This window comes from Corynebacterium drakensteinense, from assembly GCF_041224285.1.
In the GTDB taxonomy this organism is placed as follows: Bacteria; Actinomycetota; Actinomycetes; order Mycobacteriales; family Mycobacteriaceae; genus Corynebacterium.
Genome location: NZ_JAXOFP010000014.1, coordinates 1 through 57,671, shown reverse-complemented (window position 1 = coordinate 57,671; position 57,671 = coordinate 1). Strand labels below are relative to the sequence as shown.

At 58.2% G+C, this 57,671-nt stretch carries 55 protein-coding genes and 3 tRNA genes (1 of these 58 running past the window's edge); 21 read left to right on the top strand and 37 right to left on the bottom strand.

Going from position 1 to position 57,671, the window contains the following annotated elements; translation table 11 throughout:
- Together U1140_RS08785 and U1140_RS08780 are read left to right on the top strand one after the other, a co-directional pair.
- Positions 1-756: the 3' portion of a molybdopterin-dependent oxidoreductase gene (locus U1140_RS08785; RefSeq protein WP_369847262.1), read on the top strand. The gene continues 768 nt to the left of window position 1, outside the view; the window shows 756 of its 1,524 coding nt (coding positions 769-1,524); the start codon falls outside the window, past its left edge; the stop codon is at positions 754-756.
- A gap of 70 nt (positions 757-826) precedes the next feature.
- A complete protein-coding gene (locus U1140_RS08780; protein ID WP_306516539.1) occupies positions 827-1,096 on the top strand; it encodes a hypothetical protein in 270 nt (89 codons plus the stop codon).
- Positions 1,097-1,099: 3 nt separating this feature from the next.
- On the opposite strand, the gene U1140_RS08775 is transcribed toward U1140_RS08780, so the two are convergent.
- Positions 1,100-2,350, bottom strand: coding sequence for an NAD(P)/FAD-dependent oxidoreductase (locus tag U1140_RS08775; protein ID WP_369847261.1), 1,251 nt, complete (start codon positions 2,348-2,350; stop codon positions 1,100-1,102).
- Positions 2,351-2,368: 18 nt separating this feature from the next.
- On the bottom strand, positions 2,369-3,751 hold the full coding sequence (gene brnQ / locus U1140_RS08770; RefSeq protein WP_369847260.1) for a branched-chain amino acid transport system II carrier protein: 1,383 nt from the start codon (positions 3,749-3,751) through the stop codon (positions 2,369-2,371).
- Between the two features lie 211 nt (positions 3,752-3,962).
- On the opposite strand from brnQ, the gene U1140_RS08765 reads away from it, so the two are divergent.
- Both U1140_RS08765 and U1140_RS08760 read left to right on the top strand, forming a co-directional pair.
- Complete coding sequence (locus tag U1140_RS08765; protein ID WP_369847258.1) at positions 3,963-4,919, top strand: ornithine cyclodeaminase family protein; 957 nt, start codon at positions 3,963-3,965, stop codon at positions 4,917-4,919.
- 33 nt (positions 4,920-4,952) lie between these two features.
- Positions 4,953-5,621 (top strand): GntR family transcriptional regulator, encoded by a 669-nt coding sequence (locus tag U1140_RS08760; protein ID WP_369847257.1) that lies wholly within the window; start codon positions 4,953-4,955, stop codon positions 5,619-5,621.
- A gap of 50 nt (positions 5,622-5,671) precedes the next feature.
- Here the strand turns inward: U1140_RS08760 and hrpB are convergent, their stop codons facing one another.
- A complete protein-coding gene (gene hrpB, locus U1140_RS08755; RefSeq protein WP_369847271.1) occupies positions 5,672-8,074 on the bottom strand; it encodes an ATP-dependent helicase HrpB in 2,403 nt (800 codons plus the stop codon).
- 32 nt (positions 8,075-8,106) lie between these two features.
- Complete coding sequence (locus tag U1140_RS08750; protein ID WP_369847255.1) at positions 8,107-9,312, bottom strand: L,D-transpeptidase; 1,206 nt, start codon at positions 9,310-9,312, stop codon at positions 8,107-8,109.
- 390 nt (positions 9,313-9,702) lie between these two features.
- On the opposite strand from U1140_RS08750, the gene U1140_RS08745 reads away from it, so the two are divergent.
- Both U1140_RS08745 and U1140_RS08740 read left to right on the top strand, forming a co-directional pair.
- Positions 9,703-9,775 (top strand) — tRNA-Lys (locus U1140_RS08745).
- Between the two features lie 308 nt (positions 9,776-10,083).
- Complete coding sequence (locus tag U1140_RS08740) at positions 10,084-10,212, top strand: hypothetical protein (RefSeq protein WP_369847253.1); 129 nt, start codon at positions 10,084-10,086, stop codon at positions 10,210-10,212.
- Positions 10,213-10,267: 55 nt separating this feature from the next.
- On the opposite strand, the gene U1140_RS08735 is transcribed toward U1140_RS08740, so the two are convergent.
- A complete protein-coding gene (locus tag U1140_RS08735) occupies positions 10,268-11,044 on the bottom strand; it encodes an enoyl-CoA hydratase-related protein (RefSeq protein WP_369847251.1) in 777 nt (258 codons plus the stop codon).
- Positions 11,045-11,185: 141 nt separating this feature from the next.
- Positions 11,186-12,568: a glutaminase gene (locus tag U1140_RS08730; protein ID WP_369847248.1), complete on the bottom strand. Its 1,383-nt coding sequence runs from the start codon at positions 12,566-12,568 to the stop codon at positions 11,186-11,188.
- A 114-nt stretch (positions 12,569-12,682) separates the two neighbouring features.
- On the opposite strand from U1140_RS08730, the gene U1140_RS08725 reads away from it, so the two are divergent.
- Complete coding sequence (locus U1140_RS08725; protein WP_369847246.1) at positions 12,683-13,279, top strand: nicotinamidase; 597 nt, start codon at positions 12,683-12,685, stop codon at positions 13,277-13,279.
- Positions 13,280-13,329: 50 nt separating this feature from the next.
- On the opposite strand, the gene U1140_RS08720 is transcribed toward U1140_RS08725, so the two are convergent.
- Positions 13,330-13,611: a DUF3618 domain-containing protein gene (locus tag U1140_RS08720; protein WP_369847245.1), complete on the bottom strand. Its 282-nt coding sequence runs from the start codon at positions 13,609-13,611 to the stop codon at positions 13,330-13,332.
- Between the two features lie 148 nt (positions 13,612-13,759).
- Here U1140_RS08720 and bcp point away from each other — a divergent pair, with 148 nt between their 5' ends.
- Both bcp and U1140_RS08710 read left to right on the top strand, forming a co-directional pair.
- Positions 13,760-14,230: a thioredoxin-dependent thiol peroxidase gene (gene bcp / locus U1140_RS08715; RefSeq protein WP_369847244.1), complete on the top strand. Its 471-nt coding sequence runs from the start codon at positions 13,760-13,762 to the stop codon at positions 14,228-14,230.
- Positions 14,231-14,305: 75 nt separating this feature from the next.
- Positions 14,306-14,926 carry a TetR/AcrR family transcriptional regulator gene (locus tag U1140_RS08710; protein WP_369847242.1) on the top strand — a complete coding sequence of 207 codons (621 nt, stop codon included), beginning with the start codon at positions 14,306-14,308 and terminating at the stop codon, positions 14,924-14,926.
- A gap of 38 nt (positions 14,927-14,964) precedes the next feature.
- Here the strand turns inward: U1140_RS08710 and acpS are convergent, their stop codons facing one another.
- The 4 genes from acpS to U1140_RS08690 all read right to left on the bottom strand — a co-directional run bounded on the left by acpS (position 14,965) and on the right by U1140_RS08690 (position 18,528).
- Positions 14,965-15,402 (bottom strand): holo-ACP synthase AcpS, encoded by a 438-nt coding sequence (gene acpS, locus U1140_RS08705; protein ID WP_369847241.1) that lies wholly within the window; start codon positions 15,400-15,402, stop codon positions 14,965-14,967.
- A complete protein-coding gene (bioD, locus tag U1140_RS08700) occupies positions 15,403-16,068 on the bottom strand; it encodes an ATP-dependent dethiobiotin synthetase BioD (RefSeq protein WP_369847239.1) in 666 nt (221 codons plus the stop codon).
- On the bottom strand, positions 16,065-17,498 hold the full coding sequence (locus U1140_RS08695) for an adenosylmethionine--8-amino-7-oxononanoate transaminase (protein WP_369847270.1): 1,434 nt from the start codon (positions 17,496-17,498) through the stop codon (positions 16,065-16,067). The genes bioD and U1140_RS08695 overlap by 4 nt, the downstream gene beginning before the upstream one ends.
- Before the next feature lie 127 nt (positions 17,499-17,625).
- Positions 17,626-18,528, bottom strand: a complete 903-nt coding sequence (locus tag U1140_RS08690) for an SPFH domain-containing protein (protein ID WP_369847237.1) — start codon at positions 18,526-18,528, stop codon at positions 17,626-17,628.
- A gap of 382 nt (positions 18,529-18,910) precedes the next feature.
- Here U1140_RS08690 and U1140_RS08685 point away from each other — a divergent pair, with 382 nt between their 5' ends.
- A complete protein-coding gene (locus tag U1140_RS08685) occupies positions 18,911-19,747 on the top strand; it encodes an SDR family oxidoreductase (RefSeq protein WP_369847236.1) in 837 nt (278 codons plus the stop codon).
- 61 nt (positions 19,748-19,808) lie between these two features.
- Positions 19,809-20,420 carry a class I SAM-dependent methyltransferase gene (locus U1140_RS08680; protein WP_369847235.1) on the top strand — a complete coding sequence of 204 codons (612 nt, stop codon included), beginning with the start codon at positions 19,809-19,811 and terminating at the stop codon, positions 20,418-20,420.
- Between the two features lie 568 nt (positions 20,421-20,988).
- On the opposite strand, the gene U1140_RS08675 is transcribed toward U1140_RS08680, so the two are convergent.
- Positions 20,989-21,070: transfer RNA gene (locus U1140_RS08675), tRNA-Leu, on the bottom strand.
- Positions 21,071-21,142: 72 nt separating this feature from the next.
- Between U1140_RS08675 and U1140_RS08670 the strand changes: the two genes are divergently transcribed.
- Both U1140_RS08670 and U1140_RS08665 read left to right on the top strand, forming a co-directional pair.
- Entirely contained in the window at positions 21,143-21,580 is a 438-nt protein-coding gene (locus U1140_RS08670) for a hypothetical protein (protein ID WP_369847233.1), read from the top strand.
- Positions 21,580-21,942 carry a DUF3817 domain-containing protein gene (locus U1140_RS08665; RefSeq protein WP_369847232.1) on the top strand — a complete coding sequence of 121 codons (363 nt, stop codon included), beginning with the start codon at positions 21,580-21,582 and terminating at the stop codon, positions 21,940-21,942. The genes U1140_RS08670 and U1140_RS08665 overlap by 1 nt, the downstream gene beginning before the upstream one ends.
- A 28-nt stretch (positions 21,943-21,970) precedes the next feature.
- On the opposite strand, the gene U1140_RS08660 is transcribed toward U1140_RS08665, so the two are convergent.
- The 8 genes from U1140_RS08660 to clpS all read right to left on the bottom strand — a co-directional run bounded on the left by U1140_RS08660 (position 21,971) and on the right by clpS (position 28,026).
- Positions 21,971-22,612 carry a non-canonical purine NTP pyrophosphatase gene (locus U1140_RS08660; RefSeq protein ID WP_369847231.1) on the bottom strand — a complete coding sequence of 214 codons (642 nt, stop codon included), beginning with the start codon at positions 22,610-22,612 and terminating at the stop codon, positions 21,971-21,973.
- Positions 22,612-23,424: a ribonuclease PH gene (gene rph / locus U1140_RS08655; protein WP_369847229.1), complete on the bottom strand. Its 813-nt coding sequence runs from the start codon at positions 23,422-23,424 to the stop codon at positions 22,612-22,614. The genes U1140_RS08660 and rph overlap by 1 nt, the downstream gene beginning before the upstream one ends.
- Before the next feature lie 63 nt (positions 23,425-23,487).
- Positions 23,488-24,261 carry an MBL fold metallo-hydrolase gene (locus tag U1140_RS08650; protein WP_369847227.1) on the bottom strand — a complete coding sequence of 258 codons (774 nt, stop codon included), beginning with the start codon at positions 24,259-24,261 and terminating at the stop codon, positions 23,488-23,490.
- Between the two features lie 69 nt (positions 24,262-24,330).
- Positions 24,331-25,179 (bottom strand): glutamate racemase, encoded by an 849-nt coding sequence (murI, locus tag U1140_RS08645; protein WP_369847226.1) that lies wholly within the window; start codon positions 25,177-25,179, stop codon positions 24,331-24,333.
- Between the two features lie 40 nt (positions 25,180-25,219).
- Complete coding sequence (locus U1140_RS08640) at positions 25,220-25,930, bottom strand: rhomboid family intramembrane serine protease (RefSeq protein WP_369847225.1); 711 nt, start codon at positions 25,928-25,930, stop codon at positions 25,220-25,222.
- Between the two features lie 52 nt (positions 25,931-25,982).
- Entirely contained in the window at positions 25,983-27,026 is a 1,044-nt protein-coding gene (locus tag U1140_RS08635) for a P1 family peptidase (protein WP_369847224.1), read from the bottom strand.
- Positions 27,027-27,067: 41 nt separating this feature from the next.
- Positions 27,068-27,601: a DUF2017 domain-containing protein gene (locus U1140_RS08630; protein WP_369847222.1), complete on the bottom strand. Its 534-nt coding sequence runs from the start codon at positions 27,599-27,601 to the stop codon at positions 27,068-27,070.
- Positions 27,602-27,690: 89 nt separating this feature from the next.
- Positions 27,691-28,026 carry an ATP-dependent Clp protease adapter ClpS gene (gene clpS, locus U1140_RS08625; RefSeq protein ID WP_306515265.1) on the bottom strand — a complete coding sequence of 112 codons (336 nt, stop codon included), beginning with the start codon at positions 28,024-28,026 and terminating at the stop codon, positions 27,691-27,693.
- Between the two features lie 111 nt (positions 28,027-28,137).
- Between clpS and U1140_RS08620 the strand changes: the two genes are divergently transcribed.
- Positions 28,138-29,457 carry a nicotinate phosphoribosyltransferase gene (locus U1140_RS08620; RefSeq protein ID WP_369847221.1) on the top strand — a complete coding sequence of 440 codons (1,320 nt, stop codon included), beginning with the start codon at positions 28,138-28,140 and terminating at the stop codon, positions 29,455-29,457.
- On the top strand, positions 29,458-31,584 hold the full coding sequence (locus U1140_RS08615) for an ATP-dependent DNA helicase (protein WP_369847220.1): 2,127 nt from the start codon (positions 29,458-29,460) through the stop codon (positions 31,582-31,584).
- A gap of 87 nt (positions 31,585-31,671) precedes the next feature.
- Here the strand turns inward: U1140_RS08615 and serB are convergent, their stop codons facing one another.
- From serB to nrdF, 3 genes are all read right to left on the bottom strand, one after another.
- Positions 31,672-32,958, bottom strand: coding sequence for a phosphoserine phosphatase SerB (gene serB, locus U1140_RS08610; protein WP_369847268.1), 1,287 nt, complete (start codon positions 32,956-32,958; stop codon positions 31,672-31,674).
- 240 nt (positions 32,959-33,198) lie between these two features.
- On the bottom strand, positions 33,199-34,956 hold the full coding sequence (gene ctaD / locus U1140_RS08605; protein ID WP_369847218.1) for an aa3-type cytochrome oxidase subunit I: 1,758 nt from the start codon (positions 34,954-34,956) through the stop codon (positions 33,199-33,201).
- A gap of 612 nt (positions 34,957-35,568) precedes the next feature.
- A complete protein-coding gene (gene nrdF / locus U1140_RS08600; protein ID WP_369847217.1) occupies positions 35,569-36,552 on the bottom strand; it encodes a class 1b ribonucleoside-diphosphate reductase subunit beta in 984 nt (327 codons plus the stop codon).
- A 184-nt stretch (positions 36,553-36,736) separates the two neighbouring features.
- Here nrdF and U1140_RS08595 point away from each other — a divergent pair, with 184 nt between their 5' ends.
- Positions 36,737-37,516, top strand: coding sequence for a FadR/GntR family transcriptional regulator (locus U1140_RS08595; RefSeq protein ID WP_369847216.1), 780 nt, complete (start codon positions 36,737-36,739; stop codon positions 37,514-37,516).
- Between the two features lie 100 nt (positions 37,517-37,616).
- On the opposite strand, the gene nrdE is transcribed toward U1140_RS08595, so the two are convergent.
- The 5 genes from nrdE to U1140_RS08570 form a co-directional block, all read right to left on the bottom strand.
- Complete coding sequence (nrdE, locus tag U1140_RS08590) at positions 37,617-39,779, bottom strand: class 1b ribonucleoside-diphosphate reductase subunit alpha (RefSeq protein WP_369847215.1); 2,163 nt, start codon at positions 39,777-39,779, stop codon at positions 37,617-37,619.
- A 126-nt stretch (positions 39,780-39,905) separates the two neighbouring features.
- Positions 39,906-40,346: a class Ib ribonucleoside-diphosphate reductase assembly flavoprotein NrdI gene (gene nrdI, locus U1140_RS08585; protein WP_369847214.1), complete on the bottom strand. Its 441-nt coding sequence runs from the start codon at positions 40,344-40,346 to the stop codon at positions 39,906-39,908.
- A gap of 174 nt (positions 40,347-40,520) precedes the next feature.
- The gene (nrdH, locus tag U1140_RS08580) at positions 40,521-40,766 is read right to left on the bottom strand and encodes a glutaredoxin-like protein NrdH (RefSeq protein ID WP_369847212.1); all 246 of its coding nucleotides are present in this window, start codon (positions 40,764-40,766) and stop codon (positions 40,521-40,523) included.
- Positions 40,767-41,676: 910 nt separating this feature from the next.
- Entirely contained in the window at positions 41,677-41,799 is a 123-nt protein-coding gene (gene ykgO, locus U1140_RS08575; RefSeq protein ID WP_021354049.1) for a type B 50S ribosomal protein L36, read from the bottom strand.
- Positions 41,800-41,908: 109 nt separating this feature from the next.
- Positions 41,909-43,411 (bottom strand): sugar porter family MFS transporter, encoded by a 1,503-nt coding sequence (locus U1140_RS08570; RefSeq protein WP_369847210.1) that lies wholly within the window; start codon positions 43,409-43,411, stop codon positions 41,909-41,911.
- Between the two features lie 35 nt (positions 43,412-43,446).
- On the opposite strand from U1140_RS08570, the gene nadE reads away from it, so the two are divergent.
- Positions 43,447-44,301 (top strand): ammonia-dependent NAD(+) synthetase, encoded by an 855-nt coding sequence (nadE, locus tag U1140_RS08565; RefSeq protein ID WP_369847209.1) that lies wholly within the window; start codon positions 43,447-43,449, stop codon positions 44,299-44,301.
- A gap of 7 nt (positions 44,302-44,308) precedes the next feature.
- Here nadE and U1140_RS08560 read toward each other — a convergent pair whose 3' ends face one another.
- Positions 44,309-45,067: a fructosamine kinase family protein gene (locus tag U1140_RS08560; RefSeq protein ID WP_369847208.1), complete on the bottom strand. Its 759-nt coding sequence runs from the start codon at positions 45,065-45,067 to the stop codon at positions 44,309-44,311.
- 95 nt (positions 45,068-45,162) lie between these two features.
- Here U1140_RS08560 and U1140_RS08555 point away from each other — a divergent pair, with 95 nt between their 5' ends.
- Positions 45,163-46,017 (top strand): hypothetical protein, encoded by an 855-nt coding sequence (locus tag U1140_RS08555; protein WP_369847207.1) that lies wholly within the window; start codon positions 45,163-45,165, stop codon positions 46,015-46,017.
- A gap of 60 nt (positions 46,018-46,077) precedes the next feature.
- Here the strand turns inward: U1140_RS08555 and U1140_RS08550 are convergent, their stop codons facing one another.
- Positions 46,078-46,623, bottom strand: coding sequence for a hypothetical protein (locus U1140_RS08550; protein ID WP_369847206.1), 546 nt, complete (start codon positions 46,621-46,623; stop codon positions 46,078-46,080).
- Between the two features lie 96 nt (positions 46,624-46,719).
- Here U1140_RS08550 and U1140_RS08545 point away from each other — a divergent pair, with 96 nt between their 5' ends.
- Positions 46,720-47,925, top strand: coding sequence for a cytochrome P450 (locus tag U1140_RS08545; RefSeq protein ID WP_369847204.1), 1,206 nt, complete (start codon positions 46,720-46,722; stop codon positions 47,923-47,925).
- A gap of 349 nt (positions 47,926-48,274) precedes the next feature.
- Here U1140_RS08545 and U1140_RS08540 read toward each other — a convergent pair.
- The 7 genes from U1140_RS08540 to ramA all read right to left on the bottom strand — a co-directional run bounded on the left by U1140_RS08540 (position 48,275) and on the right by ramA (position 55,558).
- Positions 48,275-48,347 (bottom strand) — tRNA-Ala (locus U1140_RS08540).
- A 154-nt stretch (positions 48,348-48,501) separates the two neighbouring features.
- Positions 48,502-49,221, bottom strand: a complete 720-nt coding sequence (locus U1140_RS08535) for a DsbA family protein (protein WP_369847203.1) — start codon at positions 49,219-49,221, stop codon at positions 48,502-48,504.
- 47 nt (positions 49,222-49,268) lie between these two features.
- Positions 49,269-49,811: a MauE/DoxX family redox-associated membrane protein gene (locus tag U1140_RS08530; protein WP_369847202.1), complete on the bottom strand. Its 543-nt coding sequence runs from the start codon at positions 49,809-49,811 to the stop codon at positions 49,269-49,271.
- 42 nt (positions 49,812-49,853) lie between these two features.
- Positions 49,854-52,469: an ABC transporter permease gene (locus U1140_RS08525; RefSeq protein ID WP_369847201.1), complete on the bottom strand. Its 2,616-nt coding sequence runs from the start codon at positions 52,467-52,469 to the stop codon at positions 49,854-49,856.
- A gap of 3 nt (positions 52,470-52,472) precedes the next feature.
- The gene (locus U1140_RS08520) at positions 52,473-53,222 is read right to left on the bottom strand and encodes an ABC transporter ATP-binding protein (protein WP_369847267.1); all 750 of its coding nucleotides are present in this window, start codon (positions 53,220-53,222) and stop codon (positions 52,473-52,475) included.
- 154 nt (positions 53,223-53,376) lie between these two features.
- Positions 53,377-54,639 (bottom strand): UDP-N-acetylglucosamine 1-carboxyvinyltransferase, encoded by a 1,263-nt coding sequence (gene murA, locus U1140_RS08515; RefSeq protein ID WP_369847200.1) that lies wholly within the window; start codon positions 54,637-54,639, stop codon positions 53,377-53,379.
- 76 nt (positions 54,640-54,715) lie between these two features.
- The gene (gene ramA / locus U1140_RS08510; protein WP_369847199.1) at positions 54,716-55,558 is read right to left on the bottom strand and encodes an acetate metabolism transcriptional regulator RamA; all 843 of its coding nucleotides are present in this window, start codon (positions 55,556-55,558) and stop codon (positions 54,716-54,718) included.
- Positions 55,559-55,878: 320 nt separating this feature from the next.
- On the opposite strand from ramA, the gene cysK reads away from it, so the two are divergent.
- Together cysK and epsC are read left to right on the top strand one after the other, a co-directional pair.
- Entirely contained in the window at positions 55,879-56,814 is a 936-nt protein-coding gene (cysK, locus tag U1140_RS08505) for a cysteine synthase A (RefSeq protein WP_369847197.1), read from the top strand.
- Positions 56,815-56,835: 21 nt separating this feature from the next.
- Positions 56,836-57,402, top strand: coding sequence for a serine O-acetyltransferase EpsC (gene epsC, locus U1140_RS08500; protein WP_369847195.1), 567 nt, complete (start codon positions 56,836-56,838; stop codon positions 57,400-57,402).
- The last annotated feature ends 269 nt before the right edge of the window (positions 57,403-57,671 follow it).

Here is a 57,671-nt window from a genome sequence, read left to right as displayed (position 1 = left end):
CTGGTCGTCTCTTTCTGGATCGGACTTTCCTACTGGTCGCTGTCGGATCGCGTCCGCGCCCACAATTTCTTGGTGCTTACTACCGAATGGGGCCGCAAAATCTTCCTGCAGAAACTGCGCCCACGCGGAGCTAAGCAGAAAGCCTACACTGACGACGATATTTCGGAATTCCACTGGACCAACGGTCTGCCACCAACGGAAGACGAATCCGAGTACTGGATTGAACAACGCGATAGCAACTGGGACGGCTATGAAATAACAGTCTTTGACGATGTCCGTGACGTCAACAAGACCATCACCTTGGGTGACCTCCGTGCCCTTCCCCAGCACTCGTACATCGCCACCCACACCTGTATGCAGGGATGGTCGGCCACGTCGCGCTGGCGCGGTCCGAAACTTACCGACGCGCTGGAGCTATTAGGCGAACGCCCAGAAGGGGCCCGCTACGTATTAATCGAGTCCTATGGTCTGGCGCAAAAGATGATTGATGATCGTCCCCGTGAGCCATTTTACGCCGCTATTGACCTAGAAACTGCCTACGAAGATGACACCATCCTCGCGCTGGACCGTAATGGCGAACCTATCGATAACCACCTGGGTGCACCGGTGCGGTTGCGCGTAGAATCTAACCACGGATACAAGCATGTGAAATGGGTATCGCGGATTGGCTGGATTAAGGATTACCAGGACTACCAAGATGGTCGTGGTGGAACCCGTGAAGATTCCGCACTGCAAGCCTTTAACGGCCGCATCTAGATACTCTTTTCGGTAGTGCTAGAACCTCTCTAGACCCGTAATTCTGGAAATCGTATTTCCGAGGAGAATAATGGCACCATTACAGACCACGCACTTTGCCGTTGCAAGTGTAGACAATAAAGACGGTGGCAAGACAAGCAAGAAGATTTTGCAGGCGCTTTACGACATCTTCAGCAGCGAAGGGATGGGCTATGCTGCCTTCGAATTCTCCCCGGATGCACCCGCACGGTTGATCATCAAGCACAAAGCTGACCAACAACCAGATATCGACGCACTCAACGCGCAAATGGCGAAGGTCAGCAAAGCGGAAATCTCAGAGGTGCTGTTCAAATCACGGTAGGTTTCATCCCAGCCACGTAAACCGTTCCGGATGAATCTCTTTCATCCACTCAGGCATCCTCTCTCCCGCGATCACACCAGCTACCAACTGCGCGGTGCGTGGCGCCAGGCTAATTCCTTGCATGGCATGCCCGGTCGCAACCACGACATTCGGGAACTTTCGCAGCGCTCCAATATGCGGCAAACCATCGGGGGTCATAGGGCGCATGCCCTGCCACGGTTCGAGATCATGTTCGCTGATCGGCCAATCCGGGAAAAAGCTACGCAACCCTTTCAAAATTCCACCGGCACGGACATGGTCAAGACTTTCGTCGATACCGCTAAATCCCATGGTCCCAGCTACGCGCACGTGATCGCCCATCGGCGTAGCAACCACTTTTGCATCCGTCATATAGAGAGTGTCCGACAACCATCCTGGTTCGATAGGAAAGTCATAGCCGTATCCCTTACCTGCTTGCAGGGCGATGCGTTGCCCCAGTTGCTTAACCACTTCACCGGTCCAAGCACCTGCAGCGACCACAATGTGGTCGGGATCGAAGAAGGAACCATCGACGATCACGCGTGCTTTTCCAGCTCCGCGATCACGCAACCATGCCCGCGAAGCCAGGAATTCTACCCCTGCGTCCTGGCACGCTTTGTGGAGTGCATCTGCAAACTTCGCAGGATCCAGGTGTGCATCACCACGCGATTCAATTCCACCGTGCACCTCGGCAGCTAAGCGTGGTTGATAAGCCCGCAGTTCTGCATCCTCCATGCGGCGATAGCTCAACCCAGCGAAATTATCTGCAAAATGCGCTAGTTCATCCAACCGGGCATCCATACCGGAGGTATCCCGGAAAAACGTGCGCATAGTGGCGAAATCCAGCTCGGCAGCAACGCCTTCGTCGACAAATTCGTCGAAGGTGCTGAACGTCTCTTGAGATAATTGGATCAACGTTTCTGTACCAGCGGCATAATGTTTCTGGCTGGTATGTTGCAGCATTCGCAGCAAGAAGGTGTAAAACCGCCAATCAGTCGACGGGCTGATGTACAGCGGCGAATCCTTCTTCAATAACCATTTTGTTGCTTTACCGAGTACTCCAGGCGCCGGAACCGGCTCACTCATCGTGGGCACTACCCAACCTGCATTGTGGCTGGAGGCTTTCGACCCTGGGGCAACCGGATCAACCACCGTGACAGCGTGCCCTTCTTTGGCTAGCCGGAAGGCACTAGCCATCCCAATCGCACCGGCTCCGATAACAACAATTTCTTTCATACTTATGCTCACCCCTGACTAGTTTTCTGCTTGTTCGTCGGCAAGCTCATCCATGGATTGTTCTGTGATTTTCTCTGGTTGTCCAGCCGTCAGCTTCGTTGCGGCGTATCCGATTACTGCTCCCAAGAATGCTGGAATAATCCATCCGCCATAATCACTGAACAATGGGATGAATCCGAGCGCCGAATCGATACCGCTCATGTCGACGTTGGCCGCACGGATCGCATCAAGAATCGCGAACGGCACGGTGGCGATAGTTGCACCCACATAGACGGCGCGGGCTTTGCCAAACACACCGTCTACAAGCGTGAGCAAGATGAGCACCATCGACAGTGGGTACAGCAAAAACAGCACGGGCAATGCCGCAGACAACACTGTTTCGAGCCCCAAGTTGGCAATACCGAAACCGAGCACAGCATTGATCCAGACCCATACTTTGTAGTCCACGCGAGGGAATACGCGTGCAAAATAGTCGGCAACAGCAGTCAAGCACGCGACGTTAGTGGTTAGACCGGTCAAGAAAACGACGATGCCGATGACGTACAAGCCGGGCTCACCCAACAGATATCGCGAGGCCTCCGCCAGCAGTTGCCCACCATTATCCATCCGTCCTATGGCATCAACTGAGCTGCCACCGATCCAGGCCAAAGAAATGTGCAGCACTGCCAAGGCGACGACCGTGAACAGTCCGGCTTTGAAAAATACCGTCGAAATTCCCTTGTCACTGTTGACACCCTGGCTGCGGATCGCCTGGATGAATACTCCCGCAAAAACCAACGCCGCTGCAGCATCCATCGTGAGATAGCCTTCGATAAAGCCAGTGAAGAATGCACCGTCTTGGTAGGCCTCGAGTGGTTCGTGCACCTGCCCCATCGGGTTGACGATTGAGGTGACGATAATGATGATCAGCAAAATTCCGAAGGCTGGGGTGAGAATTTTTCCGATTCGGTCGACGAGTTTGTTGGGGTTCAACGACAACCAAATCGTCGCGGCGATGAAGATCGTCGAAAAGATCAGCAGCGGCAACCGGTGCGCACCAGTTTGTTCTGCCAGTGAAGGCAATACGCCAATTTCGAAGACGACCGAGGTCGTACGCGGTATGACGTAAATGGGCCCGAGCGTAAGAAACAGCACCAAGCAGAACACAATGGCGTATTTGTTACTAACCCTCGAGGCCATCCGGTGCACATCGCCACTAGTTTTTGCTAAGGCGACGATGGCTAAAAATACTAATCCGACGCCGGTGATCAAAAATCCGGACATCGGTATCCACATATCCGTGCCAGCTTCTTGTCCCACCATCGGTGCAAAGATGATGTTGCCGACGCCGAGAAACATGGCGAAAAGCAAGAAGCCGAGTGCCCCTAATTCAAAAAAATTCAGGCGTTTATCTGTGGTCATCAGTTATCCCTCTATGCTCGCTAACTAGCCCTCACTGGAATGTGAGGTTTGATCGGAAAAATCTTTTACTGTGATCCAGATAAAACTTTAGAGTTCCTTGAGTGCAATTGCAATTACACCATGCGCTAGACTGGGAGGAGAACCTGCAACAAATACCTCCACACAGAGCAGCCCACATACCCAACCACAGACACAATAAGTTGGAGTTTTCATGACGGAATCCACCGCACAAGTCCCACGCTTAATTTCCTACGACGACGTCTATTCCGCGTTCACCCCGTCCGATGCGGTCGCAACCCTACGCCAGACGCTGCAAGATGGATTCAATCCAGCCAACGATCAATCACGCTCGGCCATTCCCGTCGAAAACGGCGAATTCCTCATCATGCCATCGACCGCCTCCAGCGCCTTCGGCATCAAATTGCTTTCGGTGGCACCTCCCGGATACCAGGACAATCTGCCACGGATTCAAGGCTCGTATGTGCTTTTCGACGGCACCTCGCTGAGCCCGAAAGCGCTGATCGACGGCATCGCGATCACTAATTTGCGCACCCCGGCTGTCTCGATCTCGTGCACCTATGATTTCTTTGCCGACGAAGACGCTACCTCGCCACTGCGCGTAGCCATTTTCGGCACCGGGCCGCAGGGCCGCGCGCACGCTGCAACCGTAGAATCGACTTTCCCACAGCGCGACTGCTCCATCACCTTCATCTCGCGCACCGAACCAGATGCACTCGATGATTCCTACCGCTGGGCTCAAGCGGGCAGCGCCGAAGCCCGTGAGGCCACCCGATGTGCTGACCTCATCCTGTGCACCACCACTGCCGCAGAGCCAATCGTGCATAGAGACGACGTTGCCGATAATGCTGTGATCGTCGCAGTGGGCTCGCACTCCCCCGATGCTCGAGAATTATCCACCGATCTAGTGGCAGCATCACACGTAATCGTCGAAGACATGGAAGCCACCCTGCGTGAAGGTGGCGACATCATCCAGCCGTTGAACAAAGGCGCAATCAAGAAAGACGACCTGTTCACCTTCGCCGACGTCGTCAGCGGCAAGGTCACCATCAAGCGTGATAGGCCGATCGTCTTCAAATTCACCGGCATGCCATGGGAAGATCTCGCACTCGCGGAAGCAATCGCCGACAAGCTCGCTTCGCAGCATTAAATCCACCGCAGCTGCCCCTTGTATGCTTTAACCATGGTCAACGCCCAGATTCCCCAGATTTCTGCTCGCACAACATCACTGCGCGAGCAAGTCTCTGAGTCCATCCGCGCCGGCCTAATCACCGGTGAACTCGCCCCCGGCAAGATCTATTCTGCGCCACAATTAGCGGCACAAATGGGGGTTTCTGCCACTCCGGTACGCGAAGCCATGCTCTACTTCGAACGTGAAGGCATGGTCACCAAAATGCGCAATACGGGCTACAAGGTCACAGAGCTTTCCGACGAGATCCTCGACGGTGCAGCCGAAGCCCGCATCCTGCTAGAAGTCCCGACCATGGCGAAAGTCGCCCGCAACTGCACCGGTGAGATCGCAGAGCATGTCGAAGGCTTGCGCAGCCTTGCCCACGAGCTTAACGACGCCGCCGAACGCGGAGATTTGGTCTCCTATTTGCAAGCTGATCTGCGGTTTCACTGCGATTTCCTGGCATTGGCGGGCAACCCCGTCATCGTGGAAACCGTCTCTAGCCTGCGCACTCGCAGCCGCGTGACCGGGTTGCGTCGTCTAGCGGAAGCGGACGCGCTGGTCGCTAGTTCGCGCGAGCACGAAGCCATGATCGATGCGGCCTTGGAACGAGATGCCAACGCGATGGAAGCCATTGTGCGCACCCACATCGGGCACGTGCGCAAGGAATGGGCCGTGTAGGTTTCCCGCCGCCCGCAGTGTGCACCCGCAGTCCCGCCACCTGCGGGGTGTTAGCTGTTACGCTGCCTGCCCTGCTGCAGCTTCGCGTTGGTTTTCGCGGTCGCTGGCGCTGACCACGGATCTTCCGGCCACGGGTGTTTCGGATAGCGCCCGCGCATCTCTGCACGCACCCCGGAATACGGCCCGGACCAAAAACTAGCCAGGTCATCGGTGATCGCCAGCGGCCTTCCCGCAGGCGAAAGCAAATGAAATTGCACGCGCTTTCCGCAATACACCGGCGATTCCGCCAACCCGAAACACTCCTGCAACTTCACGCTCGCCACCGGCTTCTCGCCTGCCCAATCCAAGCGCACCGTTCTTCCCGACGGCACCGGCATCCGCGCTGGCGCCAACTCGTCCAAACGGCTCGCTTCCGGCCACGGCAATAACCGCTGCAGCGCAGGGTACACATCAATCTGGGCAATCGGAGTGCCCGCAGCAATCTGTTCCAGCTCCGGCGCCAACCACTCTTCCGGATCAGCAGCATCCACATCCGGCCACGGCGCGCCGTAGTGCTCGTGCAGGTGGTCAAGCCGCTGGCGCAGATTGCTTGCCGAATCCGACCAGTCGAACAACCCCAGCCCGTGCTCGCGAATCCCGGCAGCCAGTGCCTCCGCTGCTTCGTCGCCACTGACCTGCACCGGGGTCGACGACAGCTCAATGGCTCCTGCTAACCGGCGCTGACGGCCACGGACCTTGCCGCCCTCAACGTAGGCGGTGGTGACTTCTTCTCCCCCGATCGCCGCCAGGGCATCGGCTTCTGTGATCCGCGCAGCCGAGCGGATGATCGCATTCCCGGCATTCGACAGCGAAATTCCCGCTACCGCCAGCCAGGGGGCACCGGCAAGCCCAGAATCATCCAACAGGCGTGCTCGGGTGCCACTGGCCAGTAAGTATTCGCGTGCGCCGGCACGTGCAGCTGCGCCGGAACGCAAACCTTCGCCAGCACCAGCACCGGCTGCACCGGCTGCTCCGGATACTGCCCGCGCTACCTGTTCCGGGAAGGCGGCTGCAATCACCGCACCGGGATCGGCTGGACCTAAATCCGGGACGAGGCCCGCCAGCCGCTGCACCAAATGCTGGTGCGCGCGGGCGAGGGCGATATCGCCGCGGGGATCGTCATCAAGCTTGGCGACGATTTCTGCAGCCCCGGCGCCATAGCGCAGTAAGGCCGCACCCAGGCGAGGATGCGTCGGCAAGAGAGCTAATTGTTTGGTCGCACCAATGCGCTTTAAAGTCCGCCGGGCATCGGCCAGCGCTGCGGCGGGCGGTTGATCGAGCAGCGGGAAATCATCGTCGGCACCCCAGGTATCCAGGAATAACGCGGCCTGGGTCAGATCAGCGCGCACAATCTCCGGGGAAATATGCGGCGGAAAATGCTGGTAATCGTCCTGCGAATAGCAGCGCACGACGGCACCTGGCCCTTCACGCCCGGCGCGGCCTGCCCGCTGATCCGCGCCAGACTTCGACGTCGAGGCCGTGACCAGTCCCGACATCCCGCGCTGTGCATCGCGACGCGGCAGACGCGCCACACCAGCATCGACGACGGCACACACTCCGGGCACGGTCAGCGAGGATTCCGCGATCGAAGTAGCCACCACGATGCGCTTGGTGTCGGTGTACAGCGCGCAGTCTTGTTCGTCGCTGGTTTGTTGTCCGTGCAGCGGGAAGACGGCGGTGTTGGCGTCGACAAGCGTGGAAAGTTCCGTGCATACCTGGTTGACTTCCCGCACGCCAGGCACGAAAACCAGTGTCGATCCCGAGCATGCCGACGACTGCTGCGCCGCTTGCTGTGCGACGTGGCGGTAGAAATCACGGCTGCCTTCGGCACGCCCCGGCGCGGGCGCATAGGTGATCTCCAGTGGATGGATGGCTGCTTGCGTAGTGTGGATTGGTGCATCCATCAGCTCGGCAAAGCGCTGCGCATCGACGGTGGCGGACATCGCAATGACGCGGAAATCGTCGCGCAGTTGCGCCAACTCTAAGCACATGCCCAGCACCAGGTCGGTGTCGAGCTGGCGCTCGTGGACTTCGTCGATAGCAACTGCTGCCACCCCCGGAAGTTCCGGATCGCGCAACAGGCGGCGCAGTAAAACGCCCGGGGTGACGAATTCGACGGCCGTGCCGGGTGCACTATCCCCGCGGACCGCATGCCCGACGAGCTCTGGGCGGCCAGAAAGTTGGCGTAAGCGGTTGGCTGCTGCGCGCACGGCGACGCGACGGGGTGCGGTCACGATGATTTTGCCTGCACCCGGCTCTGCTTGCCCCGCTGCATGATTCGCGAGCGCGGGCGGGATCAGAGTGGTCTTACCGGTGCCAGGTGGGGCCTGCACAACGACGTTGCCGTCGGCAGGCAGGCTGTCGATGGTCTGCGCGACGGGCAGGCCTTCGCCGATGCGGGTGAGATCAAATATGCGCGTCATAGTCGACGCATATTCTAGTGGTTTTACCAGGAGCCAATTTCGTCGGCATTGCCAGCGGACCAGGTTGCCCAGTCAATATTCCAGTCGCCCAGTCCGTCGTAGCCAGACAAGGTGCCGCCGGCGGTGTTTTTCACTTCAATAACGTCGCCACGCTTGACGGTGTTGAGGAACCACTGTGCATCGGCATCAGTGACGTTGATGCAGCCGTGCGAGGTGTTCTGCTTACCCTGCGCCCATACTGACCACGGTGCGCCGTGCACGTAGATGCCGGAATACGACATCTGTGTGGCGAAATTGACCTCCGTGCGATACGAGCCCTCGCCGGTCAGGCCGAAGGTTGTCGAGTCCATGACTAGCTCGTTGTGCTGATCGCCCACCAGGTAGGTGCCGTTCGGGGTGGGGTATTCCGCGCGCCCCAAGGAAACCGGAACGCTGCGCAGTGTCTCGCCGTTCCGGGTGACGGTCATGGTTTTTGTGTTGTTGTCTACGACCGCGCGCACATCATCGCCGATGGTGAAGTTCGCAGAATTGTCCTTGCTGCCCCACATGCCGTTGCCCATGTCGACGCCATAGATATTGGCCTCGACGCTGACTTTGGTGCCCGGTTCCCAGTACTCTTTCGGCCGCCAGCGCAGCTCGCTGTTGCTGATCCAATAGAATGCCCCGACGGTGTCGTTCGAGGTCTCGATGGTGATGGCGTCTTGTACCGCCTGGCGGTCGTAAACGGTGCTGGCGAAGCGGAAGTTGATGGTCTGGCCGATGCCCACTGTGGAATCCGGAAGCGGCACCATCGACACCGCGGACTGGCTGGTGGGCTGTGGCGTGGTGAAACTTACCGAGGTGGTGTTGCCTTCTACATCGGTGGCCTCAATCGTGTAGCTGCGGTTATAGCCGAGGACTTCATCGGTTTTCCAGGTTTTGCCGTCGTCGGAAAGCACGGATTCGACCTCGTAACCGACTTCATTGAGCATGGTGACGGTCTCGAGCTTGTTTTCGCCGGTGACCTCGACGGGCACGGTGGGATCAACGTTGGTGGCGCCATCTTTCACGCTTACCGACGGTGGGGTTTCCAAACTCTGGCTTTCGGCTGCCGACGAATGCTGGGTATCGGCACCGGAATCCGCGCAGGCAGTTAAGCCCAACACCAACCCTCCGAAGACGAGGACGGATAATGATTTGGACCGGAAGGTCAACGCGGATCTCCTTTCGCAGCGGGCGGCTGCAAACATTGTGGTGTCAGAGCATTCTGGTGTTAAAGCGCCGTGGTGTTAGGGCACTGTGGTACCAGCCGATTTTTCTCGGCAAAGCTAACCAGACCGGCTGTGCACAACAGACGGTTTCAGAGTGGGGTTCCAAGAAGACTAACGCATTATCCCTGCATTCACAGCACGTATGCGGGGTGAGTTACTCATTTGAAACCGAATCGTTGTATTAGCGCCAATTTATTGATTGCTCGTTAGTATGATCGCTACTTTTTCGATCTGTGTTACACGCAAAAAGCGCAGCTCAGGGTGCCGATTTTTCTTATTCTAGAATCGCTGCTAGAGTACTTATTCGTTGCGCACGATACGGTGCACACACCGGATGTGCAACAGTGAGAGACAAGAATTGTCCCTCACGCGCCATTAGCTCAATTGGCAGAGCAACTGACTCTTAATCAGTGGGTTCGGGGTTCGATTCCCTGATGGCGCACAATAAAAGCAGGTCACGTGGTTGTGAATTCAATCACTTGGCCTGCTTCTTCGTTTTCCATTGCACTTTCTTCTGCGCGGGCGTGAGCCCCGCATAACCGGGTTAAACGACACAATCTATTGTTTAGGCCGATTAACAACAGAAAAGCGCTCGCAAAGTTAATAGCTTCAACCGCTAGCCTAATAGCTGCGGTAGTAGGATACCGTAGCCTAGACAAGCGAAAGAAGTAACCTTAGATAGACCTCTGAGGGTCGGGGTGTCCGGGGTGTGACCCGGGCATCTTTTATCCTAGCAAAGGAATTTTCACCATGGAACGCTCTATCTATCTCATGACCGCAATCTGCGCTAGCGCGGTACTAATCACAGGTGCCAGCGCGTGGGTGCTTATCCCACTGGTAGCCGTGGCAGGAATTACTTACGGGCGTGCCCATGCCTAACCCCATTGATCGTGTCACTAGTGCCAAGTCTGTCTATAAACAGGCAGAAAGCGCACTAGCTAAACCGCGGAGCGCGACGCTCCACAAAAGCCTGCACACCTTCGCGGTGGCCATCAGTGCGTAACAATTTCGGTTGTTGCTCAGCCTCACTCGCTAATGCTTGCGACAGGCGTGTTAGGCAGGCCACATTCACTCCCCGCTTAGTAGCAGCCAGGGCTTCTTGCGAAGCCATCTGCAACGCCGCCGCACATTCTCTCGCCGCATCCAACGCACCACCGTCGTCGACAAGCTCAACCAACCCCGCCTGTTGCGCGGCCGTAGCGGGCAACGGCTGCTGCAGCAACGCCATTCGCATCGTTACCGCCCTGCCCAACGCGGCGGATAAGGTCTGCATCGCCCCGCCGTCCGGAAGCAGGCCAATGCGCCCAAACGGGAGAACGAAAAATGCACTACGCCCAGCAATCAACAGATCGCAGGCCAAGGCCAACGACGCTCCCACCCCGGCTGCGGCACCTTCGATAGCCGCGATAACGGGCACGTCAGCATTGACGATATTCGTGATCATCGCGTTGAGCTCACCCATAGAATCCCGGACTTGCTCGTCACTGGCTGCACTCAACGCCTCGCCTGCTGTGAGATCTAGGCCCGAACAAAAGTGCTCGCCCGCGCCGGTGATGATGATGGCGCGGACGGAATCAGTTGCCGCGCATTCGGCTACCGCTCGCGCGACCTCACCAAAGGCGGTGTGCGTGAGCGCATTGCGTTTTTTCGGGTTGACCAGCTCGATAATGGCCAGGTCGCCGTTGATTTCCTGCTGAACGAGGTTATGCACTTGAACCTTCCAGAGATTTGCTGCGTGTATCCGTGCGACAAATATCAGCGCGACACATATCTATACGACACATCACGCGATCTTGCCTCACACCACACTAGCAATGTTCAAGTGACTCACAACACATTAACGCAAAATACATTAACGCTGCGGGTCGGTTTTCTCCGCGGAATCGTCCCAGTCCTCCCAGTTATCGGGACGCTGCGGCTGGTCTGGGTCCGGGCAATCGTCGTCATGATAGCGATCGTCTTCGCGCTCGGTAGCAAACGGCGCGGATTCCTGCTCGTTGACGTGAATCTCCGTGCCATCCACCCGGCGGTAATCCGGCACGTGATCGTCCGGGTCCACAATCGAGATGCGGAAGCCTTTTTCTTCTAACAGGTGCATACCCTCTTTGAGCAAATACCTGCCCATTTTGCGGATTCCCGAGACCCGCGTCATATCGAAAATAACGTGGTCCCCGGAAATCTCGTGCTGCGAGAGCTCATACAAAATAGATTCCGCAGAATTGAAGTTGATCATGCCTTGCAGCGTGACGACGGTGTCTTCCTGGTATGTCACAATCGAGCGCACCGCATCCACACCGGCGCGGTCATCGGCTGCCATCAAGTGCAAGCCCATATCCTGCGAAAGCAGCTTGAAAATCCGCACACCACGCACGGAATTACCGTATTCATTCAGCCGCGGCGAATATGACGCAAACCCCAACTGGCCCGGCAACGTACCCAGCAGACCACCCGAGACACCAGATTTTGCAGGGATTCCCACGTGCGCCATCCAGCGACCAGCTTGGTCATACATGCCCGCCGAGCTCATCACTGCCAGTGTCAACCGGCACACATCCGGATCCAGCACCCGCCTGCCATTCAGCGGATGCTTACCTCCGTTGGCCAACACGGCAGACATAAATGCCAGGTCGCGTGTGTTCACGATGATCGAGCACTGAGCGGTATAACTGACAACCGCATCGTGGGCATCGTCCTGAATGATGTCGTAATTACGCAGCATGTGCGCCAGCGACAGATTACGATCCGCGAATTTCAGCTCGGATTCACACAAGTCATAATCCACCCGCAGCTGCCGGCACGCCATCTCGGAGAGGAAGGAACGAATCATTTCGATACGGTCTTCCACCGTGGCTTCCGTGCCACCAATCAGCTGGGTCACGGCAATCGCACCCGCGTTAATCATTGGGTTCACCGGACGGTGGCCTTCACGGTCCAAAGAAAGCTCATTGAAGGCCTCACCCGATGGTTCCATGCCGACGATTTCGCTGACTACATCAATGCCGTGCTCCTGCACAGCCATGGCGTACACGAACGGCTTAGAGATCGATTGGATGCTGAATTCCACCTCGGCATCACCGGCACTATAAATATGCCCGGTGGTGGTACACATGGCCGCACCCAAAGCATTCGGGTTTTTATTCGCCAATTCCGGGATATAGTCGGCATTCGCGCCTGCGTCTTTGTAGCGGACCTCGTCCAGGATGGTGTCGAGGTAGGAAGAAATAGGTGCTTTCACAATCACTCTCCTGGAAAATTCAATCGAAAACTAAAACAGCGGCAAAATCCTGTGCCAGGATACGCGTTCCGCGCCCGTGAACAAACAGCCGGGAGACTACTAGACTGGAAAAGTATGAGCGAGAACACTGATAACCCAGAAAACACTGCGCACACCGCCTTGATCGTCGTCGATGTGCAAAACGATTTTTGCCCGGGAGGTTCCCTAGGCACGGAGCGTGGCGACGACGTCGCAGCGCGCATTGGCGCACTTGATACCAGCGGTTACGGCCACGTGGTAGCCACCATGGACTGGCACATTGATCCCGGCTCGCACTTTGCCCCGGAAGGTGAAGAGCCGAATTTCACCACCACGTGGCCAGTACATTGTGTCGCTGATTCCCACGGTGCACAGCTACACCCCGGTGTTAGCGACATGGAATTCGACGCAATCTTCCGCAAAGGCGAATACACCGCGGCATATTCCGGATTCGAAGCCGCAAATTCCGAGGGCACCGGATTAGCCGAGTGGTTGAACGAACGCGGCATTACGCGGGTGGATATTGCAGGCATTGCCACCGATTATTGCGTGCGCGCAACGGTACTGGATGCCTGCACGCAAACAAAAGCCCGCGTGCGCGTGCTGCGTAATCTCTGCTCTCCAGTAGCTGAAGAAACAGAACGCAGCGCTATCGAAGAGATGCGCGACGCGGGTGCGGAGATCGTCGACTAGCCACTGCCAACGAAAGCTGCCGACGAAAGTGCCGGGCAGCCGTCGTCAAGCTAAACGTCGTATTCGACAATCATGCGCTTGAGCTCTTGAATATCCTTTTTACGCTGACGGCCTTTAAACACGTTGAAGGCAATGCCAGCGGCAACCACCGCGCCGATACCGGCCAAGACTTTTTGCACCTGCGGATCCTGCAGCTTTTCCAGCACGTTGGATTTGGCATCGTTGACTAAATTGGAAGGCTTGGTGCGCTGGGCAAGCTCGTCGAGCGTTCCTGCCAGTTGCTTGCGGGTGCGCTCAATATCACGCTGAATATCGTCAATTTTACGTGCCACGTGCACTCTCCTATTAGTTCACTGCTCACAGTTGCGGGAAAACCCGTAGTAGACCTACACAGTTTCCTCTTATTTGTGTTAGCTAGTCTACGTCACACTACCCGCCAGCGCCTACCCGACGGCCTGCCAAGCCGGTATGGTGTTAGGCATGAGCAATATTCAACTTGGCGTAGGAGATGCTGCACCCGATTTCGAGTTGCCTAACGAGGAGGGCGGCATCACGAAACTTTCGGATTATTCACGCGTATTGGTCTATTTCTACCCCAAGGCCAACACCCTAGGTTGCACCAAAGAAGCCTGCGATTTCCGTGATTCGCTCGGCCAGCTCAACGACCTCGGCATCGACGTCGTCGGGATCTCCCCGGACAAGCCGGAAAAACTCGCGGAGTTCAAAAAAGATCACGACTTGAACTTCCCGTTGCTTTCCGACGTCGACAAGAAAGTCATGGAAGCCTACGGCGCTTTCGGCGAGAAGAACAACTATGGCAAAAAAGTCCAGGGTGTTATCCGTTCGACCTTCCTGGTCAACAACGGGGCGATCTCGCTGGCGCAATACAACGTGAAAGCCACCGGTCACGTCGCTCGCGTGGTGCGTGACCTGCCGGATCTCGAGAGCTAACCTCACCAGGGCCTGCGGCGCATTCCGCGGCCCTATAAGCAGAGACTTCACAAGACAAGGCGGGTAGGCAAGCCGATGTCAGAAATTCTGGTGCCGCGGCGTCGGCCATCCCAGGCGCGTAGTCGGGAGCGTTTTCATCGCATCCTGCAGGCTGCGCGCAGCGTGCTTGTCGACGTCGGCTTTGAGTCTTTCACCTTCGATGAAGTCGCCCGGCGCGCCGAGGTGCCGATCGGCACCATCTATCAGTTTTTTGCGAATAAATACGCGATGATCTGCGAACTTGATCGCGTCGATACCGCGGAAACCGTCGGCGCGCTGCAATCTTTTTCTGCGCAAATCCCGGCGCCGCAATGGCCGGAGGTGCTGGAAGGTTTTATTGACCACATCGCGCAGATGTGGAGCGAAGACCCTTCGCGTCGTGCCGTGTGGCATGCGATCCAGTCCACGCCGGCTACGCGCGCTACCGCCGCTGATACGCAGCAGGAGATGCTGGCGATTATCGCCCAGGCGCTGCGCCCGCTGGCACCAGAGATGGATGCCGCCGCACGCGATGAGCTCGCCGGGCTGCTTGTGCACACGGTGGTCTCGTTGATGAACTTTGGTGTGCAGGGCGATGATGCCGCGGCGTTTGCCCGCACCGTGGACGAGACCAAGCGCATGCTGGTCGCCTATTTGTTCAGCGTGGCGACGATTTAGCGCGCAACGCTCGCGCGCAGTGGGTTGGGCACAGTGATTTAGTCTGAGTCTGACGAGTCTGCGTCGGACAATGCGGAATACAACACGCAGGTTGCACTCGCGTAGTCACCGTCGTGGCTAATGCTGATGCTGTGCTCGAACTCGCCGATGCTAGCGGTGAGTTCAGCTGCTAACTGCGGGCTAAAATCCAGCGCGAGCCTGCCCCAGCGATCCGGGCGCACCGTGATCGCCGACCACACGATCTCTTCTTCGCGCAACCACGGCGGGCTACCATAACGCGCCTGCGCCCACGCTTTGATAAAGGCCTCTTTCGCGGCCCAACGCCCAGCCAGATGCACGTATTTCCCATGGGCGCTAGCCCTGGCGCTGCGCCACTCAAAATCGCTAAACACCCGGCCGAAACTCGAACCGGGAGTCTCTAATTGCTGTTGCAAACCAGGGACGTGCACCAGATCAGTGCCGATCGATACCCGCATTTATTGCAACCCCGCGACCGTATGAAACATAGGCACCCCAAGCTTGTCGACGCACGCCCGGAACTCTTCCGGGCTGGACTCACCAATTCCCGTCGGCAAGCTAAACCAGAGGTTGGTGCCGGTCACGCGCGGTAGTTCCTGCAAGTTCAGGCTGGTCGCTAGGTCGGGGTTTTCGGGTAGTGCCCCACCGATCAGCCCGGCTACTTCAATGTCGGCTGCATCGGCGGCACGCACGGTCAGTTCTGCCATGTTCAAACTACCCAGCCCGGTGCTGGTGACGACCACGATTTTCTCGCCGAGATCCTTCGCTAGATCCAGAACCGTGAACTCACGCCCTTTGCGGTCAGTGCCCAGGCGCACCAGCAACCCGCCGGCACCTTCAACCAGGCACACACCATGCTCTGCGCGATAATCCGAAATCCACTGCCCCACCTCATCACGATCAGCTTGGGCCATCCCGGCGCGCGCAGCAGCAAGGTTCGGCGCCAATGGATCTGGGTAGCGGCGATACGTAGCACCGGAAACACCGGAGAATTTTTCGATCACCGCTGCATCGTCATCGTCACCGGTCTGCAGGGGTTTCAGCACTGGTTGTTGCCAGGCCCAGCCCAGCGCAGCAGCCGCGATGGTCTTGCCGACACCGGTTCCCGTCCCCGTAATGATCATGGCTGTAGCTCCTCTGCAGCATCACGGCCGCATGCGGCAACAATGCGCGCAATCGCCTGACAAATCTTGGCGACCTCTACGCCGCTGCAAATATACGGCGGCATCGTGTACACCAACCTGCCGAAGGGGCGGATCCACACCCCTGCATCGAGTGCGGCTTGAGTCGCGATCGCCATGTCCACGTCGCGTTCCATCTCTACGACACCAATCGCTCCGAGCACCCGCACATCGGCCACACCGGGTTGCTCACGCAGTGGGCTAAGCCCGGCTACCAGCTCAGATTCGATGCGGGCAACTTGGGCACGCCAGGCACCTTCACGGACCATCGTGGTCGCTTCTGTAGCCACCGCACACGCGAGCGGATTCGCCATAAACGTCGGGCCGTGCATCAACGCGGCAGGCTGCATAGTTTCTGCGACTTCTTGGGTAGCAAGCGTAGCCGCCATCGACATGAATCCGCCGGTCAGAGCCTTGCCGACGCACAAAATATCCGGAGTGATGCCGGCGGCGTGCGTCGTAAAGAGGTCGCCGGTGCGCCCAAAACCAGTGGCGATCTCGTCAGCGATCAGCACGATTCCATGGCGCGTGCACAATTCTCGGATGCCGATGAGCAATTCGTGATCGTGAAAACGCATCCCGCCTGCGCCCTGGACGACGGGTTCGATGATCATCGCGGCGACCTCATCGCTCATGGCTGCTTCCACGACCCGCAGATATTCTTCCCGCTGCTGCGCGGTGGCGCCGCGAGTCGGTGGTGCTGGCACGAAGATCTGTTCTTTCAAGGTTCCGCTCCACAGCGAGTGCATGCCACCGTCGGGGTCGCACACGCTCATCGCTTGGAAAGTATCGCCGTGATAGCCCGAGCGCCAGGTCAACAACTTGGTGCGCTGGTTCTGTGGGCTCGCAGATGCACCTGCCGCGCCCCGGGCATATTGCAGCGCCATTTTGATGGCGACTTCCACTGCCACCGAGCCAGAATCCGAATAAAACACCTGCTGGTAGCGGTGCTCGGTCAGTTCCAGCAAGTTGCGGGTCAGCGTGGCCGCGGGTTGGTGTGTCAGCCCGCCGAACATCACGTGACTCATCGCGTCGATCTGGCGCTGGGCAGCGGCGACGAGCCGTGGGTGTGAGTGCCCAAAGCACGCAGCCCACCACGAGCTCATGCCATCGATGACCCACTGCGACTCATCGTGCAACTGCTCCCGCGACTCGTCGGCAGCTGAGTCGGTATCGGCAACTGAGTCTGTATTTGCGCCGTCGACGTCGCCAGCACAGTTGTCGTCGACAAGCTCCAGGTACACACCATCGGTGGAGCGCACCACGCGGGTCGGTGCTCCGGGTGCCGCGTAGGGATGCCAAATGTGTTGGGCATCAATAGCGGAAATCTCGCGTGCACTTAGTTCCTGTTCCTGGTCGCGCGCAACAGACACAGCAGACACAGCAGATGCGTTGGACGCGTGAGACACGTGAGATGCATCGGACACGTTGGACCCGTTGGACACTGTTATTATCCCCTGCAAACTTTCAGCTATTTATCTCGGTTGCTTTTCGCTCGCGCTACTTATCCCCGTCGGCACTGAGCTTCGACGAATACAACACGTTACGCATGCCGTCGAAAAGCTCGCCCATGCCTCCGGGGTTATTCGGCATGAACATGATATTCGAGGAGCCATTGCCAGCGACATCGACCATCGCGTCCAGGTACTGCGAGACCAACATGAGCACCTCTGGTGATTCTTCAATTCCGGCCGCACGCAGCAATTCATACTGTGCCGCGATACCTTCGACGATTTCTTTACGCTGGTCAGCAACACCACGGCCCTGTAGACGGCGGGCCTCAGCTGCACCTTCGGCTTCTTTGACCATGCGGATCTTTTCGGCTTCCGCCTGCGAGACGGCGGCATCGCGCTCACGCTGGGCGGCGTTGATGGCGTTCATAGAATCACGCACTTTGGCGTCGGGTCGAATATCTGTAACCAGGGTGTTGACGAAGTGCCAGCCGTATTCCGCCATGTTGTCGCGCAGCGATTCCGCAACGTTGCGGGCAATATCATCCTTGGAGGAAAACGACTCGTCCAACTTCATTCCCGCCACCGACGAGCGCACATTGTCCTGCACATAAGCGATGATCTGCTGCTCATGGTTAGACAGCAGGTAGTAAGCCTCGCGCTCACGGCCTTCGACAACTTGGTATTGCACGGCGACCGGGATCTGCACGAAGACGTTGTCCTGGGTTTTGGTCTCTACCATCACGTCCAGCTGCTGCACCTGCAGCGAAATCCGATCTCGCACTCGGTCGACGAACGGGATTTTGATGTTCAACCCCGCGTGCGCGACATGGTGGAACTTGCCCATGCGTTCGATGACGGCGGCTTGGCGGGTTTGCACAGTGAAGATTGACGACGTGGCCGCGAGGAGCAATAAAACAATCAGGATCCCCAGGGCAGAGAGCAAAAACATGAGCGCAACCTTTCAGTCTGGTGCATGGTCGATCTGGTACATGCTAAGCACAGCGCCGGTGCTGCATGGCGATGCAGCTACACGACGATGGTGCTACACGGTATGACAGCAGTACAAAAACCACAGCCTTTTCTTAGTCTCATCTTTCCATGCCGCTGTTGTTTTGGCACCCGCTGCCGTGAACGCTGCTGGTTTGGCACCCGCTGCCGTGAACGCTGCTGGTTTGGCCCCACTGCCAGGAGCACCCAATAGCACGCTTGCAGACAGCTACTGCGGCTGTCATCGTCATGCAGCAGCGACAACCGCGCCGCATGAAGAATCACTATTACAGTTTTATGTTAATTAAGACACATATTCCCATTTTTTCGCGTACCCTGTGAGCATGAGTTCAGCACAGCACCACTCGACCAGCACACAGACTGCCACTGCCACCGAACCGACCCGCGCCACACCAAAGAGCATTTTCGTTTCCGGTGGCGCGACGGGTATCGGCAAAGCCGTCGCCACGAAATTCCTGGATGCTGGGTGGGTCGTCGGCGCCTATGACATCGACGGCGACCGCCTGGAGCAATTCCAATCCGAATATCCGCAACTGATCATCGGGCACCTGGATGTCACCAATGCGCAGCAATGGGAAGAAGCCCTGTCACATTTCACTTCCTACACCGGCCGCACGCTGACGGTACTGGACAACAATGCTGGCGTGATCGGTTTTGGCGATATCACTGACCAAGACCCCGACCTCATCGCAGCGCAGATCACCATCAACTGCACGGGTATCACCTTCGGCGCGCGGGCGGCGCACCAGTACCTACGCAAGACTCCGGGCGCGCACCTGGTGAACATGGGCTCGGCGAGTTCCATTTACGGCCAGCCGCACATCATCCCGTATTCGGCCTCGAAGTTTTATGTGCAGGGCTTTAGCCAGGCACTCGAACTGGAATGGGAAAAAGACGATATTCGCGTGGTCAACATCATGCCGTTATGGGCGAAAACCAATCTGGCCAGCGGTGATGCGGAATCGATCAAGCGATTGGGTGTGAATCTGACCCCAGAACAGGTTGCAGACAAAATCTGGCAGGCCGTGCACCCTTCCAACCGACTGATCCGCAACCGCATCATGTATTCGGTGGGCATGCCGTCGTTGCTGATGCGTTATAGTGCCCGGTTTGCCCCGTCGATCGCGGTGCGGTTTATAAACAAACTGATCGCACAATAGCTCCACCATTGCCAGGCACAAGCCCTCGCACGGGGTAGCTAACGAGCACTAGAATGAGGTCATGCCTACCTGGAATGACCTCACCCGCAACAACCCTGCGCACTCGGAAAATTACGCTGCGCGCTGGAAACGCTTCGTCGCCGAGGGTAAAGACATCGACGGCGAAGCCCGCTTTATCGACGCACTAAGCCCCCGTAGCGCAAAAATCTTGGATGCTGGCTGCGGCACCGGCCGCGTCGGTGGCACGCTGCTCGAACGCGGCCACACCGTCGCCGGAATCGATCTGGACCCAGTGCTTATTAACCATGCAAAGCATGATTTCCCAAAAGGCGAATGGCACGTCGGCGATCTCGGCTCTGCCACGCTCTACGAACAACCAGAACTGGGACATCTGCGCGACAGCTTCGATGTAGTTTTCAGTGTCGGCAACGTGCTTGGTTTTATCGACCCGGCTGATCGTGAAAACGCCATCGCGAATCTCTATACCCCGCTGCGCCCAGGCGGTCGCGCGGTGCTCGCGTTTGGGGCGGGTCGTGGTTGGGGGTTCGGAGAATTCCTGGATTCATGCACCGAGGCCGGCTTCGCGCAAGACCTGTTGCTTTCCAGCTTCAACATCGAACCATTCGATACAGACTCCGACTTCCTCATCGCAGTTTTGCGTCGTCCCCGGTAGCAACCGTGTGCGCCTAGCGAAAAATAATTATGTTGGTTCAAACATGATCAGCTCTTTTCAGGTATCCCCAGGGCAGTACCCCCTGAACAAAATTTGGAAACATTGGATACGGAGAGAGGAAGAGGTGAGCTAGATCGAGCCAATTACCGGCAGCTAAAGCCCACCAGCAAGGCGACTGCATGGCGCCTGCATTGGTCGTACTGGGGTAAGAGCCAGGGTTTTGGGTCGGAACCCGGGGGTGACGAGATAATGGTAATCAAGGCAAATGCCTAGGAACAAAACCCGGGACACTTCACTTTTGTCGCATATCCCGCATATCTCCCGCTCTTGCTTCTTCACCTGCTTAGCCCATCGCCGGTAATCATGTCTATTGTGTCTTTTTTACAAATAGTGGACGAAAAAGGCCGGTTTCAGGTGGCCTATTTGTAAAAAAGACACATTACTCTGGTCGACGACCCGGCCAGACACATTTTTTGCTACTTAGCCCGCATACCCCACACTTCTTGCCTATTAACCCCAAAATACCCCCGCTACCAGCAAAAACACCTGGCACCGGGGGTAAAAATAGTGCGCCCGGTGAGACTTGAACTCACACGTCCGAAGACACTGGAACCTAAATCCAGCGCGTCTGCCAATTCCGCCACGGGCGCTTGCGAAAACTTAGTCTAGCGCACACCACCGCAACCGCCAACTTCGGCCACCAGTTAGGTAATCTTGAGGCCGTGAAGGACTCGCAAAATGACAAGCGCACCAAAATCCGCGTGCGGTGGTGGCACCTCGTCCTGCTCGCCATCGTCGTCATTTGCTTCTTCGGTCTCGCCTGGTGGCAGTGGACCCGATTCCAATCCGGCTCTGGAACCTTCCAAAACCTCGGATATGCCCTGCAATGGCCACTCTTCGCCGGGTTCGCCGTGTTCGCTTACCGCATGATCTTGCGCTACGAAAACGAAAAACTGGCCGAAGAAAACGATTCCGAAACCGACAACCAGCCGTATGTCGCAGACAAGCACAAACTGGACAAGACGGTGACAGCCATCGACGAAGAATTCCTGCCCACCCGACGCAACGACAACGTCGCAGCGTTCAACAAACTGGCAGACCCGTCGGCGCGCCGTCGTCAAGCACATCAGCAGCACCCTACAGAGAAAAAGGACAGCTAGTGAGCAAGCAAAAAACCATTAATCCCGAGCGCCAAAAACGCGTACGCACCGCGCTGAGCATCTTTTCGGCGCTAGCGTTTGTCACCGGCTTCTTCCTGCTGTTTTTGGTCGGGCGGATGTTCTGCGAATACATCCTGGGCCTGGAGATCCCCACCTGGGCAACCTTCATCGGCGTCGCCCACGGCTGGGTCTATGCCGGGTTCGTGCTCAGCGTGATCAACCTGGGGTTGAAGGCACGCTGGGAGCCGGTGAAATGGTTAACCACTGCCCTATCCGGTGTGGTGCCGTTTTTCTCCTTCTGGATGGAGGCGAAACGCCGCAAGGAAATCACCACCGAATTTCAGCTTGCCGACGTCCGCTAGCAACGGCCACGCCGTGACCGGCCGCTAGTTAATCCAGCAGGTCCACCAATACGGGAACCAGCTGGGCCAATGCCTTGCCACGGTGCGAGGCAGCATTTTTTTCTTCCGGGCTCAGCTGCGCGGAACTACGCGCCTGGGCAATACTACCGGCGCGCTCGATTTCTGCATCCGGAACAAACAGCGGATCATAGCCAAAACCATTCTCCCCGCGCGGGCTACACAACAGCTGGCCTTCCCAGCGGCCTTCCACCACGTGCTCCTGCCCATCCGGGGTCACCAGCGCGCAGACAGACACAAAGGCGCACGAACGGCGCTCATCCGGGACGTCAGCAAGCTGGGCCAACAGCAATTCATTATTAGCGGCATCGTTGCCGTGCTCGCCACACCAGCGCGCCGAGAGCACACCCGGCATACCAGCCAGCTCGTCGACGGCCAGTCCGGAATCATCCGCGATGGTGACCAGCCCGGTGTTACGCGCCCCGGCGCGGGCTTTGATCAGGGCGTTATCGGAGAACGTGCGACCATCTTCCACGGGTTCGTCGTAGGCCGGAGCATCCGCGGTGCCGATAATCTCCACGTCGCCGCGGCCTGCCAAGGCCTCGTTATCGGCGACGATACGCTGCAGTTCAGCGAGCTTTTTCGAGTTATTTGATGCGAGCAAGATCTGCACTAAACATCACCGCCCTGCGAGGCATCGTGCGCGTCTGCCTGGGCACCGTCACCGCTGGCACCGACAGCACCGGCAGCGCCGATTGGTTTCGCCAACGCCGCACGCTGGGCCTCGATCAACTGGTAGCAGCCTTGTTGTGCCACATCGAGCATCTCATCGAGTTCATCGCGGCCGAAGACACCGTTTTCGCCAGTGCCTTGGATTTCCACGAAATCGCCGTGTGCATCCATCACCACGTTGAGGTCAACCTCGGCGCGGGAGTCTTCTTCGTACGGCAAATCCAAGCACACGTGGCCATCGATGATGCCCACCGAGATCGCCGCGATGGGGCCCAGCAGTGGCTCGCCAGGCACCACGCCTTGTTCCTGCAGGACGGCAATCGCGTCGGCAAGCGCCACGTAGGCACCGGTGATCGCGGCAGTGCGGGTCCCGCCGTCGGCCTGCAAGACGTCACAGTCCAGGTTGATGGTGTTTTCGCCCAGCTCGCTCAGGTCCACCGCAGCACGCAGCGCACGCCCGACCAAACGGGAGATCTCGTGGGTACGTCCTTTGACTTTTCCGCGCATGGACTCGCGCGGCATGCGCTCGTGGGTGGCAGAAGGCAGCATGGAATATTCGGCGGTCAGCCAGCCTTCGCCGGAGAATTTCTTGAAACGCGGCACGCCTTCGGAGACCGAGGCGGTACACATCACGCGGGTATTACCGAATTCCACCAACACCGAACCAGCGGGGTTGGAGGTAAAACCGCGGGTAATGCGCACGGGGCGTAGTTCGTCGAGGGCACGTTGATCAGCTCGCTGAAAATCAGACATGACAGCAAGCATACCCGCGCTGGATCGGGTGCTGGAGCAAGTGAGATCGAGCTGCCAGCCCGCCTAAACCTCGTATTCGTCGCCAGGCCTTGCCACCGAAACCGGGCCGTCGTAATACTTTTGCGCAGCCTGCACCGTCGCCGCTTCATCGCCCCAGGGCTGCAGATGGGTAAGCACCAATGCTTTGGCCCCAGCTGCGGTTGCTAACTCGCCGGCATCAGCTCCCGACAAATGCATTCCGGATATCTTGTCTTTCGCGGTCGGCCCCCACGCGGCCTCGCACAAAAAATAATCGGCGTCACGGGCGCATTCCAGCAGCGCATCGGTATACGCAGTATCTGCCGAATATGCGATCACCTTGCCCGTGGTGTGATCAGTAATGCGCATCGCGTAGGTTTCGGTCGGGTGCACAGTGCGATACGGGGTGATCGTGGCCTGCGCAAAAACCTGGTCCACCCCGTGCTCGAAGGGGACAAAATCGAAGGTATCGGACAGGTCATCAACTTCGTCGAGGTTATTACCGCTCATGCGCCCCAGGTGCGTCACGGTGTGTTGCGGGCCAGCCAACCGGTGGCGTTCGGTGGCATGCCGGGTAGGGTGAAAACGACGCCAGACCATGAGTCCGGGAAAATCACTGCAATGGTCGGCATGCATGTGGCTAAGCACCATGTGGCACTGCCCTGGTTCAACGAGCTCTTGCAGCGCGGCAAACACCCCGGAACCAAAATCCACGATGATGGGCGCAGCGGATGGATCAGTAAACGTCAGCAAGTAGCCACTGGCCGGGTTACCCGGCGAGGGCACCGATCCCGAGGATCCAAGGACTGTGAGTTTCATGATGTCTATCCCAGTTGCATCACAGCTGCCACTCATACAGCGGCAACTTCTTTCTATAATCCTTTTAGTTTAGGCCGTGCCGACGCCTGGTGCAGATTGAGTGACCTCGCCCACGCCCAGGCCGAGAAAACGCTGGGAAAGCTCGGCGAATTTCTCCGGATCACCCGTGGATTCAAAAACCCGTTGTTGATTTTTGCCACTGGCCAGCAAGTCGAGTTCCGTCAGTTGCCGCAGCACGTCTTTGGCGGTTTCTTCTGCCGACGAGACCAAGGTGACATCCTCGCCGATCGCCAGCTGGATGACGCCAGACAGCAACGGATAGTGCGTGCACCCAAGCACCAGCGTGTCGACGCCGGCCGATTGCAGTGGTTCCACATAGCCTTGCGCGACCCCCAAGATTTGGCGCCCAGAAGTAATGCCCCGTTCGACGAAATCCACGAACGACGGGCAGGCCACCGCCCGGGCGCTAACCGCAGGGTTGAGACGGAACATGTCTTGGTAGGCACCGGATTTCACGGTTCCGCTGGTGCCGATAACGCCAATTTTGCCGTTGCGGGTGGTGGCCATCGCGCGGCGCACGGCGGGTTGGATGACCTCGACGATGGGCACGTCGTAACGCTCACGGGCATCATGCAAAAAGGCCGCGGTGGCGGTGTTGCAGGCGATGACCAACATTTTGCAGCCACGGTCGACGAGCTCATCGGCAACGCGTTGGGCATGGCTGCGCACCTGCGCGATCGGTAGGGGGCCATATGGGCCGTTGGCGGTATCGCCGATATACAGCACCGATTCATTCGGCAGCTGGTCCATGATCGTGCGAGCAACCGTCAATCCGCCGACACCGGAGTCAAAAATCCCAATGGGTGCTTCAGGGTCAAGCCGGGTGGCGTTGTTCGCGGTGGTCTCGGTAGTGCTCACGCTTGCGTAGTGTAGTCGCTACCGCTTGACGACGACACGCCTACTTCGCGTTGCGCACCATGACCCCGGCGACAACGCCGCCGATGAATCCGCACAAGTGCGCCTGCCAGGACACCCCGGGCATCGTCGGAAAGATCCCCCAGATCAGACCGGAATATACGCTCGCGATGACCACGCCGATAGCCAGTTGGCCCAAACTACGGTTGAAAATGCCGCGCACCAGCAGGTAGGCGAACCAGCCATACAGCACACCGGAAGCACCGATGTGCACGGTGCCAACCCCGCCGATCAACCACGTGCCCATCCCGGCGACCAGCACGATGATCAGCGTAGACTTCAACCACACATAACGCCCGGAAGCAGCAATAAAGAACGTAAATAACGCGCCGGGCACCGTATTCGAGATCAAGTGTGCGAAATTACCGTGGATCAGCGGCGCGGTAAATACTGTCCACCAGGCGGTGGTATCCAGCGGATGTACGCCATAGGCCAGCAAGGACCCGCCCAGGACAAACTCGTTGGCGATGTGCACGGCCCAGATCACGACGACGTAGGTCGTGGCGTAACTCATGCCGGTTTTCAGCCGATGCCCCACCCCAACGCGCGCGGGGTTCGCGCCACCGCGTTGCGCTGGCACCTGCGAATTCAGTGGCGCTGGTGAATTGGAAAAGCCAGGGTTGTGGGCACCGGAGTAGTTCGGGTTGAACTGGCGGAAATTGTCGCGGGGCGGTCGGCGGAAGCTTGGTTCCATCGGGTGCGTCGTCTCCTCGTTATCTGCGGCTGCTACTCGGCGCCGGTGGCTGTTACTCTGCGCCGGTGGCTAAACGTGCATACGTCGGCAGGTCATAGCCGGGTTCGGCATGGACCACCGCATCCACGATGGCGGAACAGACCACCTGTGAGCTTGCCGCGCACAGCGCTGTCATGGTTTCGGTATCTACCTTCGCCGGTTCCACCATGGTAGACGAGTCGGTGGAATGAGCAGAGCTAGCAAAGGTGGAAACCGCGAACAAAGTATCGCCATCCAGTGGGCTGTGGGCAGGTCGCACGGCCCACGAAATGCCATCGTGGCCGCACATTGCTAACCGACGCAGCTGGGCTTTATCGACCGGCGCATCCGTGGCGATCACCCCGATGGTGGTATTCAACGCCGCCGCTGGGCTGGGAAGTTCCGCGAAAGCTGCGGTATCAACTGGCGCGCGCTCTGGGTCGCCGTAGAGTTTGCCCGTCGCGGGATCAATCACCTCGCCCACCGGATTAGCGACCACCGCTGCCCACACGCGATAGCCTGCGGCAAAGGTGCTGGCTTGACCGAAACCACCGCGCAGTTTTCCTGCGGTCGCACCGCAACCAGCACCGACCGAACTCGTCGCCAAGCAACCCGGCGCGCGTCCGCCGGTGTGGTCCGCGAGTGCAGTGTGGTCTGCGAATGCTGCGGCCGTGGCTTGCCGGCCGTGGTCGGCACCTGGCCGGTTGTGGGGATCGCCCACCGCGAGGTCGAAAATCACCGCGGCTGGCACGATCGGCACCACCGGGCCAGCGTGGTCTGGGCCGAAAACGCGAAAGCCTGCCCCGCGTGCCTCGAGTTCTGCCATCGCACCGTCGGCAGTGGCAAGCCCATACGCAGAACCGCCGGCCAGCACAATCGCTTGTACTGCACCAACGGTATTTTCTGGAGCTAATAAATCCGTCTCGCGGGTGCCCGGACCACCGCCACGGACGTCGACACTAGCCACTGCGCCGTGCCCGGAGTCTGCTGCGGCGAAACTCACCACTGTCACCCCGGTATCGCCCAGGCTGACGTGGCCTACCCCGACCCCAGGCGGCGGTGTTGCAGGATCCAGCATCGCATACTCCAACATCGCGTACTCCGGCCTGTATCCCGCGGCTAATCTTCCAGCATCGCGTTGAGCAGGGAATCCTGGTTATACGCCAGCCATTCCACCAACGCGTCGCGGTCGGAAATCAACTCGGAAACTTTCTTATCAGTATTTGCCAAATACAACCGCGCGTCGTTCAAGCCAGCCACAAAGGCATGCACCTCGGATTCGTCCACGGTGATCTCGACGCCGTCGTTAACTTTCTCCGAAACCAACTGCAGGTTCTGCAGCTTCGCACGCGCAATGTCATTTTCGTGCAACGAGCGCAGCAGGGAGCGATCGCCGTCGTATTCCTCGTCGCCTTCGCGCTGGAAATCTGGGAACAGCCGCGCCAAGGCGGGGTCTTCCGGGGCTTCTTTGTGGCCGGATGGCATGTCCATCATCTCGGCCAGCTCGTCTTTCGGGGCAGACTGCGCACGCGCGATGATCGCTTCGACGACCGCGGCGATGATATCGCCCATCGCTTCGCGCTCGATGGGATCCAGTACGGTCTGGAATTTCGGGGTGCGTCGCAGCCCTTTCTTCTTGCGCCACGGTTGCATGTCTCGAAAGCTCCTTAGGTTGTCAACGGGTAATCAGCGGGTAGGGGCTGGGACGGGGCTAGCAGTTTGAGCGCTAGCCAGGTCGAGATTTAGCCAGCCTGCTGCATCGTCGCCCACAGCCCGGCGGTGTGCAGCTTTTTTACGTCGGCTTCTACTTTATCGCGCTCGCCAGAGCTCACCACGGCTTTGCCTTCGGAGTGCACCTGCATCATCAGCTCCTGCGCACGGGATTTCGAATACCCCAGAACGGTTTGGAACACGTAGGTCACATAACTCATGAGGTTGACGGGATCATCCCAGACGATGCACATCCACGGCAGATTCGCACTGGTAGCGACCTCAACGTCGACTTCCTCATCCAACTCCGGGCTTGCCATCGGGCTGGACGCGGTCACGTTCATAGCATCAGACATGCGCGTATACATGCCAGCCATTCTACTGTCTCCACCCCACGATTTCCGGACCCGCGCACCAGCCGCCGTCGACATGCAGGCCAGGGCCCGTCGCCAAGCAACCCGGGTGTATCCTTGGCGGGTGTGAATTCTTTGCAGCCCACCGGCGCTTCGACCGCACTCTTGACAGATAAATACGAGCTGACCATGCTCGAAGCCGCGCTTGCCGACGGCACCGCCCACCGCAACGTCACCTTCGAGGTTTTCACCCGACGCTTGCCGACGGAACGCCGCTACGGCATCGTCGCTGGTACCGCCCGTGTGCTCGAGGCGATCCGCGATTTTCGCTTCACGGAAGCCCAGCTGGAACAACTGGATTTCTTGCAACCAGAAACCATCGAATACCTGCGTAATTACCGCTTCAGCGGGCAGGTCGACGGCTACCGCGAAGGCGAATTGTATTTCCCGTCCTCGCCAATTTTGACGGTGCGCGGCACGTTTGCCGAATGCGTCGTGTTGGAAACCGTCGTGCTGTCGATTTTGAACGCTGATTCTGCCGTGGCTTCTGCGGCTGCGCGTATGGTCTGTGCTGCTGATGGCCGTTTCATGCTGGAGATGGGCTCACGGCGCACCCACGAATATTCCGCGGTCACCGCCGCGCGCGCTGCCTACCTGGCTGGATTTGATGCCACCTCGAACCTGGAAGCTGCCAGCCGTTACGGCATCCCCGCGCAAGGTACCGCCGCCCACGCCTGGACACTGCTGCATGTCGACGACAATGGCCAGCCCGATGAAAAAGCAGCTTTTGCCGCTCAAGTCGCCCGCCACGGTGCAGATACGACGCTGCTGGTCGATACCTTCGATATCACCCAAGGCGTGATCAACGCCGTCGAAGCCGCCGGAACCGCGCTCGGGGGTGTGCGCATCGATTCTGGTGACCTAGGTGCGCTGACCCGCCGGGTGCGCAAACAACTCGATGAGCTTGGCGCGAGCGAGACCAAGATCGTGGTTTCTTCCGACCTCGATGAATTCGCAATTGCTGGTTTACGCGGCGATCCCGTCGACGTGTTCGGTGTGGGTACTTCCGTGGTCACAGGTTCGGGCTCTCCCACCGCTTCACTGGTGTACAAGCTCGTGGAAGTCGAAGGCAAGCCTGTCTCGAAGCGCTCGTCCGGAAAGGTCTCCGACGGCGGCACGAAAGCCGGGCTGCGCACCTACCGCGCCACCGGGGTAGCGATCGAAGAAATCATCTATCCGCTGGGTAGTGCCACGCCGGAGCATTCAGGGGCAGAAACCCGTGAATTGACGATCCCGCTGATCCGCGACGGTGAAATCGTCGACGGTGTGGATGATCTGCAAGCCTCCCGCGAGCTGGTTGCCGCTGGTATTGCCAGCCTGCCGTGGGAAGGTTTGGCGCTGGGCCGGGGTGAACCTGCAGTTCCCACCCGTTTGGCTGGTTTTTAGATGGCAGACTCGCTCGCTGGTGACCTAGGTTCTGCTGGCTCCGCTGGTTCGGACGCTGGCGCTGGTTCTGGCGCTGGTGCAGACAACCCCTCGGGTGCTGCAGCCGATGCCGCAAGCACCGAAAAACTCCTGGCCACTGCGGTCTCGGGTTTTGGCGGCTCGGACCGTCCCGGGCAGCGCCGCATGGCCAACGCCGTCGACAAGGCTTTAGGCTCTGGGCGCCACCTCGCAGTGCAGGCCGGCACCGGCACCGGCAAGTCACTCGCCTACCTGGTGCCAGCATTTCGGCATGCCCAACAGACCAATACCTGCGTGATCGTCTCGACCGCCACGCTTGCCCTGCAACGCCAGCTCATCGAACGCGACCTGCCACGGCTGGCAGATAGCCTCGAGCCCGTCATGTCGCGTCGGCCGACCTTCGCCATCATGAAGGGCCGCTCGAACTACCTGTGCATGAACAAAATCGCACAAGCACAGCTGGAACCAGAACTCGCCGCCGACGCAGAACAAGCCGAACACGAAGCCGACGCCGCCACCCCGTCGACAAGCGGTACGAGCGCCGCACGCGGCACCCCAGAACCGATCACCTGGCTCGGCAAACAAATCGCCAGCCTGCACGACTGGGCCCAAGAAACCGAGACCGGCGACCGCGATGACCTCGACACCAGCGTCAGCGACGCCGCCTGGCGCCACGTCTCCGTCAGTTCGCAAGAATGCCTCGGCGCCGCCCGCTGCCCACACGGCGTGGAATGCTTCGCCGAACAAGCCCGCCAGGCTGCCCGCGAAGTCGACGTCGTCGTCACCAACCACGCGATGCTCGCCATCGACGCCATTTCTGAGATCGATACCCTGCCCGAACACGACTGCGTGATCATCGACGAGGCCCACGAGCTCGACGCACGCATCACCTCGGCCACCACCGCGGAGCTCTCCCCGCGCTCGCTGACCTTGGCCGCCAACCGCGCCGGGCCGCTCGGTGCAGAGGGCAAGGATTCGCGCCTGAAGGATCTCGCCGAGCAGTGGCGCATCACTACCGAAGCGCTTGACGACGGGCGCTGGACCGATCTCGACCACAACGCCGATTCTGAGCTGACGGCGATTGCCGACGCGCTGAATTCACTGCGCGCGACGTTGAAAGACGCGCCGGAAGGCGAGGCCGCGAACGAGCCAGAGACCGCAGCCGAGCGCAATAATCTGCGCAACCACTTGGCGACCCTGGAAGAGACCGTGCACCGGATCCAGGAAGTCTTCGAAACAGACGATCCCGCCGCACAGGACGACGTCGTCTGGCTGGAACGAAACGAGCGCTATGGCGATACCCTGCAGGTCGCGCCGCTGTCAGTGGCAGATTTGCTGCGCGACCGTTTGTTCGGCGAAAACACCGTGGTGCTGACTTCAGCGACCCTGACGCTGGGTGGGCGCTTCGACGCGATGGGCGCGCAATGGGGGCTGCCGAAAGGGAAATGGGACAGCTTGGATGCGGGCACACCGTTTGATCCGGCGAAGTCTGGGATCTTGTATGCCCCACGGCACCTGCCGCAACCGGGCCGCGATGGTCTGGCCGCCGAAACCTTAGAGGAGATGCGCGAGCTCATCATGGCCGCCGGCGGGCGCACGCTCGGGCTGTTTTCTTCGAAACGAGCCGCGATTCAGGCTGCCGACGAACTGCGGCCGAAGCTACCCTTCCCGGTTTATGTGCAGGGCGAGGATTCGATTGGGGCGCTCGTCGAAAAGTTCAGCGCGAAAGAGCACTCGGTATTGTTCGGCACCTTGACGCTGTGGCAAGGCGTGGATGTGCCGGGTAAGGCGTGTTCTCTGGTGATCATGGACCGGATTCCGTTCCCGCGGCCGGATAATCCTTTGTTGCAGGCGCGCTCGGAGGCGGCCAAGGCTGCTGGGCGCAATGGTTTCATGGAAGTCTCTGCCACCCATGCTGCGCTGTTGATGGCGCAGGGAGCAGGCCGTTTGTTGCGCTCCGTCACCGACCGCGGCGTCGTCGCGGTGCTCGATAACCGCGTGGTGACGAAACGTTACGGGCAGTTCTTGTTGTCCTCGCTGCCGCCGTTTTGGCGCACCCAGGATAAAAAGACCGTACTGGGCGCGCTCAAGAGGTTGGTGCAAGGCTAGCGCTGCCGTGGCTGGGCTCGGCGCTTGCTGCTAATGCTGGTGCTCGGCTCAACGCTGGTACGAGCAGCTAGTTCAGGATAGTTCAGGCTAGTCCAGTGCGACGCGGTGGTAGCTGCCGTCTTCGCGATCCGAAGTATCAATCTCGGTGCGCGGAATGCCCATGATGTACAGCACTTCATCCAAAAACGGGTGGCTCACGGCCGTATCAGCGATTTCGCGTAAGGCCGGTTTCGCGTTGAATGCCACGCCCAGACCAGCAGCAGAAATCATGTCGATGTCATTGGCGCCATCACCGACTGCGACGGTTTGGGCCATCGTCAAGCCAGAATCTGCAGCAAATTCGGCCAAGAAATTCGCTTTCGCTGCCCGGTCAACCACCGGTCCAATGACCCGACCGGTGAGCTTGCCCTCCACGATCTCCAGGGTATTTGCGCGGACGTAGTCCAGTTCGAGCTCTTCGGCAAGATCTTCCAAGACCTGAATAAACCCACCAGAGACGACCGCCGTGCGATAGCCCATGCGGTTAAGCGTGCGAAGCGTGGTGCGTGCACCCGGGGTCAATTCGATAGCGTCGGCGACGTCCTGCACCACCGATGCGTCCAAACCAGCCAACGCCTTCACACGCTCGCGCAAGGATTCCTCGAAGTCCAACTCACCGCGCATTGCCCGTTCGGTCACCGCAGCGACCTCTGCCTCGCGGCCGGCATGCGCTGCCAACATCTCGATCACCTCTCCTGTGATCAAGGTGGAATCGCAATCGAAGCACACCAGGCGCTTACCGCGGCGTGCCAGCCCGGCCCGCTCGATAGCAATATCTACGCCCAGGTTGCTGGTCAGCTGTGCCAATGCGCCGCGGAGGTCTTCGCTCGCACCAGGCGCGGGGTTGGCCACGGAAACGAAAATCTCCAGGCCGGTCACCGGGTAATCGGCGATGCCGCGGATGCGGTCGATGTTTGCGCCGTGGTTAGCCAGCGTGGCGCCGATCGCGGACACCGACGCTGCCGTCACCGGGTTACCCAAAACCACGACGACGTGCGTCGAGCGTGGATCTGGCAGCAGGTTTTCGTCTTCGGTTCTGTATTCGATGGTGACCTGCTGGCCCAGCGGGTGCAGCGCGGTTTCTAGCGCCGTCGATAATTCCGCGAAGTGTTCATCAGCAATGCCAGTAAACGCCGCGAGCTGCAGGTGGCCCAGGAATTCTGATTGCTGCACATCGAGTAATTGCACGCCATAGTTGGCGAGCACACGGAAAAATTCTGCGGAGACACCTTTTTTGTCTTTACCACTAACGATAATGACTGCGCTGCGCAGGCCGTCTTGGAGACGAACGGTAGGTTCTACGCCGTCACTGGGCTTTGCGGCGTCGGTGGGCACTGCGGTATTAACTCGGTTCACAGTTAGGTCCTTGAAATATTTCTCTGTCGGCGGATGACGGGGCTAGTTTCGTGCAGAAAGCACTTGAAGAGGGCACTTCCGGATATGAGAATAAGCGAAACCCCCGCCGCCCACTAGGAGTGGATGGGCGCGGGGGTGAAACACACTAACTGGCGCTGGCGAGCTCTGCTGCACCGCTGTGGCTAGACAGCAGGACCAACGTCAGCATTGCCGGGTGTATTAATTTTTCGCGTGGGCACCAGAACCGGCTTCAACCTGGCGTGGCTGCTCGTGCGAGCTGGTGTCGTGGTGACCAGAGTGCGCTTCGGCGCGCATACGCTCAACCATGTGCGGGTAGTGCAGCTCGAATGCTGGACGCTCCGAACGGATGCGGGGCATGGAGACGAAGTTGTGGCGTGGTGGAGGGCACGAGGTTGCCCACTCCAGGGAGTTGCCGTAGCCCCATGGGTCGTCGACGGTGACGATCTCGCCGTAACGCCAGGACTTGAAGACGTTCCATACCAGTGGCAGAACCGAAGCACCGAGCAAGAAAGCAAAAACGGTGGAGATCTGGTTGTAGATGGTGAATCCGTCGGAATCCACGTAGTCAGCGTAACGACGTGGCATACCCATGTTGCCGACCCAGTGCTGCACCAGGAAGGTGCCGTGGAAGCCGATGAAGGTCAACCAGAAGTGGATCTTGCCCAGGCGCTCGTCCAACATACGGCCGGTCATCTTCGGGAACCAGAAGTACAGACCCGCGAAAGCGGAGAACACAACGGTACCGAACAGGGTGTAGTGGAAGTGAGCGATCAGGAAGTAGGACTCTGCCAGGTGGAAGTCCAGTGGTGGCGACGCCAGCATGACACCGGTCATACCACCGAAGAGGAACGTCGTCAGGAAGCCCATGGCCCAGATCATTGGGGTTTCCCAAGTGATGTGGCCCTTCCACATGGTGCCGACCCAGTTGAAGAACTTCATACCGGTTGGGATGGCGATCAGGAAGGTCATGAACGAGAAAAACGGCAGCAGGATCGCGCCGGTAACGAACATGTGGTGTGCCCACACAGCCATCGACATACCACCGATGGACAGCGTCGCGAAAACCAGGCCGATGTAACCGAAGACTGGCTTCCGGGAGAAGACCGGAACGATCTCAGAAATAACACCGAAGAAAGGAATAGCCAGAACGTAAACCTCTGGGTGGCCGAAGAACCAGAACAGGTGCTGCCACAGGATGGCGCCACCGTTGGCAGGGTCATAAATGTGGCCACCGAGCTGACGGTCGTACAAAACGCCCAGAGCACCGGCGGTCAGAACCGGGAAGATCATCAGTGCCAGAATTGCAGCAACCATGATGGTCCAGCAGAACACTGGCATGCGGAACATGGTCATGCCTGGTGCGCGCAGAGTCAGCAGGGTGGTCAGCATGTTCACGGCAGAAGCGATGGTACCGACACCGGTAGCACCAACACCGACGATCCAGAAGTCAGCGCCCAAGCCTGGGGTGTGGATCGAGTCAGCCAATGGCATGTACATCGTCCAACCGAAGTCAGCGGCACCGCCTGGGGTCAGGAAACCAGCCAGCATCACGAAACCACCGATGGTGGTGATCCAGAAACCGAATGCGTTCAGACGCGGGAAAGCCACATCCGGGGCGCCGATCTGCAACGGCAAGATGTAGTTAGCAAAACCCCAGACAACCGGAGTTGCGAACAAAAGCAGCATCACAGTGCCATGCATGGTGAACAGCTGGTTGAACTGCTCGTTGGACAGCATCTGCAGGCCTGGGGTGAACAACTCAGCACGGATCAACAGCGCCATCAAGCCACCGAGGAAGAAGAAGCTGAAGGACATGATCAAATACATGATGCCCAGCTGCTTGTGGTCAGTGGTTGAAAGAATTGTCAACGCCTTAGACCCGGTGCGTTCATGCCCCGTTGGTTGAGGACGTGTTGGCTCGACGTAATCTTCGAGCCGTGGCGCCACAGCGGTCATAATTCCTCCTAATTACGAAAGCATTCGCCGACTTCCCACGCACCCAACAGGGATCGCTCGAAAGACAGAAAATGCCAATTAATTACGTGTATTTATATTAGGACACTGCGAGCTTTTTAGGTAACCACTGAACGTTTTAGTTTTTCTTCGCGTTTCGTTTGTCTTGCGGCCAAGTTTGCCGTGCTAGCCGGCCCCACTCCGATGCTTGACGACGACACCCGAAACCCCACCGCTTCTCCCCTGCCGATAGACGGCTTAAGTGCGAGAACGCGAAAAACCTCAGCTGCCAGGCGGGCGGTTGTGACTGGTTCGTCACCCCGCCGGAGGTGAGCTATCCCACCGTGACTGCTGAGGTTGTTGTGAAAATTTCAACTTTCCGGAACTCGGACAATCCCCCGGTTGGTGTCATACTTTCGACGGTACTGCGCGAAAAGCTTGGTGCGTAATTGGTTGACGACGTTCGGCACCGGACGAAATTGGCCCGTTTTGCAAATAGGCATCAAAAATCGGGGGTTTTAGCGGCACTATTTGCAAAACGTGCAGGGCGGTGCCCCAGCCGCCCCGCAGAAGGCCCCCCGCCCTACACTCCGCCGGTGCGCCGAGGCCGCGGGCCTAGAAGTCCCAGTCGTCGTCGGTCGTCAGCTCAGCTTTGCCCATGACGTAGGACGAACCGGAACCAGAGAAGAAGTCGTGGTTCTCGTCGGCATTTGGCGCCAGCGCAGAGAGGATCTCCGGCGACACGCGCGTCTCATCGGCGGGGAACATTCCCTCGTATCCGAGGTTGTTCAGTGCCTTGTTCGCGTTGTAACGCAGGAAGCGTTTGACGTCTTCGGTCCAGCCGAGTTCGTCGTAAAGATCCTCGGTGTACTGCATCTCGTTTTCGTAAAGCTCAAACAAAAGCTCGAAGGTGTAGTTCTTCAGCTCTTCCTGGCGCTCAGCCGACTGCTTTTTCACCGACTGCTGGTACTTGTAGCCGATGTAGTAGCCGTGCACGGCCTCGTCGCGGATGATCAGGCGGATGATGTCGGCGGTATTGGTCAGCTTCGCGCGCGAGGACCAGTGCATCGGCAGGTAGAAACCGGAATAGAACAGGAACGATTCCAGGATCGTCGATGCTACTTTGCGCTTGTCTGGATCATCGCCGCGGTAGTAATCCAGCACGATGCGGGCTTTGCGCTGCAGGCGCTCATTTTCTTCCGACCAGCGGAAGGCCTCATTGATCATCGGCGTCGGGGCGAGCGTCATGAAGATATTGGAATAGGATTTCGCGTGCACCGATTCCATGAACGCGATGTTCGTCATCACGGCTTCTTCGTGCGGGGTTTGGCAATCGGGCAGCATGGTCACCGCGCCGACGGTTCCCTGGATGGTATCTAGCAGCGTCAAACCGGTAAAGACCCGCATGGTGGTCTCTTTTTCTTTGTCCGTCAGCGTCTTCCAGCTGGGAATGTCATTAGAAACGGGAACTTTTTCTGGCAGCCAAAAGTTGCCGGTCAGCCGGTCCCAGACCTCCAGGTCTTTATCATCCGGGATGGTGTTCCAGTTGATGGCTTTGACGGGTTTGTTCGGGTCGTTTGGGGCAGCACCAATTGCCATGGGAATACCTCATTCCGTCGGTGTTTTTCGATTAAAATTGAGCGTGCAATACGTCATGAAAGAAATGCCATCATCGGCAATACAGCCCAATTGCTCCCTTCCAATCTAGCCGGATTTTTGCTTGACGACGAACCACCGTCCGCGCCCGCAGAAACCGAATTACAGCGTTGAAAGAAAGCCACACGTGAGACCATCAGCCGCTTCTGAATCAGCTTCCGGCGCCGCCCCACTATTGGGGTCAGTCTTTGATGAACTCGGCCAAGAAATCGTCGCCGGAACCCACTCCCCCGGTTCACAATTCACGCTGCAATCGATCTGCGAGCGTTTCGGAATTTCGCGAACCGTCGCCCGGGAGACGATGCGGGCACTCGAACACGTCGGGTTGGTCGCTTCCAGCCGACGCATCGGCATCACGGTGTTGGAACAGCAGCACTGGGCGCTGTTTGATCCGGCGGTAATCAGCTGGCGGTTGGCGGCGGAAAGCCAGCGGCCTGCACAGTTGGCTTCGCTCAACGAACTACGCATGGCCGTCGAGCCAGTGGCTGCCCGCCATGCCGCGGAGCATGCCACTGCCGCGCAGCGCGCGGAGATTTTGGAATTGGCGGACAAGCTGCAGCGCTTAGCGAAAAAAGCAGCCACCCCGGATGCAGCAGCAGAAGCAGGGGCAGGAGGCCCGGGCGGTGCCGACAGTGCCGGCGTGGCAGCCGAGTTCCTGGAAACCGACCTGCGCTTCCACTCCCTGTTGCTGGAAGCCTCCGGCAACGAGATGTTTGCCGCGCTCGTGCCCGTGTTTTTTGCGGTCCACAGTGGCAAGACCGTATTCGGGGTGGAAGCAGATAAGCCAGTGGCCAACACCCTGGATTTGCATCAGGAGTTGGCCCACTATGTTCACGATGGCGACGGCATTCACGCCGAGCGCACCTCTCACGCGCTGTTGCATGAGGTAGCGCGCTCGCTGAGCTAATTGCGCACAGTCGGTCACTGGAGACCAGCAACCACCCCGCGCCCGCTCCGGCGCTACAGCTGCAAAGCAAAACAGCTACAGCGCTAGAACTGCAAAACAGCTACAGCATGCAGGAGACGCAGCCTTCGACCTCGGTGCCTTCCAGCGCTTGCTGGCGCAACCGGATGTAGTACAGCGTCTTGATGCCCTTGCGCCACGCATAAATCTGGGCTTTGTTGATATCGCGGGTGGTCACCGTGTCCGGGAAGAACAGCGTGAGCGATAGGCCCTGGTCAACGTACTTCGTCGCCGCAGCGTAGGTGTCGATGATGGCTTCGTAGCCGATCTCGTACGAGTCCTGGAAGTACTGCTGGTTATCGTTGTCCATGTGCGGTGCCGGGTAGTACACGCGGCCGACTTTGCCCTCTTTGCGGATCTCAATCTTCGACGCGATCGGGTGGATCGATGAGGTCGAGTTGTTGATGTACGAGATCGAGCCTGTCGGCGGGATTGCCTGCAGGTTTCGGTTGTACAGGCCGTGCTTGGCGACGTCTTCTTTCAGCTGTGCCCAGTCGGCTGCACTCGGGGTGGTGATCGACGAATTCGCGAACAGCTGCATGACTTTCTCGGTTTTCGGAGCGAAATCCGCTGGGTCGTAGCTGTCGAAGAAGACCCCGCTGGCGTAGTCCGATTGCGGGAATTCGGCGAAGTGCTCGCCGCGCTCCCGGGCCAGCTTGTTCGACGCTTTCAGGCTGGCATACATCACGGACGCGAAATACGCGTTGGTGAAATCCAGTGCTTCTTCCGAGCCGTAGTAGATGTGCTCCCGGCCGAGGTAGCCGTGCAGGTTCATCTGGCCCAGGCCGATCGCGTGCGAGCTGTTGTTGCCTTCGCGCACCGAAGGCACCGAGTCGATGGTGGTTTTATCCGACACGGCGGTCAGCGCGCGGATGGCCATTTCGATGGTCTTCTCGAAATCCTGCGAGTCCATCGCCTTGGCAATATTCAGCGAACCTAGGTTGCAGGAAATATCATGACCGATGGTGTCGTAGGTAAGGTCATCGTTCAGCACCGATGGGCTGTTGACCTGCAGGATCTCCGAGCACAGGTTGGACATGTTGATCCGGCCAGTTTTCACTGGGTTCGCGCGGTTGACCGTATCTTCGAACATGATGTACGGGTAGCCAGATTCGAATTGCAGCTCGGCGATGGTCTGGAACAGCTGGCGCGCGTTGATCTTGGATTTCCGGATGCGCGGGTCTTCGACCATGTCCTCGTAGTTGTCGGTGATCGAGATATCCGCGAACGGCTTGCCGTAGACGCGTTCGACGTCGTAAGGAGAGAACAAGTACATGTCCTCGTTACGCTTGGCCAGCTCGAAAGTGACATCCGGGATGACGACGCCGACGGACAGGGTCTTGATGCGGATTTTCTCGTCGGCGTTTTCGCGCTTGGTGTCCAAAAACGACAGGATGTCTGGGTGGTGCGCGTTCAAATACACCGCGCCGGCTCCTTGCCGGGCACCGAGCTGGTTGGCGTAGGAGAAGGCGTCTTCCAGCAGCTTCATCACGGGGATGACGCCGGAAGACTGGTTTTCGATGTGCTTGATCGGTGCGCCGGATTCGCGCACATTAGACAGCAGCAGCGCCACGCCGCCGCCGCGCTTAGACAGCTGGAGGGCCGAGTTGATGGAACGACCGATCGATTCCATGTTGTCCTCGATGCGCAGCAGGAAGCACGAGACCAGTTCGCCGCGCTGGGCCTTGCCGGCATTCAGGAACGTCGGGGTGGCGGGCTGAAAACGCCCGGACATGATCTCATCCACCATGGCCTTGGCGATCTCTTCGTCGCCGTCGGCAAGAAACAGCGCGGTCATGGACACGCGGTCTTCGAATCGTTCCAGGTAGCGGCGGCCGTCGAAGGTTTTCAGCGTGTAGCTGGTGTAGTACTTGTAGGCGCCCAGGAAGGTCTGGAAACGGAATTTAAAGCTGTAGGCCTGCTTGAACAACGATTTGATGAACTCGAAATCGTACTGCTCAATGACGGTTGGGTCGTAGTAGTTGTTTTCTACGAGGTAGTTGATCTTTTCTTCCAGGTCGTGGAAGAACACGGTGTTCTGGTTGACGTGCTGGATGAAGTATTGGTTGGCAGCTTGGCGATCCTTATCGAATTGGATCTTGCCATTTTCGTCGTAAAGATTCAGCAACGCGTTCAGCGCGTGGTAGTCGAGCTGTTGATCGGAGCTGATGGGTTCGGCAACGGTTTTGCCCACGTGATTGGTCACGGATGCAGCCTTCCTGCGTTGATTGCGCGTTATCTCATGTGCGCGAATACGTGCGCGCGAGATGTTTTCGGTGGGTGGTGAGAAAGTTTTTCGGGATTAGTGATTTTGAGTTATTACGGAGAGTTTTTAAGAGGCAAGGCCTTCGACCAGGCCCAGACGTTGCGCATTGTTATTGAGGCCTTGGCGCACAAGTTCGACGTCTTCAGCGTTGCCCATTAGCTCAAAACGGTAGACATAGGGCACGTCGCACTTTTGGGAGATGATATCGCCAGCTCGGCCGTAATCGGCGCCAAAGTTGCTGTTGCCGCCAGCAATCACCGCGCGTAGATGGCGACGGTTGTCGGGATCATTCAGGAATTTGATGACCTGCGGTGGCACCGGCTTGGCGGTGGCCCGAGTCAACGAAGCCCCTCCCCCATAGGTCGGACACACCAGCACGAACGGTTCATCGACACGCAGGTGGCCTTCCTTCGCCGGTTGCAGCGGAATGCGTCGCGAACGGTAGCCGAGCTTTTCGACGAATCGCTTGGTGTTTTCCGTGGTAGAAGAAAAATACACGACGAGCATCGTGGCCCGAACTCCTGTCTACAGGCTGCTAGAGATTGGCGGTGGGGAGGGGAAATTATGTAGTTATTGCAGCACTAGCTTGGCGCATTGGCTTGGCTCGCTGGCTTGGTGCAGTAGGCCGCGGTGGGGCGTAGCCTGCACCGGCTAAACTGCTGGGCGCCCCGGTAGCCGACGCTAGGCAGAGGCAGTAGCGACGGTCTGTGCCAGTGCGCTCAAACGCTCTGGGCGGAAACCAGACCAGTGTTCGCCGTCAGCTTCGACGACTGGAGCTTGCAGGTAGCCCAACGCCATGACGTAGTCACGAGCTTCTTCATCCATGGAAATATCTACGACTTCGTAGTCCAGGTCGAGCGCGTCCAGCTTCTTCTGGGTCATGGTGCACTGCATGCAGGCTGGCTTGGAGTAAACGGTGATAGCCATGTGGGAGACTTCCTTGTCAGTACGCATCGGACGGAAATTGAGTAATTCTCTGTGAGATCGTGCGGCGGCCGGTGTGGCTCGCTTCGACTTCACCGACACTATACTTTGTGCCAATTCCGCGCAAGAGTACTACATATAGTAGTTACATCTGTGGAATCCCCTGCTAAGTATTTTCACAGCCCCCATATCTAGCTCAATATATTTGACTGCAAGACCACTTATTCAGCTCGCTTTGCGCGTTTCCGCAGGACGCCACATGCCACCGTTATCAAATCGTTATACAACGGTGTAATTTCACAGCATGTGAGAAAACTGTGAACAAAAATGCCACAGTTGGGGTTATACGACAAAAATGTGTCCATGTGGGTGTCGTTGACGCAGATCAAGAGGTAAAAACACCGCATTTATAATCCCCACAACGAAAACACAGCCGACCAGCAAACAAGACAACCAGCCCTCTACGACAACACTTCCCAACCGCCTACAACCACAACCTAGGCGTACAGAAAGGATGGATAGGAACCTAACCCCGACACGGGGTAACAACCCCAGACACACTTTTGTCGCATATCCCGTATATCCCCCGCTTTTGCTTCTTCACCCGTTTACCCCATCGCGGGTAATCATGTCTGCCGGTAATCATGTCTATGGTGTCTTTTTTGCAAATAGTGAACGAAAAAGGCCAGTTTCAGGAGGCCTATTTGTAAAAAAGACACAATACGCTGGTCGACGCCCCAACCAGACACATTTTTTGCTACTTAACCCACATTTTTGCTACTTAACCCGTAACGACGAGACACAGCACCGGCGTAAAACAAAACCGCCGCCCCACTCAAAAATGAGCGAAGCGGCGGAATTGCGAATGCTGAGGTTTAAGCTTAAAGAAGAAACCTAGACAACGTAGGCTGGATTAGCCCTGACGTGCCTTGAAGCGTGGATCTTTCTTGTTGATCACGAAGGTTTTACCGTGGCGGCGGATAACCTGGGCGCCCGGTTTCTTCTTCAGCGACCGAAGCGACTTGCGGACCTTCATCGGGCGCTCCTTTCTGTACGCGGCTACTACACTGCGGTAGACAACAATTATCGGCGATCACCAAAACGCGGTGATCATAACACAAGCTGTCAGTCTACCTAGGCAGCCACTATTTTCTCAAATCCTTATTTTTCCCCCACCGCTTTTCCATAATCTCGCCGACTTCTTCCAGGCTGCGCCCCATCGTCTCAGGGATAAATACGCGCACAAATCCCAGTGCAACGATGCCGAGCATGGCAAAGGCAATGAAGGTTCCCGATCCACTGAGAATCTCCGTGACCGGCAAAAAGAACTGCGCGACGGCCCAGTTCGCAACCCACAGCGCAAGACCGGCAATACCCATGCCCAACCCGCGCGCCTGCACCGGCACAATCTCCGAAATCAACAGCCAGGTAGTCGGCGACACCGCTGCCTGTTGGAAGGCGATGAACACAGCCATCAGCGCCAACGAGACCATCGCCCACGTAAAGCTGCCGTCGGCAAGGCTATAGGTCAACGCCAGCACCAGCAGCGAGATGATATTTCCGGTCAGCCCCCACGTCAGCAAGCGCTTGCGACCCACCACGTCGATGATCTTCAGCCCGACCCAACATGCGATCACGGATACCACGCCAATGACGATGGAGGTATAGACCGCGTTGGTGGTAGAAATACCCACCTCGCTCATCATGGTTGGCGCAAAATAAATCACGGCGTTCACACCAGTGATTTGCTGGGTCACACCGATGAGCATGGCGATGACGATAGTCACGCGGATCCAGCGCATCTTTTTCAGTGCCTGGAATTCCTCGGAGGTCTTCGCTCCCTTGGCAGCCGCAGCATTGGCGTCGTCAAGCTGTTCAGCCTCTACGACGATGGAAAGTTCTTCCAACGACATCCCGGCGCGAGCGGCAACCTCACGGGCCTGTTCGGTACGGCCTTTACGCGCCAACCACACCGGGGTGTCAGACAAAAAGATCATTCCGGCGGTGAGCATGGCTCCCGGGATCGCTGCCATCCCCAGCATGAGGTGCCAGTTGCCAGTCGGGGCCAACGCGGAGTTCACCAGGTACGCCAACAGCTGGCCGACGACGATCATCAGCGTGTTCAACGAGACCATGCGTCCGCGGACGGTGGCGGGAACTTTTTCGGCGATATACATCGGCACCACAATGGACACCGCGCCGACGGCAACGCCCAAGAAGGTACGCGCGGTGGCGAGCTCGGCGACGGATCCAGCAAGTGCACACCAGATGGAGCCAGCACAAAAGATCACGCCGTTAACCAGCAGGGTCATCCGCCGGCCCCACCAGTCAGCGACGCGGCCTCCCAGCAGCGCACCGATGGCGGCTCCGACGAGCAGCATCGCTGTCACGCGGCCTTCCTCGGCAGCGCTCATGCCAAATTCGGGGCTGATATACAACAGCGCACCGGACATCACGCCGGTGTCATAGCCGAAAAGCAGGCCACCGATCGCGGCGAATGCCGCCACCATTTTCACGTAGCGGCGGGTCTGGTCCGTTTCGGCGCTGCCCATGCCGGGGGCGGCGGGAGCGGACGAGGTAGGCGCTTGATCGGTGTGCGTGGTGCTCGCGCGGGAATTATCACCCGCATCTAGATGGGTCTTTTTCACAAACACACATTCTGTCAGTCGGATAGGCTTTAGCCATGCCCACTAAACCCGGTTCTTTGCAGCAAACGATCATAAAAGCCCTGGATGTCAAGCCCTTAATCGATCCAGAAGAAGAAATTTCCCGCCGCGTAGATTTTCTAGCCGACTATCTGGCCACCACCGGCGCACGCGGTTTTGCGCTGGGAATTTCTGGCGGGCAAGATTCCACGCTGGCTGGGCGCTTAGCGCAACTAGCCGTGGAAAAACTCCGTGCAGCCGGTGGTGATGCAGCTGGTGCCGACGTGGAGTTCTGGGCGCTGCGCCTTCCACATGGCACACAGCTTGACGACGCCGACGCCCAGCTTGCGCTGGATTTCATCCAGCCTGACCACGCCGCGACCATCGATATTGCCGATGCGACGGCAGCCACCGACCGCAGCGCTGCCGCAGCCGTGGCCGCTGACTCGCTGAGTGATTTCAACCGCGGAAACGTCAAAGCTCGCCAACGGATGATCGCGCAATACGCTGTCGCGGGTGAGCGCGGACTGCTAGTCATCGGCACGGACCACGCCGCGGAAAATCTCACCGGGTTTTTCACAAAGTTCGGTGACGGCGCAGCCGATATCCTTCCACTGGCGGGGCTGAACAAGCGTCAGGGTGCTGCCTTGCTGCGCCAGCTCGGTGCCCCGGAAGCAACGTGGAAAAAGGTCCCTACCGCAGATTTAGAAGACGACCGCCCGGGCCTTCCCGACGAAGAAGCACTCGGATTGCGCTACTCCGAGATCGATGACTACCTCGAAGGCCGCACGGTCAGCGACGCGGCAGCACAACGCATCGAGCAGTTGTGGCGCGCCGGCGAGCACAAGCGTCATCTTCCCGCCACGCTTGCCGACGACTGGTGGCGCTCCTAACTACCGTCTACCCCAACAGTTGCGTGGTCACCCGTGCTGCGCGCTGTAGCGGTCCGGCATAGACCGATCCGTGCGTGAGCGTATGCACTGCTAATGGGTGCAGCTGGTGCATCGGAATGAATTCGCGCCAATTTTTCGGCAACGGCGAAACCTCGTGGTAACCAGCGACGATCTCGTCGAAATGCGGGGCACCAAACAAATCCAGCATAGCGAGGTCTGTCTGCGGGTGCCCGCCATGGGCCGCAGGATCAATGAACCCCGGCCCCTCGCTGCCAAACAACAGGTTGCCCGTCCACAGATCACCGTGGATGCGGGCAGGTTTCAGCGACCAGTGCGCGCCGCGGATCGCCTCGCAAGCGCGCAACACAGCGGCAAGCTCATCGTCGTCAAGCGTGCCTGCCTGGACTGCAGCGTGCACGAATGGCTCCACGCGCTGGCGGGTATAAAACTCACCCCAATCGTCGCTGGGGGTGCAATCCTGCTGTTGCGTGCCGATGTAATTCGGCCCCTCCCAGCCAGCCGGTGGCGCACCGAAAGCTGGTGCTCCAGCAGCGTGAATGCGGGCCAATTCGACCCCTGCCCGGCGTGCAGTCTCCGGGCTCGGGGGCACCGATTCGATGTATTCGGTCTGCAACTCGTTGCGCTGCGGATCCACCGCAACGACGCGGGGCACACACTCGCTGGCCTCACCCAACCACTGCAGTCCGGCAGCTTCGGCCTCAGCAGCGCGGTGTTCGTTCGGGCGTTTGCTGAAAGTCTGCGTCATATCCCCGATGGTACGGACAGGCATTGTGAGACAAGTTGTTGTGAGACAAGTTGTGGGACAAACTTGGGACAACCAGGGTGCTATAAAGGATCGTTATGAGCGAAGCATCCGCGAACGCACCCTACAACGGTGATGGAACGAGCGAGACGGGCGAAAACTACCGCAGCACGAGCAAAGTTGGCGACGGCATGAGTGCTACTGCTGGCAGCTCAGATGCCACCGGCAGCGAAGCTAACGCTCAATCCACGGAATCTTGGCAGCAAGAACTGCCCAGTTTCATGCGCAATTTCGAGCGCTTCGACTGGATTTTATGGGGCTTGCTCGCAGCGTCTGGCATCTACGGTTTGGCACTCTTGCCGTTCCGCGCGATGCTGCTGGTGGACTACCCGTTTTTGTACTCCGCGCTGAGCGGATCGAGCTTGTCGGTGCTAGCGCTGACGGCAGAAAACGAAGACAACACCGGGTTAATCATCGCCGCGGTGCTGGTTGCTGCGGTCAGCATGGTGAAATTCTTGCCGCTATTCTTCTTGATCGGCAAGCGCTGGGGCCCGGCGTTTATCGATTACTCATTCATGGGCCATCCCCCATTGTGGTTCCGGAAGCTAGAAAACTTCATCTACCAGCACCCTGGGTTTTGTCTGCTGCTGTCCTATATTCCGTTCTCGCCGGTCCCGGCGACGATAATCGTCGTCATCGCCGGTATCAAGCGCACCAAGGGCTGGATAATCAGCGCTTATGTGCTGGTCTATGCCATCGCACTGAAGTGTTTCTACGTTTATTTGGGGCTGACCTTCGGGGCAACCGTGCGCGAGACTTTGGTGACCATCGAGCGTTACGTCACCTGGATTACCTTCGCGCTACTGGGATACATGTTTTTCACCATGTGGCTGAAATCCAAGCGGAAGAAAGCGCGTTTGCACACCATGGAGGACAAGAACGACGAGAGCTAGCCTCTTAAGTTGGGTAGCAGTAGCGCTCGCTTCTCGCAGTAGCTGCTGGCTAGCAACTCGCTAGCTCAGCGCGGCATGCGGTTTTTTCGGCAGCAGCTCGCGCGTGACCGCAATCATGAACGTGATCAGCAAAATGATCAACGCAGCATCAGCAGCGATATAAAAATAGTGCGTCGTCGATCCGCCTTCAAAGTTCCCAGCCAGCACAGCATCGGTACGGATGTTCAGAATCGGGCGGATCACCAAAATCTTGACCGCCAGCACCAGGCTGATCACGATCGAAAGCATCCAGAGTTTATGCCGGGACGGCCGCCCCAGCAGGCGCACCAACGTCGTAATGAGTACGACAGCGAAGATGACCTCCACGATATTCATCGCGAAAAATACCCGGCGGCCAATTCCCAGACCTAGCGGAATCGTAATACCCGGGGCGGTGAATTTTAACGGCGCCTCGATCAGGGAAATGCCGATGATCAACCCCAGCCACATGGCGGGCAGGAAAAACAGCAAGCTGCGTTTTCCACGCCCACCGCCAATGGGTGCCGAAGACAACTTTCGAGCGCTGCCTTTTCCGGTACTTTTGTTCGAACGAGCAGTCTTTTCCATACCCTCCAGTTTAGCGGCTTAGCATGCTGTTCTTGGCTGAGTTTTCTATTTCACAGTTGTGATTTCAGAGCTAAATATTCTGTTAACCTCGAAAGTATGTCTGAAAAACTAGCTCCCTCCTCTGACAAAACTTCTCCTGCCAAACTAGACCTCCGCACTTTCGATCCATCCGGGCGCGATCCCTTGACCTATTCCCACGATGTGCACGCCCATGGCTGCCCGGTCGTGCATGACGACGCCGGGGATCTCGTCGTCGTTGGCCATGATGAAGTCACCCGCATCGCCCACGATGCCGAGACGTTCAGCTCTGCGGTCTCGCGTTATTTGCAGGTGCCGAATGGGCTGGATGGCGCGGAACACGCCGCGTTTCGGCGGTTGCTGGATAACTACTTGCATGCCAACGAGGTCGCCCGCTACACCCCGGAATTCCGGCAGGTGGCCCGCGAGGTCATCGCAGACTACCTTGCCGACGCCACCAACCCGGGTGATGCAGTTGAGGTCGATGCGGTCCAAGACTTGGGTTACGATTTCGCGGTGCGCGCTATGGTCGCCTGGCTGGGCTGGCCACGCGAAATTGAGCCGCGCTTAAAAGAATGGGTGAACAAAAACGCCGCCGCCACCCGTTCTGGACAGCAGCACCGCACTGCGCGCGTGGCACAGGAATACGACGAGATTATCCGCGAAGTCGTCGGGGTAGTCCGCGAGGCGGGCGAAGATTGCGTGACCTACCGGCTGATTAACGACACCAGCTTGGGACGCGAATTGGAGTTCGACGAGATCGTGTCCATCCTGCGCAACTGGACGGGCGGCGATCTGGGTTCGATGGCGAAATGCGTCGGGGTGTTGCTGCACGCACTGACAGAAGACACCGCGGTGCAACAGCGTCTCCGCTCCGGCGTATCTTCCGAGGAGCTGGTGGCGCTTGTCGACGAGATCTTGCGCATCGATGATCCGTTTGTTTCTAACCGGCGGGTCACCACCTGCCCGGCAACGGTGGGTGGCACGCAGATCGGTAAGGGCCAAAGGGTTCATCTGCACTGGACTGCAGCAAACCGCGACCCGGAGACATTTGCCGACCCAGACGGCTTCGATCCAGAGGGGAATGCCGAGAAGAATCTGGTATGGGGCACCGGGCCACATGCGTGCCCGGGAAAAGATTTGTCGATGGTGGAAATCCAGGCCTTTGTTGAGGAGCTGCTCGCTGTAGCCAGCGTACAGGCGAGCTCGCAGACAGGCGCAGAACGCGATGAGCACCCGGTCGGCGGCTGGAGCAGCTTGCCGGTTACTCTGCAACGGCGCTAAAAGGATCAGCCAAAATCCCGGCGCCCCTGCCTAGATTGGCTCCGCGGCACTTAGCCTCACCATTGCTATCGCCGCTGCTTAGCGCTTCTGTGTGTTAGCTATTTGGCTATAGACCCATTGTGCGCAAAAGAAGACAAGCAACGAAATACCCACTGGCCACACGCCGCCCATCTTTCCCGTCAACGCTAGCACCCCAAAGATGGCTGCACTAAGACCAGAAAGAAAAATAACAGCGGCGCATAGCTGCTTCTTTAGCTGAAGCATTGGTTTTTGACCTCCGTGATTCCTGAGGAGTCTCGAGCTATACGCCAAACCCCTGGTCGTTAACGACCAGGGGAAATGCAAAAAGTGGAGCTAACGGGACTCGAACCCGTGACCCCCACACTGCCAGTGTGGTGCGCTACCAGCTGCGCCATAGCCCCGTGTGAACGTATCCGCACTACGTTTGTGCTGTCTGTTCAACGAGAATTCAGTCTACACTTACATGCTTATGACAAACAAATCCCGCGCTCAGCCAAGGTTTTTACACCTTCAGCCTAACGCGGGAATGCGGTTAGAGTGGAAAGGGTCTCCGGTTTACTTAGACGCGACTGCTACCTTGACCCAGTCATTAATGTCGTCGACCTCGAGGTCCTTACCGTCCATCAGCACGCGTGGGGTGGAAACTTGTCCAACCTTGGACTCCAGGTCCTTGGCGTTGTTGTCTCCTACCTCGGCTGCCTTTTCCAAGAACTTGCCGCTGCGGATGTCTTCGACGGCTTCATCAGATGCCTGCAGCTGCGCCGCGGCATCGGCGTAGTCGTCGGTGCTCCAGCTGCGGGCAATATCCTGCTGGTTTTCCATCATCGCTGCACGAAGGTTCCACAAAGCTGCGGCCTCATCGCGGTCAGCTAATGCCAACAAGGCAGCAACCGCCTGGGTGGAGTGACCATCACCCTGGTTGTCCTGGAAAGTCATCGGGCGAATGGTCACTGCGAGGTTACCGGCGTTGATTTCTTCCAGAGCTTCGGCATCGGTAGCTTCTGCCAAGTGTGCACAGTGTGGGCAGGAGAAGTCTTCGTAGAGTTCAACGTGCGGAGCAGCCGAGGCATCACCGAAGGTGAGTGTGTCGCCTTCATACTTCATTTCCGCGTTCACCTGTTCGAATTCTCGGTCGGCGAATTTTGCGGCCGCTGCACTCTGACCGTTGATCACGATATACGCGATCACCGCAGCCACGATGACCACCACGGCGACGATAGCTCCAATGAACCCCGCGCTCGACTTCTGGTTCGGGTTCGTTACTTTCTTACTCACTCATCCACCTTCATCATTGTTGGACAATATTGCTCAAAGGTACTTCTCTAAGGATAGAGCGCCAAACGGCGGAATGGTCGCCGCGCGGTCCAGATGCTCAAGAAGATATAGAACACATCACGCAGTATGGTGCGGAAATAGTTCATTGCCTGGTCTGATTCGGAAATATCGACGGAAAAACAACCGCAATCAATCATCAAACCGCGCGCCCAGGCAGAGCCCACCCCGATGATGAACAAGATCAGCACCGTCGTCGAGACCCACGCCGCTGGCTTCAAGAACAATCCCAACAGCAGGAACACTCCGCCGGCGATTTCTAGCGGGCCAATCAGGTGTGCCAACGCCGAGGACCATTCCGGAGTGAACACCTCATAGCCTTCGATCGTTTGCGTCACCGACAGGTGTTGGTTCAGTTTGGCAGCACCAGCACTGATCCAGATATAAGCCATATAAAAACGCGCAAAAGCACTGATGGCCTCGAGCACCCAATACTTGGTTGAGTGCTGTTGCCAGGTCTGCTTCCACCGTTGTTGTACGTGCTGTACACCGCCGGTGGTGCCTTGTTCCGAGCCGGTTTCCATGCTGTTCATGCTAGCGCGTTGTCCAATCCTGGGTTAGGCCTCGGCTACCAGTTAATCCGCGATGGCCTCGAGAGGCGGAGTTTTCGCTGCCTTGTGCGCCGGCCACAGGGCAGACACAACACCGACGACAGCGGAGCCAACCAGCATGATCGCTACCTGACCCCAAGGGATAACCGCGCCGCTGAGGCCTTCGCCGGACAAGACGTCGATAAACGCCCACCCCAGGCCCAGGCCAGCAAGGATACCCATGATTGCACCAAAGACAGCGATTTGCACGGCCTCGACGATAATCATCGTGCGAATTTGGCCGCGGTAGGCACCCACGGCACGCAGCATGCCAATTTCTTGACGACGCTCAATCACGCCCAAGGTCAACGTGTTGATGATGCCCAACACCGCAATGATCACCGCGAGGGCAAGCAGGGCGTAGAGAATCGCGAGCATCTGGTCAATCAGCTGGCTAGCGTCATCCGCGTACTCTGCACCGGTTTTCACCTGGATGACCAAGAATTCCTTCACCGATTCGATCAGTCGCTCGCGCATTTCATCTTCGTCAACAGACCCGTCAGTGTTCACTGCGATCATCTGGATCGGCGCGGTATCGCCCTCCATGACCTCATCGACGACAGATTGCGCAACCAGCATGCTCTTGAACACACCGTTGTCACTGTTGAAAATACCGGTGACGGTAACCTCGGTTTCATTGCCGGGCTCTACCTCTACCGGCGCACCGTCGGCATCGGCGCTTTCGGCAGTATCCACCGTGGTCAGCGGCAGTGCATCTCCGACAGACCAGCCATTTTCTTCCGCCAGCGTGTCGGCGACCAACACCCCTGGTTCCGCTTGCAGATCGCCAGAACCTTCCAGAATCTCCATGTCGACGATGCCTTTCGGGTCGCCGTCGATGCTGTCAGTGAAGGTATATCCCGGGCCAAAGTTGTAGCCAGACTGGCCTGCGACCTGGACAGGAGCCATTCGCAATGTGACGACGTTGTCGACGCCGTCAGTCTCTGCCAGTGCATCCGGTGTGGCCTGCGGCACGGGGAAAGATTGATTTTGCGGGCCGGTGGCCAAGAAATCTGCACTAATGGATTCCTCTAGCAGCTCGCCGATGCTGCTTTTCATCGTTGCACCCAGCATGCCGATCCCCGTCACGAGCATCATGCCGAGTGTCAACGCGAAAGCAGTCGCCGCGGTGCGCCGTGGTGACCGTCGCGCATTCGTCGATGCCAACCGCCCCATAGAACCGAATGGCGCACCGATGACCCGACCTAGTGCTGGCACAACGCCCATACTGAATGCTGGGCCAGCCATGAAATAGCCAACGATCACGAAAAAGGCGCCAATGCCCACCAAGCTGGCACGCAGGCTCGTATCGGAATCGTCGAGAAGCAGCGCCAGTCCCGCTGCAAGCACACCTGCAACGATGATGATGACACCGATGATGGTGCGAACTTTCAGCGGAGCGCCCGCGGCTGACTCTGTCGAACGCATGGCCTCGACAGGTTTGACCTGCCCTGCGCGTCGCGCCGGAGCCCACGCCGAACCGACAGTGACAATAACGCCCAACACGATCGGAATGACAACGGCAGACACGGACAAGCCCAATCCCCCACCATCGAACGACATGCCACGGGCCGAGAGCACCGCTCGAATCGCGGCGACGAGACCGATTCCTGCGATTACGCCCAAGACCGAGCCCAACAAGCCGACGACCAAGGCCTCAACCGCGACAGATCGGGTGATCTGGCGCTGGGAAGCACCGATGGAACGCAACAGCGCGAATTCCTTGATGCGCTGGGCAACGATCATGGAGAAAGTGTTGGCGATAATGAACGTGCCCACCAGCAGCCCGATCAGGCCAAATGCGACCAAGAAGTAGTTGACAAAGCTCAGCGCGTTGCTGATTTCTTCGGTCAATTCGTCGGCGAGCGCCTGCCCAGTTTGGGCTTCTACCTCTGGGTATGCCTCGTTGAGGTGATCGACAAGCTGTTGCGCGTCGGTACCCTCTGCAGCACTCACAGCCATCTGGCTTGCCGCACCCTCGGGGTTAAACAGGCCCTGATAGGATTCGGCTTCCATCAGCAATGACATCGAGCCCAAGCCCTGCTCCAGAGCCGGGGTATAAATGCCGCTGACGGTAACTTCATAGCGTTGATCCGGGGTGACCAGAATGATCTTTTCGCCCACGGTGATGCCGTGTTCTTCGGCAGCAGCATCATTGATGATGACTTCACCCTCGCCCTGCGGCGCGGCACCGTCGATGAGCTCATCCGGCTCGCCGACTTTTGCCTCGGGCGGGTAGTAAGTCTGCAACGAAGAAGTTCCACCGCCTACCTGATAGGCCTCGACATCTTCATTGGCGACGATCACGGTGGTGGATTCTGCGAGGTTGACTGCGCCCACCGCTTCGTCGTCGGTGATGGCCTTCACGGTCTCACCAGGAATAATCGGTGCGCCTTCGGCCGGGCTGACGGCTGCATCAACGTCCTCATAGGCGTTGCCGACGGCAGCCTCAAACGTCGACGACAGCGAGTTCGTGAACATGAACGCGCCCGAAATAAAAGCCGTTCCCAGCATGACAGAGAGCACAGTGAGCGCCAAGCGCAGCTTGTGCGAAATGATATTGCGCACGGCGATGGTGCGCATAGAAGTACGCTTCGCCATAGGTTAGCCCTCGATTCCAGCCATGGTCTGCAAAATTTCGTCCATGGAAGCCCCATATAGTTCGTCGACAAGCTGGCCGTCTTTCAAAAAGACCACGCGGTCGGCATACGACGCAGCGCGCGCATCGTGGGTCACGATCACAACGGTCTGATCATCGTTATCGACCGCGGTGCGCAAAATATCCAGCACTTCTGCCGAAGAATTCGAGTCCAAGTTACCCGTTGGCTCATCACCAAAGATGATCTCTGGGCGTGAGACCAACGCGCGAGCACAGGCTACGCGCTGTTGTTGGCCACCAGACAATTCTGCCGGGCGGTGGTCCAGGCGCTTCGCCAAACCCAGGCGCTCGGTCACCTCATCGAACCATTCCTGGTCGACATCTTTGCCAGCAATATTCAGCGGCAGGGTGATGTTTTCTGCGGCGGTCAACGTCGGCACCAGGTTAAACGACTGGAAGATAAAGCCGAGACGATCGCGACGCAGTTCCGTGATTCCCTTATCCCCGAGTTGAGAAAGGTCGGTATCGCCGATGAAAGAATGGCCGGCGGATGCGGCATCCAAACCGGCCATGCAGTGCATCAACGTGGATTTACCAGAGCCCGACGGCCCCATAATCGCGGTGAATTTTCCGCGCTCAAAGATCACATCAACAGCATCGAGAGCAATAACTTCTGTGTCACCAGAGCCGTATTTTTTCGACAGCCGGTGCGCCCGTGCTGCCGGGATTGGCTGTGTTTCACCCTCTGGTTTCATGCGGTGGGCGCCGGGGCGTGAACCGTTACTGTGAGCCGTCATACAGATGCGGACCTTTCCAGGAATCAGGTTTTGATCGGGGGAAATCTACTCAATGCAGACTACCCCATACTTCTCACCCCCGGGCAAGGTTCGCTTGGCGACGCCAGCCGTTCTAGGCGACAGAACGTTCGATGGTCGCACCTAAACGCTGCAGGTTTTCCACAAAATTTGGGTAACCGCGGTCGATATGGTGCACGTCGTGCACAGTCGTTATTCCATCAGCACGCAAGGCGGCTAAAACCAGCCCGGCTCCGGCGCGAATATCGGAAGACCAGACGCTTGTCGACGACAGCTCATCGATTCCCCGCAACACGACGTGGTGGCCATCGACTTGGGCATCGGCACCCAGACGCTGCATTTCGTCGACAAAACGGAAGCGAGCCTCAAAGACGTTTTCCGTGATCACGGACATGCCGTCGGCAAGCGCGGAGATGCCGATAGCCATGGGCTGCAAATCCGTCGGAAAGCCCGGGAAAGGCAGGGTTTGGTAATCCACGGCATCGGGGCGGCGGTCCATGCGCACGCGGAAGCCGTTTTCATAAGACTCGATCTCTGCGCCCGCGCTGCGCAGCTTTTCCAGCGGCAGGTGCAGGTGCTTCGGAGCGATCCCGCCGACGGTGATATCGCCTTGCGTCATCGCTGCGGCATACGCCCAGGTACCGGCCACAATCCGGTCGCCGATCACGTGGTGCTCAGTTGGGTGCAGCTTGTCGACGCCCGTGATCACGATCTTGGAGGTGCCAGCGCCTTCGACCTGCGCGCCCATGTCGTTGAGCATCTCGCAGAGATCCACAATTTCTGGTTCGCGCGCAGCGTTGTGCAGCGTTGTCACGCCGTCGGTAAGCACGGCCGCGGTCAGAATATTTTCGGTGGCACCTACCGACGGGAAGTCGAGCTTGATTTCGGCGCCGTGCAGGTTCTCAGCCTCGGCTACCACCGCGCCGTGCTGGATACGCGTGGTCGCGCCCATTTTTTCTAAGCCAGACTGGTGCATATCTAAGGGGCGAGAGCCAATCGCATCGCCGCCGGGAAGTGCAACGACGGCGCGTCCGCAGCGCGCGGTCAACGGGCCGAGCACGCACACGGATGCACGGAACTGTCGCACTGCTTCGAAATCCGCATCGGGCGAAAGATTTTCGCTGCTGGGTGTGGTGATCCGCACCGTGGGGCCGTCGATGGTGACCTCACAGCCTAGCCCTTGCAAGACGTTTTGCATCAAGGGAACATCAAGGATTTCCGGGCAATTGTGCAGCGTCGTGGTGCCTTCTGCAAGCAATGCCGCGGCCATCAATTTCAGCACGCTGTTTTTGGCTCCGTCGACTTTGACCGAGCCTTGCAAGCGTGCTCCACCGGTGACTAAAAATATATCCTTCACGATGTTAAACAGTACCGATTTTCTGGGTGAGTTATCTCTGCGATCGTCATAGCAACGTGGGTTATGGCAGCGCGGGTTATGGCAGCGCGCCAATGCGTCGGGCAGCGTTCACGGCTTCATAGCGAGTGTGCGCACCCAGTTTGCGCATCACCGAGCGCAGATAGGATTTCACAGTTTCTGCACCGATACCCATTTCTTCTGCAGCCTCGACGTTGGTGTGCCCCAGCGCCACGCACGACAAGACATCGAGTTCGCGGGCAGACAACCGCGTGGATTGTTTTACCCGCACCGGCGAGACCATTTGCTCACACAGCACTTCCAGTTCTTTGCGCATGTGCTCATCATCGACGCGGTTTGCCAGCATACGCAGCTTGGAATGCGTCGAACGCACCTGCTCCCATTCCGCACCATTCATGCTGCGGTTCGTTCGCGGTGCAGCCGGAACGGAGGCTTCGATCTGCCGCATAGCAGAGTTCACGGCGAAATCTTGCTCGAGGCAACGGGCCGTCATCGTGACTTCTTCAATCACTTTGTCGCCCAGGCGCACTGGGGAGTGCACGCCGACGTAGAGGACTCCGCGGATTTCGCGGCGCACGATCACCGGTACCGCCAACAGCGAGTGCAGACCTTCGTCTTGCATCGCTTGGTCATTTTCGTGACTGATGATGTTGGCGCGCACATAATCAGAGACACCGACCGGGCGCCGGGTGCTGACCACTCGCCCACCGACACCAGTTCCGGGTTCCATGATGAGGTTTTGCAATGCGGGCGTGCGCAGCCCGACCCATTGGGTGATCTGCAAGCGGTTGTCTGCCAACAACGTGGCATACATGGTGACGGGGATGCTGGTGGCGTTTTTCAGCGTGGTTAAAGCCGAGCGGACAGCTTCGTCGTCGTCTTTGATTAGCTGGGAATCCATGAAGTCTCCTCATTCGGGTGCACCCATTTGGGTATTTCCAAAACCGCGTGACCTCACTTTAGCGTGAAAACGGGGGTAATACCTAACCCCGCCGCCTACCCACGCTGTGGGGTATTATCGCGGGAATATTTTGCACGAAAAAGCACCCCACACCACAATACCTCGGTCTAGAATTTAAAGACTGCTCTGTCTAGTTATCTGGTGTATAGTAGTCGCCAGCAAGATACACCCAACTCACTGCACCGTGAATGTGCTGGCTATCAGCGCGCGCACGCCCGCGATCTGACACATTCACCGCAGCCGCAAAGGAGATGACACAAATGGGCAAGGTATACGACAACATTCTGGACACGATCGGTGGCACCCCACTGGTTCGCCTGAACGAATCCGTCAAGGGACTCAAGGCCAACGTCTACGCCAAGATTGAATCCTTCAACCCAGCAAACTCGGTGAAAGACCGCATCGGTCGCGCGATCGTGGATGCCGCAGAAAAATCTGGCGATCTAAAACCAGGCGGCACCATCATTGAGGCCACCTCGGGTAACACCGGTATCGCACTGGCACTGGTTGGTGCCGCCCGCGGCTACAAGGTCATCTTGACCATGCCAGAGACCATGTCCAACGAACGCCGCGTTCTGCTGCGCGCCTATGGTGCAGAAATCGTTCTGACCCCAGGCGCCGCCGGTATGCAGGGTGCCGTCGACAAGGCCAACGAGATCGCCGAGACCGAAGACAACGCTATCTTGGCTCGTCAGTTCGCTAACGAGGCAAACCGCGAAGTGCACTACAACACCACTGGCCCAGAGATCTGGGAAGACCTCGATGGCAACGTCGACATCTTCGTCGCTGGTATTGGTACCGGCGGCACCATCTCCGGTGCGGGTAAATACCTGAAGGAAAAGAACCAGGATCTCAAGGCGATCGCCGTTGAGCCAGCAGATTCCCCATTGCTGACCGAAGGCAAGGCCGGCCCACACAAGATCCAGGGCCTGGGCGCAAACTTCATCCCAGAGATTCTGGACCGCTCCGTGCTCGACGAGGTCATCACCGTCGGCAACGAAGACGCCGTGAAGGCTTCCCGCAAGCTGGCTGTCGACGACGGCATCCTGGGCGGTATCTCCACCGGTGCAAACGTCAAGGCCGCCCTTGAGGTTGCTGCCCGTGACGAAAACGAAGGCAAGAACATCGTCGTGATCATCCCAGACTTCGGCGAGCGCTACGTTTCCACCTTGCTCTACGAAGACATCCGCGACTAATCACCTGTTAGGCTCTTGTCTATGTTCCAGATCGTGTCCCGTATCCGCGAAGATTTAGAAAATGCCCGCGAGCACGACCCGGCTGCCCGCGGCAACGTGGAGAATGCCATCGTGTATTCCGGGTTGCACGCGATCTGGGCACATCGCGTTGCCCACTGGTTGTGGCAGCGCGAGTGGAAGGGGCCTGCCCGGGTTTTGGCCCAGCTGAACCGATTTTTTACCGGAATTGAAATTCACCCTGGTGCAAAGATCGGACGGCGTTTCTTCATTGACCACGGCATGGGCATCGTCATTGGCGAAACCGCCGAGATTGGCGACGGCGTGATGTTGTATCACGGCGTCACGCTGGGTGGCCAGGTGCTCACGCAAACCAAGCGTCACCCGACGCTCGAAGACAACGTGGTTATCGGCGCCGGCGCGAAAGTGTTGGGCCCGGTGACAATCGGCAAGAATTCTTCCGTCGGTGGTAATGCTGTGGTGACCAAGGACGTGCCCGCTGATTGCATTGCCGTGGGTATTCCTGCGGTGGCACGTTCGCGGAAGAAAGAAGAACGCGAGAAGCTACGCGATCCGGATTACTACATCTAGTCGCGCCCCGTAGCGAGCGCAGAGACGACTAAAGCCCGAGTTTCCGACTCGGGCTTTTTGCTGCCACTAGGCACCACTAGACGCAGCTGTGGTGTTTTTACGCCTTGATCTGTGTCAACGGCACCCACATGGACACACTTTTGGGGATGCGGACGAAATCTTGGAGAGATTTTCCGCATGACTAATATTCGATACACGAATGCGCAACGACTTAAAGCGTTAGAAGTATTCGACAGGACTCAATCTGCCACCAAGACCGTCCGCGAATT

Excerpts from the sequence above, each read along its gene's own strand:
- U1140_RS08630 (WP_369847222.1), bottom strand. The coding sequence starts at position 27,601 with ATGCAACCGTGGCGCAAGAAGAAAGGGCTGCGACGCACCCCGAAATTC.
- U1140_RS08710 (WP_369847242.1), top strand. The coding sequence starts at position 14,306 with ATGTCAGAAATTCTGGTGCCGCGGCGTCGGCCATCCCAGGCGCGTAGT.
- U1140_RS08550 (WP_369847206.1), bottom strand. The coding sequence starts at position 46,623 with ATGGAAAAGACTGCTCGTTCGAACAAAAGTACCGGAAAAGGCAGCGCT.
- clpS (WP_306515265.1), bottom strand. The coding sequence starts at position 28,026 with ATGTATACGCGCATGTCTGATGCTATGAACGTGACCGCGTCCAGCCCG.
- U1140_RS08650 (WP_369847227.1), bottom strand. The coding sequence starts at position 24,261 with ATGAAACTCACAGTCCTTGGATCCTCGGGATCGGTGCCCTCGCCGGGT.
- bioD (WP_369847239.1), bottom strand. The coding sequence starts at position 16,068 with ATGATCATTACGGGGACGGGAACCGGTGTCGGCAAGACCATCGCGGCT.
- U1140_RS08615 (WP_369847220.1), top strand. The coding sequence starts at position 29,458 with ATGGCAGACTCGCTCGCTGGTGACCTAGGTTCTGCTGGCTCCGCTGGT.
- U1140_RS08545 (WP_369847204.1), top strand. The coding sequence starts at position 46,720 with ATGTCTGAAAAACTAGCTCCCTCCTCTGACAAAACTTCTCCTGCCAAA.
- U1140_RS08690 (WP_369847237.1), bottom strand. The coding sequence starts at position 18,528 with ATGTTTTTGCTCTCTGCCCTGGGGATCCTGATTGTTTTATTGCTCCTC.
- U1140_RS08760 (WP_369847257.1), top strand. The coding sequence starts at position 4,953 with ATGGTCAACGCCCAGATTCCCCAGATTTCTGCTCGCACAACATCACTG.
- U1140_RS08635 (WP_369847224.1), bottom strand. The coding sequence starts at position 27,026 with ATGCTGGATCCTGCAACACCGCCGCCTGGGGTCGGGGTAGGCCACGTC.
- U1140_RS08685 (WP_369847236.1), top strand. The coding sequence starts at position 18,911 with ATGAGTTCAGCACAGCACCACTCGACCAGCACACAGACTGCCACTGCC.
- U1140_RS08560 (WP_369847208.1), bottom strand. The coding sequence starts at position 45,067 with ATGACGCAGACTTTCAGCAAACGCCCGAACGAACACCGCGCTGCTGAG.
- U1140_RS08775 (WP_369847261.1), bottom strand. The coding sequence starts at position 2,350 with ATGAAAGAAATTGTTGTTATCGGAGCCGGTGCGATTGGGATGGCTAGT.
- U1140_RS08740 (WP_369847253.1), top strand. The coding sequence starts at position 10,084 with ATGGAACGCTCTATCTATCTCATGACCGCAATCTGCGCTAGCGCGGTA.
- ramA (WP_369847199.1), bottom strand. The coding sequence starts at position 55,558 with ATGGATTCCCAGCTAATCAAAGACGACGACGAAGCTGTCCGCTCGGCT.
- acpS (WP_369847241.1), bottom strand. The coding sequence starts at position 15,402 with ATGCGGGTATCGATCGGCACTGATCTGGTGCACGTCCCTGGTTTGCAA.
- U1140_RS08750 (WP_369847255.1), bottom strand. The coding sequence starts at position 9,312 with ATGTTTGCAGCCGCCCGCTGCGAAAGGAGATCCGCGTTGACCTTCCGG.
- ctaD (WP_369847218.1), bottom strand. The coding sequence starts at position 34,956 with ATGACCGCTGTGGCGCCACGGCTCGAAGATTACGTCGAGCCAACACGT.
- nrdF (WP_369847217.1), bottom strand. The coding sequence starts at position 36,552 with ATGGCAATTGGTGCTGCCCCAAACGACCCGAACAAACCCGTCAAAGCC.
- rph (WP_369847229.1), bottom strand. The coding sequence starts at position 23,424 with ATGTCTGATTTTCAGCGAGCTGATCAACGTGCCCTCGACGAACTACGC.
- nadE (WP_369847209.1), top strand. The coding sequence starts at position 43,447 with ATGCCCACTAAACCCGGTTCTTTGCAGCAAACGATCATAAAAGCCCTG.
- U1140_RS08525 (WP_369847201.1), bottom strand. The coding sequence starts at position 52,469 with ATGGCGAAGCGTACTTCTATGCGCACCATCGCCGTGCGCAATATCATT.
- U1140_RS08520 (WP_369847267.1), bottom strand. The coding sequence starts at position 53,222 with ATGAAACCAGAGGGTGAAACACAGCCAATCCCGGCAGCACGGGCGCAC.
- brnQ (WP_369847260.1), bottom strand. The coding sequence starts at position 3,751 with ATGACCACAGATAAACGCCTGAATTTTTTTGAATTAGGGGCACTCGGC.
- U1140_RS08680 (WP_369847235.1), top strand. The coding sequence starts at position 19,809 with ATGCCTACCTGGAATGACCTCACCCGCAACAACCCTGCGCACTCGGAA.
- bcp (WP_369847244.1), top strand. The coding sequence starts at position 13,760 with ATGAGCAATATTCAACTTGGCGTAGGAGATGCTGCACCCGATTTCGAG.
- U1140_RS08765 (WP_369847258.1), top strand. The coding sequence starts at position 3,963 with ATGACGGAATCCACCGCACAAGTCCCACGCTTAATTTCCTACGACGAC.
- epsC (WP_369847195.1), top strand. The coding sequence starts at position 56,836 with ATGTTCCAGATCGTGTCCCGTATCCGCGAAGATTTAGAAAATGCCCGC.
- nrdI (WP_369847214.1), bottom strand. The coding sequence starts at position 40,346 with ATGCTCGTCGTGTATTTTTCTTCTACCACGGAAAACACCAAGCGATTC.
- cysK (WP_369847197.1), top strand. The coding sequence starts at position 55,879 with ATGGGCAAGGTATACGACAACATTCTGGACACGATCGGTGGCACCCCA.
- U1140_RS08780 (WP_306516539.1), top strand. The coding sequence starts at position 827 with ATGGCACCATTACAGACCACGCACTTTGCCGTTGCAAGTGTAGACAAT.
- U1140_RS08530 (WP_369847202.1), bottom strand. The coding sequence starts at position 49,811 with ATGAACAGCATGGAAACCGGCTCGGAACAAGGCACCACCGGCGGTGTA.
- nrdH (WP_369847212.1), bottom strand. The coding sequence starts at position 40,766 with ATGGCTATCACCGTTTACTCCAAGCCAGCCTGCATGCAGTGCACCATG.
- U1140_RS08725 (WP_369847246.1), top strand. The coding sequence starts at position 12,683 with ATGAGCGAGAACACTGATAACCCAGAAAACACTGCGCACACCGCCTTG.
- ykgO (WP_021354049.1), bottom strand. The coding sequence starts at position 41,799 with ATGAAGGTCCGCAAGTCGCTTCGGTCGCTGAAGAAGAAACCGGGCGCC.
- U1140_RS08555 (WP_369847207.1), top strand. The coding sequence starts at position 45,163 with ATGAGCGAAGCATCCGCGAACGCACCCTACAACGGTGATGGAACGAGC.
- U1140_RS08640 (WP_369847225.1), bottom strand. The coding sequence starts at position 25,930 with ATGGAACCAAGCTTCCGCCGACCGCCCCGCGACAATTTCCGCCAGTTC.